Annotated in this window: 48 protein-coding genes and 1 pseudogene (2 of these 49 only partly in view); 28 read left to right on the forward strand and 21 right to left on the reverse strand. The window is 72.7% G+C overall.

Annotation, left to right across the window (positions count from 1 at the left end):
• The 6 genes from ABT369_RS17140 to ABT369_RS17165 all read right to left on the reverse strand — a co-directional run.
• Nucleotides 1-372, reverse strand: the start of a protein-coding gene (locus ABT369_RS17140) for an ABC transporter substrate-binding protein (protein ID WP_350612915.1). 1017 nt of this gene lie to the left of the window's left edge; only the first 372 of its 1389 coding nucleotides appear in the window; it begins with the start codon at nt 370-372; its stop codon lies beyond the left edge, outside the window.
• 37 nt (nt 373-409) lie between these two features.
• The gene (locus tag ABT369_RS17145; RefSeq protein WP_350612917.1) at nt 410-1675 is read right to left on the reverse strand and encodes an enolase C-terminal domain-like protein; all 1266 of its coding nucleotides are present in this window, start codon (nt 1673-1675) and stop codon (nt 410-412) included.
• 105 nt (nt 1676-1780) lie between these two features.
• On the reverse strand, nt 1781-4663 hold the full coding sequence (locus tag ABT369_RS17150; RefSeq protein WP_350612919.1) for a DOMON domain-containing protein: 2883 nt from the start codon (nt 4661-4663) through the stop codon (nt 1781-1783).
• 58 nt (nt 4664-4721) lie between these two features.
• Nucleotides 4722-6317 carry an alpha-galactosidase gene (locus ABT369_RS17155; protein WP_350612921.1) on the reverse strand — a complete coding sequence of 532 codons (1596 nt, stop codon included), beginning with the start codon at nt 6315-6317 and terminating at the stop codon, nt 4722-4724.
• Nucleotides 6318-6825: 508 nt separating this feature from the next.
• Complete coding sequence (locus ABT369_RS17160) at nt 6826-7848, reverse strand: LacI family DNA-binding transcriptional regulator (RefSeq protein ID WP_350612923.1); 1023 nt, start codon at nt 7846-7848, stop codon at nt 6826-6828.
• A 310-nt stretch (nt 7849-8158) separates the two neighbouring features.
• Complete coding sequence (locus tag ABT369_RS17165; protein WP_350612925.1) at nt 8159-11035, reverse strand: glycoside hydrolase family 2 TIM barrel-domain containing protein; 2877 nt, start codon at nt 11033-11035, stop codon at nt 8159-8161.
• Nucleotides 11036-11141: 106 nt separating this feature from the next.
• Between ABT369_RS17165 and ABT369_RS17170 the strand changes: the two genes are divergently transcribed.
• From ABT369_RS17170 to ABT369_RS17180, 3 genes are all read left to right on the forward strand, one after another.
• Nucleotides 11142-12293, forward strand: a complete 1152-nt coding sequence (locus ABT369_RS17170) for a Gfo/Idh/MocA family protein (protein ID WP_350613265.1) — start codon at nt 11142-11144, stop codon at nt 12291-12293.
• A gap of 140 nt (nt 12294-12433) precedes the next feature.
• Nucleotides 12434-13411: a LacI family DNA-binding transcriptional regulator gene (locus ABT369_RS17175; RefSeq protein ID WP_350612927.1), complete on the forward strand. Its 978-nt coding sequence runs from the start codon at nt 12434-12436 to the stop codon at nt 13409-13411.
• Between the two features lie 27 nt (nt 13412-13438).
• Nucleotides 13439-13603 carry a hypothetical protein gene (locus ABT369_RS17180; RefSeq protein ID WP_350612928.1) on the forward strand — a complete coding sequence of 55 codons (165 nt, stop codon included), beginning with the start codon at nt 13439-13441 and terminating at the stop codon, nt 13601-13603.
• Nucleotides 13604-13666: 63 nt separating this feature from the next.
• Here the strand turns inward: ABT369_RS17180 and ABT369_RS17185 are convergent.
• A pseudogene (locus ABT369_RS17185) lies at nt 13667-13945 on the reverse strand (response regulator transcription factor); the annotation flags it as partial.
• A 102-nt stretch (nt 13946-14047) separates the two neighbouring features.
• Here ABT369_RS17185 and ABT369_RS17190 point away from each other — a divergent pair.
• The 5 genes from ABT369_RS17190 to ABT369_RS17210 are packed head-to-tail and all read left to right on the forward strand — an operon-like array spanning nt 14048 to nt 16836.
• Nucleotides 14048-14509 (forward strand): PPOX class F420-dependent oxidoreductase, encoded by a 462-nt coding sequence (locus ABT369_RS17190; RefSeq protein WP_350612930.1) that lies wholly within the window; start codon nt 14048-14050, stop codon nt 14507-14509.
• A gap of 12 nt (nt 14510-14521) precedes the next feature.
• Nucleotides 14522-15169 (forward strand): PHP-associated domain-containing protein, encoded by a 648-nt coding sequence (locus ABT369_RS17195; RefSeq protein ID WP_350612932.1) that lies wholly within the window; start codon nt 14522-14524, stop codon nt 15167-15169.
• 44 nt (nt 15170-15213) lie between these two features.
• Nucleotides 15214-15717: a SigE family RNA polymerase sigma factor gene (locus tag ABT369_RS17200; RefSeq protein WP_350612933.1), complete on the forward strand. Its 504-nt coding sequence runs from the start codon at nt 15214-15216 to the stop codon at nt 15715-15717.
• 1 nt (nt 15718) lies between these two features.
• Entirely contained in the window at nt 15719-16513 is a 795-nt protein-coding gene (locus ABT369_RS17205; RefSeq protein ID WP_350612934.1) for a hypothetical protein, read from the forward strand.
• Nucleotides 16510-16836: a hypothetical protein gene (locus tag ABT369_RS17210; protein WP_350612936.1), complete on the forward strand. Its 327-nt coding sequence runs from the start codon at nt 16510-16512 to the stop codon at nt 16834-16836. The genes ABT369_RS17205 and ABT369_RS17210 overlap by 4 nt, the downstream gene beginning before the upstream one ends.
• An 87-nt stretch (nt 16837-16923) precedes the next feature.
• On the opposite strand, the gene ABT369_RS57985 is transcribed toward ABT369_RS17210, so the two are convergent.
• From ABT369_RS57985 to ABT369_RS17240, 4 genes are all read right to left on the reverse strand, one after another.
• A complete protein-coding gene (locus ABT369_RS57985; RefSeq protein WP_502891776.1) occupies nt 16924-17943 on the reverse strand; it encodes a medium chain dehydrogenase/reductase family protein in 1020 nt (339 codons plus the stop codon).
• 62 nt (nt 17944-18005) lie between these two features.
• Nucleotides 18006-18548: a TetR/AcrR family transcriptional regulator gene (locus ABT369_RS17230; protein WP_350612937.1), complete on the reverse strand. Its 543-nt coding sequence runs from the start codon at nt 18546-18548 to the stop codon at nt 18006-18008.
• 32 nt (nt 18549-18580) lie between these two features.
• Complete coding sequence (locus ABT369_RS17235) at nt 18581-19033, reverse strand: pyridoxamine 5'-phosphate oxidase family protein (RefSeq protein WP_350612938.1); 453 nt, start codon at nt 19031-19033, stop codon at nt 18581-18583.
• Nucleotides 19033-19467 carry a winged helix-turn-helix transcriptional regulator gene (locus tag ABT369_RS17240; protein WP_350612939.1) on the reverse strand — a complete coding sequence of 145 codons (435 nt, stop codon included), beginning with the start codon at nt 19465-19467 and terminating at the stop codon, nt 19033-19035. The genes ABT369_RS17235 and ABT369_RS17240 overlap by 1 nt, the downstream gene beginning before the upstream one ends.
• Nucleotides 19468-19529: 62 nt before the next feature.
• Here ABT369_RS17240 and ABT369_RS17245 point away from each other — a divergent pair, with 62 nt between their 5' ends.
• The 3 genes from ABT369_RS17245 (at nt 19530) to ABT369_RS17255 (ending at nt 23633) form a co-directional block, all read left to right on the forward strand.
• A complete protein-coding gene (locus ABT369_RS17245; protein ID WP_350612940.1) occupies nt 19530-20144 on the forward strand; it encodes an NAD(P)-dependent oxidoreductase in 615 nt (204 codons plus the stop codon).
• Between the two features lie 29 nt (nt 20145-20173).
• Entirely contained in the window at nt 20174-20692 is a 519-nt protein-coding gene (locus ABT369_RS17250; protein ID WP_350612942.1) for a MauE/DoxX family redox-associated membrane protein, read from the forward strand.
• Nucleotides 20693-20783: 91 nt separating this feature from the next.
• Entirely contained in the window at nt 20784-23633 is a 2850-nt protein-coding gene (locus tag ABT369_RS17255) for an AfsR/SARP family transcriptional regulator (RefSeq protein WP_350612944.1), read from the forward strand.
• A 22-nt stretch (nt 23634-23655) separates the two neighbouring features.
• Here the strand turns inward: ABT369_RS17255 and ABT369_RS17260 are convergent, their stop codons facing one another.
• Nucleotides 23656-25080 carry an alpha/beta fold hydrolase gene (locus ABT369_RS17260; protein ID WP_350612945.1) on the reverse strand — a complete coding sequence of 475 codons (1425 nt, stop codon included), beginning with the start codon at nt 25078-25080 and terminating at the stop codon, nt 23656-23658.
• A 201-nt stretch (nt 25081-25281) separates the two neighbouring features.
• Here ABT369_RS17260 and ABT369_RS17265 point away from each other — a divergent pair, with 201 nt between their 5' ends.
• Both ABT369_RS17265 and ABT369_RS17270 read left to right on the forward strand, forming a co-directional pair.
• On the forward strand, nt 25282-27651 hold the full coding sequence (locus ABT369_RS17265) for a phosphoketolase family protein (RefSeq protein ID WP_350612947.1): 2370 nt from the start codon (nt 25282-25284) through the stop codon (nt 27649-27651).
• A complete protein-coding gene (locus tag ABT369_RS17270) occupies nt 27648-28607 on the forward strand; it encodes an Acg family FMN-binding oxidoreductase (RefSeq protein ID WP_350612948.1) in 960 nt (319 codons plus the stop codon). Before ABT369_RS17265 ends, ABT369_RS17270 begins: the two co-directional genes overlap by 4 nt.
• Nucleotides 28608-28669: 62 nt before the next feature.
• Here the strand turns inward: ABT369_RS17270 and ABT369_RS17275 are convergent, their stop codons facing one another.
• Nucleotides 28670-29500 carry a universal stress protein gene (locus ABT369_RS17275; protein ID WP_350612950.1) on the reverse strand — a complete coding sequence of 277 codons (831 nt, stop codon included), beginning with the start codon at nt 29498-29500 and terminating at the stop codon, nt 28670-28672.
• 100 nt (nt 29501-29600) lie between these two features.
• On the opposite strand from ABT369_RS17275, the gene ABT369_RS17280 reads away from it, so the two are divergent.
• Entirely contained in the window at nt 29601-30689 is a 1089-nt protein-coding gene (locus tag ABT369_RS17280; protein WP_350612952.1) for a hypothetical protein, read from the forward strand.
• 22 nt (nt 30690-30711) lie between these two features.
• Nucleotides 30712-31446, forward strand: coding sequence for a dienelactone hydrolase family protein (locus ABT369_RS17285; RefSeq protein ID WP_350612953.1), 735 nt, complete (start codon nt 30712-30714; stop codon nt 31444-31446).
• Here the strand turns inward: ABT369_RS17285 and ABT369_RS17290 are convergent.
• Nucleotides 31383-33788, reverse strand: a complete 2406-nt coding sequence (locus ABT369_RS17290; protein WP_350612955.1) for a putative bifunctional diguanylate cyclase/phosphodiesterase — start codon at nt 33786-33788, stop codon at nt 31383-31385. The genes ABT369_RS17285 and ABT369_RS17290 overlap by 64 nt on opposite strands.
• Before the next feature lie 98 nt (nt 33789-33886).
• Between ABT369_RS17290 and ABT369_RS17295 the strand changes: the two genes are divergently transcribed.
• The gene (locus ABT369_RS17295; RefSeq protein WP_350612956.1) at nt 33887-34096 is read left to right on the forward strand and encodes a hypothetical protein; all 210 of its coding nucleotides are present in this window, start codon (nt 33887-33889) and stop codon (nt 34094-34096) included.
• Nucleotides 34097-34349: 253 nt separating this feature from the next.
• Complete coding sequence (locus ABT369_RS17300; RefSeq protein ID WP_350612958.1) at nt 34350-37982, forward strand: CARDB domain-containing protein; 3633 nt, start codon at nt 34350-34352, stop codon at nt 37980-37982.
• Nucleotides 37983-38124: 142 nt separating this feature from the next.
• On the opposite strand, the gene ABT369_RS17305 is transcribed toward ABT369_RS17300, so the two are convergent.
• The 3 genes from ABT369_RS17305 to ABT369_RS17315 form a co-directional block, all read right to left on the reverse strand.
• Entirely contained in the window at nt 38125-38850 is a 726-nt protein-coding gene (locus ABT369_RS17305; protein ID WP_350612959.1) for a GntR family transcriptional regulator, read from the reverse strand.
• 86 nt (nt 38851-38936) lie between these two features.
• Nucleotides 38937-39302: a hypothetical protein gene (locus tag ABT369_RS17310; protein WP_350612961.1), complete on the reverse strand. Its 366-nt coding sequence runs from the start codon at nt 39300-39302 to the stop codon at nt 38937-38939.
• A 242-nt stretch (nt 39303-39544) separates the two neighbouring features.
• The gene (locus tag ABT369_RS17315; RefSeq protein ID WP_350612963.1) at nt 39545-40147 is read right to left on the reverse strand and encodes an ArsR/SmtB family transcription factor; all 603 of its coding nucleotides are present in this window, start codon (nt 40145-40147) and stop codon (nt 39545-39547) included.
• Between the two features lie 63 nt (nt 40148-40210).
• Here ABT369_RS17315 and ABT369_RS17320 point away from each other — a divergent pair, with 63 nt between their 5' ends.
• The 5 genes from ABT369_RS17320 (at nt 40211) to ABT369_RS17340 (ending at nt 43843) form a co-directional block, all read left to right on the forward strand.
• Nucleotides 40211-40771 carry a dienelactone hydrolase family protein gene (locus ABT369_RS17320; RefSeq protein ID WP_350612964.1) on the forward strand — a complete coding sequence of 187 codons (561 nt, stop codon included), beginning with the start codon at nt 40211-40213 and terminating at the stop codon, nt 40769-40771.
• Nucleotides 40772-41182: 411 nt separating this feature from the next.
• Nucleotides 41183-41860: a hypothetical protein gene (locus ABT369_RS17325; RefSeq protein WP_350612966.1), complete on the forward strand. Its 678-nt coding sequence runs from the start codon at nt 41183-41185 to the stop codon at nt 41858-41860.
• Nucleotides 41847-42041 (forward strand): hypothetical protein, encoded by a 195-nt coding sequence (locus ABT369_RS17330; RefSeq protein ID WP_350612968.1) that lies wholly within the window; start codon nt 41847-41849, stop codon nt 42039-42041. The genes ABT369_RS17325 and ABT369_RS17330 overlap by 14 nt, the downstream gene beginning before the upstream one ends.
• A 2-nt stretch (nt 42042-42043) precedes the next feature.
• On the forward strand, nt 42044-42364 hold the full coding sequence (locus tag ABT369_RS17335; RefSeq protein ID WP_350612969.1) for a hypothetical protein: 321 nt from the start codon (nt 42044-42046) through the stop codon (nt 42362-42364).
• A gap of 258 nt (nt 42365-42622) precedes the next feature.
• Nucleotides 42623-43843 (forward strand): FAD-dependent oxidoreductase, encoded by a 1221-nt coding sequence (locus ABT369_RS17340; RefSeq protein ID WP_350612971.1) that lies wholly within the window; start codon nt 42623-42625, stop codon nt 43841-43843.
• Nucleotide 43844: 1 nt separating this feature from the next.
• Here the strand turns inward: ABT369_RS17340 and ABT369_RS17345 are convergent, their stop codons facing one another.
• On the reverse strand, nt 43845-46766 hold the full coding sequence (locus ABT369_RS17345) for an AfsR/SARP family transcriptional regulator (protein WP_502891777.1): 2922 nt from the start codon (nt 46764-46766) through the stop codon (nt 43845-43847).
• A 238-nt stretch (nt 46767-47004) separates the two neighbouring features.
• A complete protein-coding gene (locus ABT369_RS17350; protein ID WP_350612974.1) occupies nt 47005-48408 on the reverse strand; it encodes an aminotransferase class I/II-fold pyridoxal phosphate-dependent enzyme in 1404 nt (467 codons plus the stop codon).
• A 233-nt stretch (nt 48409-48641) separates the two neighbouring features.
• On the opposite strand from ABT369_RS17350, the gene ABT369_RS17355 reads away from it, so the two are divergent.
• The 6 genes from ABT369_RS17355 (at nt 48642) to ABT369_RS17380 (ending at nt 57014) form a co-directional block, all read left to right on the forward strand.
• Nucleotides 48642-50318: an ABC transporter family substrate-binding protein gene (locus tag ABT369_RS17355; RefSeq protein WP_350612976.1), complete on the forward strand. Its 1677-nt coding sequence runs from the start codon at nt 48642-48644 to the stop codon at nt 50316-50318.
• Between the two features lie 23 nt (nt 50319-50341).
• Nucleotides 50342-51826, forward strand: coding sequence for an ABC transporter substrate-binding protein (locus ABT369_RS17360; RefSeq protein WP_350612978.1), 1485 nt, complete (start codon nt 50342-50344; stop codon nt 51824-51826).
• Between the two features lie 51 nt (nt 51827-51877).
• The gene (locus ABT369_RS17365) at nt 51878-52864 is read left to right on the forward strand and encodes an ABC transporter permease (protein WP_350612980.1); all 987 of its coding nucleotides are present in this window, start codon (nt 51878-51880) and stop codon (nt 52862-52864) included.
• Complete coding sequence (locus ABT369_RS17370; RefSeq protein WP_350612981.1) at nt 52851-54593, forward strand: dipeptide/oligopeptide/nickel ABC transporter permease/ATP-binding protein; 1743 nt, start codon at nt 52851-52853, stop codon at nt 54591-54593. Before ABT369_RS17365 ends, ABT369_RS17370 begins: the two co-directional genes overlap by 14 nt.
• The gene (locus tag ABT369_RS17375; protein WP_350612983.1) at nt 54590-55468 is read left to right on the forward strand and encodes an ATP-binding cassette domain-containing protein; all 879 of its coding nucleotides are present in this window, start codon (nt 54590-54592) and stop codon (nt 55466-55468) included. Before ABT369_RS17370 ends, ABT369_RS17375 begins: the two co-directional genes overlap by 4 nt.
• A 64-nt stretch (nt 55469-55532) precedes the next feature.
• Nucleotides 55533-57014 carry an ABC transporter substrate-binding protein gene (locus tag ABT369_RS17380; RefSeq protein WP_350612985.1) on the forward strand — a complete coding sequence of 494 codons (1482 nt, stop codon included), beginning with the start codon at nt 55533-55535 and terminating at the stop codon, nt 57012-57014.
• Between the two features lie 160 nt (nt 57015-57174).
• Here ABT369_RS17380 and ABT369_RS17385 read toward each other — a convergent pair whose 3' ends face one another.
• Together ABT369_RS17385 and ABT369_RS17390 are read right to left on the reverse strand one after the other, a co-directional pair.
• A complete protein-coding gene (locus tag ABT369_RS17385; protein ID WP_350612987.1) occupies nt 57175-57582 on the reverse strand; it encodes a (R)-mandelonitrile lyase in 408 nt (135 codons plus the stop codon).
• Nucleotides 57583-57644: 62 nt separating this feature from the next.
• Nucleotides 57645-57671, reverse strand: the 3' end of a protein-coding gene (locus tag ABT369_RS17390) for an aldo/keto reductase (RefSeq protein WP_350612989.1). 990 nt of this gene lie beyond the right edge of the window; only the last 27 of its 1017 coding nucleotides appear in the window; its start codon lies beyond the right edge, outside the window; the stop codon is at nt 57645-57647.

The raw sequence follows: 57671 nt of genomic DNA on the forward strand, positions 1-57671 counted from the left end.
GTAGGACGGCGCGAAGCCCTGCTGGGTGGGCGCGAACTGGGCGAGCACGTCCACCGACTTGGACTGCAGCATGCTGCTGGTCAGCTGCTGCCACGCCCCGTTGGCCGTCGGCGCCTGCTGCAGCTTGACCGTCACTCCGGGGTGCGCCTTCTCAAATGCGGCGTTGAGCTGTTTGGTGAACTCGATCGCCCCCGGGTTGGTCCACTGGCCGATGGTCAGGGTGACCTTCTCGGCGGAGCCGGAGTCCGAGCCGCCGCCGCAGGCGGTCAGGCCGGTGACGAGGCAGGCGCCGGCCGCGACGGCGGCGACCAGCGGCACCGCTGGGGTGCGCCGGCGCGCCGCAGCGGGCCGCGGGCTGGTTGGGGTGTCCACGGTGTTGCTCCTTCTGGGATCGGGGTGTCGGTACGGGTTACGGGCGTTGCAGGGCACCGTCGGCCCGGCGGGGCGGCGCCCAGGCGTGGCCGAGGCGCTGAGGCGGGAATCGCATCGCCAGGTCCTCGTCGAAGTCGATGCCGAGGCCGGGCCGGTCGCTCGGCCACAGGTGGCCGTCGCGGATCTCGGGGCAGCCGGGGAACACCTCCCGCAGCTGCGGCGCGAACAGGTGCTGCTCCTGGATGCCGAAGTTGGGACTCGCGAGGTCCAGGGCGAGGTTCGCCGCGTGCCCGATGGGGGAGACGTCGCCCGGCCCGTGCCAGGCGGTGCGGATCCCGTACACCTCGCAGGCGTTGGCCAGCCGCCAGGCCGGCGTGATGCCGCCGATCGCCGAGACGTGCACGCGGATGAAGTCGCACAGCCCGTCGGCGAGCAGCGGGCGGTACTCGGCGGGGTTGGTGAACAGCTCGCCGATGGCGATCGGCGTGGTGCACTGGCCGCGCAGCCGGCGCAGCCAGTCGATGTCCTCCGGGGCCACCGGGTCCTCGAGGTAGAACAGGCGGAACGGTTCGAGGTCCTTGGCCAGCCCGACGGCGTCGGTCGGATGGACCCGCTCGTGCACGTCGTGGATGAGTTCGATCTCCTCGCCCAGCTCGGCGCGCAGATGCGCCAGGAGCGAGACGACGGTGCGCCGGTACGCCGGCGGATCCCAGGCGTTGGCGGTCAGCGGCGGGCGGCTGCCGGCCGGCGCCGCGGCACTGGGCGCCCCGTACGTGCCGGCTCCCGGCACGGCGACCTGGCACCGCACGTACCGGTAGCCCTCGGCCATCATCTGCCTGACCTCATCGGCGACCTCGTGCGCGTCCCGGCCGGAGGCGTGGCCGTACAGCGGCACGGCGGTGCGGCATCGCCCGCCGAGCAGCTGCCACACCGGCAGCCCGGCCTGCTTGCCCTTGATGTCCCACAGCGCCATGTCCACTCCGGACAGTGCGTTGTTGAGTACGGGGCCGGAGCGCCAGTAGCCGCTGACGTGCAGCGTGCCGGCGATGTCGGTGATGTCGGCCGGGTCCCGGCCGATCAGCTGAGGCGCCAGGTACTCGTTGACCGCGGTGGCCACCGCCGCCGCGCGCTGGGTGAACGTCGCGCAGCCCAGGCCGTACAGGCCCGGTTCGCTGGTGTCCACGCGGACCACCACGAGCGTGGTGCCGGCGGGGGCGGTCAGCACCGCCCTCACGCCGGTGATGCGGATGGCCGGCGAGTCCGCCCACGGGGGCGCGGAGGGGGTACCGTCGACGCTGGTCACGGCTGGGTTTCCTTCTCTGTTCGGGTTCTGGTCGGGCTAGGGCTGACGATGGGGGCCCGGCCGCGGGTCGCTCACCCCGCGGCCGGGCGGTTGTGCAGCGCCGGTTCAGCGGCCGAGGCCCCAGCGCGTGTCGACGCGGCCGCCGCTGAACTGCGCGCCGGTGCCCCAGAACGCCGCGAAGTTGTAGCCGGACGACTGGGGCGCCCCGAACTGCGCGGTGGAGTAGGTCATGCCGTGCCCGCCGGTTCCCGCGTCGGCGACGGCGAACGCGAACGCCATCGTGGCGTGGCCGCCCGCCGCGCCGGGCAGCGTCGCCTTGAGCTCGGGCAGTTGGTTCCAGGCGATGGCCACCTCGTAGACGGTCACCTTGGCGACGGCGTCGCGGGTGATGAGGATCCGGCCCTCGCGCCCGCCGGTGGCCGTGGCGTCCATGGGGCCCAGCGGGGTCGGCAGGGCGGCGTTGGTGGGGTAGTAGGTCTGGTAGTTGCTGCCGGGCGCGCACTGGCGGTGCAGCTGGGCGAAGGCGTTCTGGCTGGCGTGGTCGGGGGTGGCGCTGGCCAGCGTGGCCACGTAGAGGTGGGAGAGCGAGACCAGGCACTTCTCGTAGTGCCGGTCGCCGGCCAGCAGGTCGTCCGGCTTGTTGCCGGTGTCGAAGCCGAGCTGGATGCTGTCGGCCTGGAACGGGAAGAGGTACGGATTGGCCGCGAACGCCACGTTGAAGGACGCGATGACGTCCTGGATCTCGGCGCGGAAGTACAGGTAGTCGTCGTCCCAGGCGCCGCGCATCGCGTACTTCTTGGTGTCGCCGGTCGCGCTGACGCTGGTGAGCGTCACCGGGATGACGTCGCTCCACTGGTCCGCGCCGCCGCCCACGGTCATCGACCGGCAGGGCAGATAGGCGACCCGCACGGTCTGCGACCCGCTCGGCGTGACGTCGTTGCGCCCGGGCAGCTTGATCGTCCAGTCCACGCGGTACTCGTTGTCCGGGCTCACCTGGTAGCCGGTGATCGGCAGGCTGACCACGCGCTGCTCGCCGGGCGCCAGCTCGTGCAGCGCGACGTTGGTGCGCTCCAGCGTCCATCCCGGCGGCGCGGCGACCCGCAGGATCGCCTTGAGCGCACCGGGCGACACGTTCTCCACCCGCACCTGCAGCTCGCTGCCCGCGCTCAGCGGCTTGACCAGCGCCAGCGGGGTGACCAGCAGTGGCGTGTCGTACTCGAAGGAGGCCCTGCTGGTCAGCACCTCGCGCAGTTCCTCGGCGCTGCGGTCGGTGTCGAAGTAGAGCACCTCCCACGGGTTCAGCGGCAGCTTCACCAGGTTCGCCGACCCGTCGGCCAGCTGCCGGCCGAGGTAGTCGTAGACCCGCACGCCGTGGGCGTCGCGCAGTTTCAGGGTGCCGTGGTACCCGGCGGCGGACGACTCGTCGCTGCCCTTGTAGATCTGGTCGGCGTAGATCGCCGCCCGGCCCTTGCCGTCCTCGGTGCGGAACAGGAAGCCCCAGGTGGACTTGGCGTCGGGGTACAGCTCGGTCTGCAGGGTCGCGTCCTCCAGGATGCTGGTCATCGTGGTGTAGGCGACCACCGCCGGCAGCGGCGTCTTCGTGCTGCTGTCGTAGATGTTGAACTCCTGGCCCGAGTAGGGCTTGTCGTAGCACAGCGAGAACCAGAAGATCCGGATCGGCGAGTCCGCCTCGGCCCCGGCGAGCATGTGCAGCAGGTAGGTCGGGGCCAGGGTGCGGGCCACGCCGTAGATGGCCTGCTCGACGGGCAGGCTGGGGAATGAGTTGACCACCGATGTGCCGCACTCGGTCTGCCACTGCCCGCCCCGCCCGCCCGAACGCGACCAGCGCCTGTCCATCTCGACCTGCGTCTTGGCCATCGCGTACTGGGTGGCGTCGGGGTATCCGTAGGCGTGGTTCACCGAGCCGTCGATGTACCCGGTGTCGGTGGAGCCCTTGGCGTACACCGCGTCGCGGTTGTAGCTGACCGAGCCGCCGCCGACCAGGTTGACGTCGGGGAAGTCGGGCTTGACCCGGTCCCAGATCAGCTTGCTCATGTTGCGGTAGTCCTGCGAGTCGCCCGTGGACCAGTACCGGCCGTGCACCCACGGCTCGTTCCACAGCTCCCAGTTCTGCACCAGGTCCTGCAGCGGGGCGATGGCGTGGTACACCATGTCCGCGTGCGCCACCATGTCCTTGGGCCGGTTGCGGTACGTGGGCAGTGGCCGGCCGTTCGCGTCGGGCTGCACGTTCCAGGACATGTTGTAGTTGATGCCGCCCATCGGGGAGATGCCGTAGCTCAGCCACTCGGCCACCTCGGCCCGGGCCTTGTCGATGTCGGCCTGGCCCCAGAACGTGTTCGGTGCCGGGCTGACCGTGTCCGGCTGCACCGAGGCGAGGCCCCGGGTCCACTTGACGCCCATCAGCTGCGCGATCCGCTTGGTGACGGCCGGGTTGCCCTCCGAGCGGATGCCCAGGCCGAACGCCGAGCCTGGGCGCACCCCGGACACGGTCGGGCGCAGCACGCCCAGCCCCAGTGTCGTCGCCAGCAGCTGCGCACCTCCCGCGTCGGTGACGGTGACCGAGACCCGGTAGTAGTCGGGATCCAGTGCGCCGAGCGGGATGGTGATGGTCTGCGGCGTGCCCGCGCCTGCGGTGAAGCCAGCGGTTGCGGTGCGGACGGTCTGCGTGCTGCGGGCCTTGACCGCCCAGGCCACCGTGCCGCTCAGCGCGTCCTGGGCGGTGACCGTGACGAGCAGCTGGGGGGTGGCCCGGCCGGAGCCGTCGATGGGGAACAGCGCGGTCGGGTCGTCGAAGCGCAGGTCGATCGACGGCGCGGTGGCCGCCTGCGCCGCCGGGCCCGTGCTCATGACGCCGGCCAGCGCAGCGCCGGCCGTGCCGGCGGCACCGTAGGCCAGGGCCCGGCGCCGGGTGATGCCCCGGGCGTCGGTGCCCGGGCTTGTGGTGCTGGGGTCAGGGGTGTCGGACATGCACAAACCTCCGAGGGTGTGTCGCGAGGACCGTCGGTGCGCAGTTGCGATGCGGGGGTCAGGCGGGGGAGAGCCGGCACAGGCCGGCCGGCGGCACCGGCAGGCGGTGCAGACCGGGGCCGAGCTCCCGGATGTGGATGCCGGCCGGTCGGCCGCAGGCGTCGGTGACCGCCAGGCGGACCCGGGCGATGTCGGCGAGGTCGAGCACGAGGTGGTCGGCGGTGGTCGAGTTGATCAGAGCGACGTCGGTGAACCGTCCTGGTTCGAGCGGCACCACCCGGTGCTCGCCGAATACCGTGATGACGGCCCGGTCGCCGTTCCACGCGGTGACGGTGGCGTCGCGTTCGTCCGGCCGGCCGGCGCGGCGTTCGCCGTCGATCAGCACGTCGCGGTACCGCCGCCAGAGCCCCAGCCACCACGCCGTCATCGCGCGGTGCTCGGCGGACAGCTCCGCGAGCCGCACCGAGACCTGCGGGACCGCGTAGAGGGCGGAGTGCAGCTGCCGGGCGGCCGCCTCGACACCGGCGCGGGGGTCCCACATGAGCATGTCGCAGTGCACCGTCGCGCCTGGGGCGAGCCGGGCGATGTCCAGCGTGCGCACCCGGTTGGCGGTCGCGTCCGCCGGGCAGTCGCTGGCCCGCAGCAGGTTGCCGAAGCGGCGCATGCCCGGCCCGGCGTAGGGCTGGCGCAGCTCGATGAGCAGGTCCTCGCCGCGCAGCGCGCGCAGCCGGGTGTACAGCTCGTCGAGCAGGGTGCGCATCGCCTCGCTCACGTCGGCGGCACGGTCATCGTCGCCGGTGCCGGTGCCGTAGACCATGGCCGTCTCCAGGAAGTCGAGCTTCAGCCCGTCGAGCCCGTAGCGCTTCACGAGCTCGGCACAGCGCTCGACGACGAAGGCGCGCACCTTGTCCTGCCGGGGGTCCAGCACCTGGCACGCCAGGCGCGGCACCCGGTGCGGGGCGAGGCCTTCGAGCGCGCCGTAGGCGAGGCTGCGCTCGCCGAGCAGCAGCGGCGCGATCCAGGCGACGTAGGAAAGCCCCATCTGCCGTACCCGGCGTACGTGCGCTGCGAAGTCCGGGAACTTCGCCGGATCGGGCGTCCAGTCGCCGCAGCCGGAGTACTTGCGGCTGCCGGCGTGTGCCTGCCAGCCGTCGTCGAGCAGCAGCAGCCCGCATCCGAGTTCGGCCGCGATGGCGGCCTCCGCCTCCACGGCGGCGGCGCTGACGTCGCGGTGCATCGAGTACCAGGTCGAGTACGCCGGGGTGCGGCCGGCCTCGGGGGTGCGCAGGGCGTCGCCGGTGCCTGGCATCCACCGGGCCAGGGCGCGCAGGGCGTCGTCGGCGGAGCGCCCCGGCGCTTCGATGCGTAACCGGCACTCCTCGCCGGCCCGCATCGGCATGGCAAGCCATACGCCGAAGCGGGCCGTGTCCTCCGAGACGCCGAACCGGATCAGGGTCGTCGCGTCGCTTCGGTCGCCGGCGAAGGCGAGCAGCGACCGGCCGGCGCCGTCGTACAGGCAGCCCGCGACGGCCGAGTCCATGAGCCCGACCCGCCGCCAGTCGCCCTCCCAGTCCGCCGGCAGCGGGCGCTCCCAGCCGGCCGCGGGGTGCCAGTAGCCGACTCCGTCGCCGAGTGGGACGTCGAGTCGTACCAACGTTGTCCCAGCATTGGTGCTGAAGATCCGAACCACGGTGGCGTCGGCCTGTGGATCGGCCTGCAACCGCACGCCGTCCGTCAACGTGGTTACCGCAATGTTGCCCGCATAAAGGACATTTCCATCAGTCCAGAGGTGCGAGTTGTCCGTTACGTCCATCAAAGTTGCCCTTCCGGCCCTAGCGGGGGCTTGGCGCGGGGGAACCGTAACCCGCACGAGACAACGTTGTCCAGACATCGGCCCGGAGCAACTCCGAAACCAGGGCGACTTCGAGGTGGCCGGGCACGGCCCGGCGGACCGGCTCCCGCCGAGGGCGATGCTGCCGGGATGGGATGGTTTCCCTTGGTGGCGGTGCGTCTGCGGGCACTCGTCCGCCCCCCGGTCGGCACGGTGCAGTGGGGGAGATCGCGGACCGGTGCGACGGCCGGCCCCGCCGGAGCGGGGCGGCAGTGCGGTCGAACGTTGTCTCACACGGTTGCCAGGGCGGCGTGACCCGGCCGAGCGCCGGTCAGCCCTTGCTGCGCTCCACCAGCGTGGTCGGGATGACGATCGTCTGGGGCCGTGAGCGGTCCCCCGCGATTCGCTGGAACAGCAGCTCCGCGGCGACGCGGCCCATCTCGCGGGCGTCGGTGGAGACGACCGTCAGCGGGTGCGGCACCAGCTCGGCGGCCTCGAAGTCGTCGAAGCCCACGATCGCCACGTCGCTGCGCTGCCGGCCCAGCACGCTGAGCGCGGCGAGGGTGAGCCGGTTGGTGAGCGTGAACAGGGCGGTGGGCGGCTCCGGCGACTCCAGCATCCGCTCCACCGCCACCTGCGTGTCCGGGACCGAGTGCAGCCCGTCCCGGATCAGGTCTGGCCGGTACGGCAGCCCCGCACGCTCCATCGCGGCCTCGGCCGCCGTCAGCCGCTCGCGCATCGTGTAGATCGTCAGCCGGTCCGCGAGCACCCCGATGCGTTCGTGGCCCAGCGCCACCAGGTATTCGATGGCGCTGCGCGCGCCCTGTTCGTTGTCGATGAGCACGGTGTCGGCCCGCACGCTGGTGGGCGGGCGGTCGAGGAAGACCACGGGCGTGCCCACCGCCATCTCGGCGCGCAGGTGGTTCTGGTCGCCCCCGGCCGGCACCACGAGCAGCCCGGCGACCCGCCGCTCACACATCTCCAGCACCAGGCCGCGTTCGCGCTCGCTGTCCTCCGCCGAGCTGGCCGTGATGAGCATGGCGTCGTGATCGAGCGCGCCTTGCGCGGCCCCGGCGGCCAGGCTGGAGTAGAAGGGGTTGGCCAGGTCCTCGTCGATGACCAGCCCGATGGTGCCCGACGTGCTGCGCGAGCGGAGGCTGCGCGCCATGTCGTTGCGCCGGAACCCCAGCTCCGAGACCGCGGCCAGCACCCGCTCGGCCAGCGCAGGGTCGACCGTCGGCACCTGGTTGACCACCCGCGACACGGTCTTGAGACTGACCCCGGCCAGCCGGGCGACGTCGGCCATGGTTGGGCGGTAGGGGCCCGCCGTGCCGGTCATGGGCGGTGTGGTCATCGGACTCGTGGCTCCTGAGGCCTGCGCGGACGAGGATCTCACGGTACCGACGTTATCCCGCGCCACCAATCCGACCGGCTGGCGCGGACAAAAGTCCGTGGCGGCCGGTGGCATCGCGCTCGACGAAACTCAACGAGCTCCAACCAGAACCGACGGCGCCTCGCGTCCGGTGGATCAGGCCGAGATTCCCTGGCCAACGGCTTGGTGCCGGTCAAAGCTCGACAGCAAATCTACAAAGCCGGGGGCCACCTCCGCGTCTTGCGAACAAAACCGCACACCATGCTCCGACGAAATTCCACCAGAAGCAACGCTACTGTTCCAGCCGCAACGAGAAGGACAGCGCGAGTGGTCCGGCCTCCAGCACGTCGCCAGGTCCCGGGCCGGGGCCGCAGGCCGCGCTGCCCAGGCCCTGCTGGGCAACGTCCAGGTTGACGACGATCCGCTCGCCCGGCACCAGGTCAGTGGTGTGCCGGGCCCGGTCCAGCTGCTCGCTGCTCCACCGCCGCGCGCTGAACTCCACCGTCGGATGACCGATGATCCGCAGGCCGGAGCCGTCCGGCGCGCTCAGCCGGGCCCAGCGCACCGCGGTCCGGTTGCCGTTCTCCTGCGGGTACACGTAGGGCGTCTGCAGCTCGTCGACGGTCGCGGTGAACCGGTCGACGCGGACGGCGGCGCGGGAGTCGGCGTACGCCTCGCCGGGACCGCCGCCGAACCACTCGACCTCGCCCAGCCGGCCCGGCACCGCCAGGCGCATCCCGGCCCGCGGCAGCGGCACGCTCCACTCGCCCTGCGGGACGACCGAGGCGGTCAGTCCCACCGTGTCGGAGTCGGCGGACCAGCGGCAGGTGACCAGCAGGGCCACGTCGGAGCCGGCCGGCGCGACCCGGGTCACGGTGACCAGCTCGTCGCCGTCGATGGCCAGTTCCCGCAGCCGATGGGTCATCCGGTCCAGCCCGAGTGCCCGCCAGCGGCGCTCCAGCGGATCGGGACCGAGCCGGTCATTGTCGATCGGCGCCCGCCACACGTCCAGCCGTGGGCCGGCCACCTCCAGCTCGCCGATCCGGACCAGCCGGCCGTACCGCGGCTCGAACACCGCCGGACCCAGACGTAGCAGCCTGTCCGTTTCGCGGCGCACCCGCTCGCCGGCCGGCCGGGGCACCGGCGGCGCCGGCCGCAGCTGGGTCTGGGCCCGGCCCAGGACACTGCCGGCCGGCAGCCCCGGCCGGTCCGCCATCGTGGTCGCAGTGACGGTCAACCAGGTCTCCGCCGCCGGCACTTCGGACAGCGGCGGCAACGGCACGCTCGTCGCCGTCCCGGCCGCGAGCTCGGGCACCGCCAGGACGCCGTGCGCGACCGGCTCGCCCTCGGCCGCGCACTGCCAGGTGAAGCGCACCCCGGCCAGGTCGCGCAGCGCGTACCGGTTGCTCACGCGCAGCAGGCCGTCGCCGGTCAACTCCAGGCGCACCGGCGCGTAGACCGCGGCGAGCTCGTCCAGCGCCGGTGACGGCGTGCGGTCGGGGAAGACCAGCCCGTCGATGACGAAGTTGCCGTCGTGCAGCGGCTCGCCGAAGTCGCCGCCGTAGGCGAAGTACTCCCGGCCGTCGGCCGTGCGCCGCCGGATGCCGTGATCGATCCACTCCCAGACGAAGCCGCCCTGGCAGCGCGGGTACGTGTCGAACAGCCGCTCATACTCGGTCAGCCGTCCCGGCCCGTTGCCCATCGCGTGCGCGTACTCGCACAGGATGAACGGCAGCGCCCGCCGGGCCTGGTCGGGGTCCTCGCCGCGCCCGATCGCCTCGACCTCCTCCGGCGAGGCGTACATCCGGCTGTACACATCGACGTAGCGACAGTCGCCGTCGCCCTCGTAGTGGATCGGGCGGCCCGGGTCACGGGAGCGTGCCCAGTCGGCCATCGCGGCGAGGTTGACCCCGGTGCCGGCCTCGTTGCCCAGCGACCACAGGATGACGCACGGGTGGTTCTTGTCGCGCTCCACCATGCGCCGCATCCGGTCCAGGCAGGCGTCGTGCCAGCGCGGGTCGTCCGTCGGGTTGCCGCGCCAGCCGACCTCCGAGAAGCCGTGGGTCTCCAGGTCGCACTCGTCGATCAGCCAGAATCCCAGCTCGTCGGCGAGCTCGAGCACCAGTGGGTGCGGCGGGTAGTGGCTGGTGCGGATCGCGTTGACGTGGTGGCGTTTCATCAGCTCCAGTTCGGCGCGCACCACCTCGGCCGGCACGACCCGGCCCAGATCCGGGTGGAACTCGTGCCGGTTGACGCCGCGCAGCTGGATGCGCCGGCCGTTGACGGTGAGGATGCCGTCGACGATGGCCACGGTGCGGAAGCCGACCCGCAGCCGGGCGGTCTCCGTCGCCGTGCTGACCGCGAGCTCGTAGAGGGCGGGGCTCTCCGCGCTCCACGGTCGCACGCCCGGGATCGCGTGCGGGCGGTCCGCCGGCGCGTCGCGGAGGCCGAGCTCGGGCGCTGTGAGCCGGGCACCGGGCGGGGCCTGCACCCGCAGCGTCCCGGTGCCGGTTCGGTCGTCGAAGTCGGCGCGCACGAACACGTCGTCGATGCCGCCGGCCGGGCGCAGCCGGAGGGTCACCGGCCGGAAGATCCCCGGCAGCCACCACATGTCCTGGTCCTCCAGGTAGCTGCCGGCCGACCACTGGTGCACGCGCACCGCGAGCACGTTGCGTTCGCCCGGGCGCAGCGCCGTGGTCGCGTCGAACTCCACCGGCAGCCGGCTGCCCTGGGTGACGCCGAGCTCGACGCCGTTGAGCCAGACCCGGCCGCACGAGTCGACGCCGTCAAAGCGCAGCACCGCCCGCTGGCCTGCCCACTGCGCCGGCACCTGGAAGGCGACGCGGTGGTCCCCGATCGGGTTTTCCGCCGGCGGGTACGGCGGGTCGACGGGGAACGGGTAGCGAATGTTGGTGTAGGCGGGGGCGCCGTGGCCGTGCATCGGCCAGCTCGACGGCACCGGCAGCTGCGCCCAGTGCCCGTCGTCGAAGTCCGGCGCCCAGAAGCCGTCCGGTGCCCGGGTGGGGTCCGGGGAGAGCAGGAAGCGCCAGGCGCCGGTCAGGTCGAGGGTCGGCGCGTCGGTGCGGACCGCGGCGCGCGGGGGCAGGGCACCCACGCAACGGCCGAAGTCCGTGAGGTAGGCGGGGGTGCCGTCCATCGGAGTCGTCATGCTCGGAGGTCCTTGTCGACGGGGCGGGCGGGGCGTACTACGGTGATCACCGTAGCGGGAAAGCGCTTGCCTGAACGAATCGCGTGACTGGAGGATCGAGGACGTGATGGCTCGTCTGCCCGGATCGGGTCCGCCGCGGGTCGCGCTGGTGGGCACCGGCGGGTACGGGGCGGTGCACTTCGACAACATCGAGCGCCTCGCCGGCGCAGGGCGGCTGCGCTTCGCCGGCTGCACCGATCTGCGCCCGCCCGGGCCCGGCCTGCTCCGGCGGGTCGCCGGGTTGGGCGGCACCTTCTTTGCGGACTACGAGACCCTGCTCCGGGCGGTGCCCGACGTCGTCGTGGTTGCCACGCCGCCGCACCGGCATCGCGAGATGGTCTGCGCCGCGCTCGCCGCCGGCGCGCACGTGCTGGTTGAGAAGCCACCCGCGGTCGAGCTGGCCGATCTGGACGCCATGACCGCCGCCGCGACGGCCGCCGGCCGGCTCTGCCAGGTGGGCTTCCAGAGCCTCGGCTCGGCGGCGCCGGCCCGGCTGCGGGAGCTGATGGACGGCGGCGACCTCGGCGAGGTCACGGGCATCGGCGCGACCGGCTGCTGGACCCGCGCCGACGCGTACTACGCGCGGGCGCCCTGGGCCGGGCGCCGGCGGCTCGACGGCGCCGCGGTCAACGACGGCGCCCTGTCGAACCCGTTCGCCCACGCCGTGATGAACTGCGTGGCGCTGGCCGGCCTCGGCGCGGCCGATCGGCCGCGGGCGGAGGCCGAGCTGTACCGGACCCGGCCGATCGAGGTTGAGGACACCGGCTGCCTGCGCCTGGCCGCCCCGGGCCGCCCCCCGATCACGATCGCCGTCACCCTGTGCGCCGAGCGCCCGCGTCCGCCCTACGTGCTGGTGAACGGTGACCGGGGGAGCGCGCGGTGGTGGTACGAGACCGACGCGCTGGAGGTCGCGCCGGCCGACCGGCCCGCGATCACCGAGCGACACACCCGCGTCGACCTGCTCGAGGACCTGCTCCGGGAGGTACGCGACCCGGGCGCCGGACTGGCGTGCCCGATCGAGGACACCCGGCCGTTCGTCGGCGTCGTCGAGTGGCTGGCCGGCCAGCCCGTCCGGCTCGTACCGCCAGGGGCCCGCCGCCGCCACGACGACGAACTCGGGCCGAGGAACAGCATCGCCGGGGTCGAGGAGGACATTGAGCACGCCGTCGCCCAGTCGCGGCTGTTCTCCGAGCTACGTCCGCGGCCCGGCTGGCTGTAGCCCGAGACGTCCGTCGTCCGCTCGACGCTTCCGGTGGGCCGCGGCGCCGTATTGCGCACGGCGGTCCGATGGCGCAGTGTTAGCAACCGGACGGTACGGGAGGCCATGTGGAACCGGTGAGCCCCGCGACGTTGGCCGAGATGGCGAGGATGGCCGGCACGTCGGTCGCGACGACCTCGCGTGACTTCACCGGCGGCCCGGGACGCCCCGCACCGGAGCTGCTGCGAGGACTCTCCTACCTGCCCAACGCCGCGGCGCTGGCGGCCGGGCGTGGCCACACCAACGTCGTCGGCCTGATCGTCCACGACATCAACGACCCGTACTTCTCCTCGATCGCCGCCGGGGTCACGGGGGCGGCCGACGAGCAGGACATGATCGTCACCCTGGCCGACACCCGGCGCCGGCCGGAGCGGGAGTCGAAGTACCTGGCGTCGCTGCGGCAGCTGCGCTGCCGAGCGGTCATCCTCGCCGGCAGCCGCAGCGCCGACCAGGCGTCGGAGGCGCGGCTGCGGCGGGAGATCGACTCGTTCACCGGCGGCGGGGGCCGGGTGGCGATGATCAGCCAGCAGCTGCCCGGGGTGGACACGGTGCTGGTGGAGAACAGCGCGGGCGCCCGCGACCTCGCCCGCGACCTGTTCGATCTGGGGCATCGGTCGTTCGTGGTCCTCGCCGGCCCGGCGTCGCTGCGCACCTCCCGCGACCGGGTCTCCGGGTTTCGCCAGGGGCTGGCCGACCGGGGACTGCGGCTGGACCCCGGGCACGTGGTGCACGCCGACTTCACGCGCGAGGGCGGGTTCGCCGCCGCGATGCGCTGGCGCAACTCCGGCATCGAGGCGACGTGCCTGTTCGCGGCGAATGACGTGATGGCGGTGGGCGCCATGGCCGCGCTCCGGCAGCTCGGCCTGTCGGTGCCGGAGGACGTTTCGATCGCCGGGTTCGACGACATCCTCCCGCTCCGCGACATCTCGCCGGCGGTGACGACGGTCCACATCCCGCTGGAGACCCTGGGGAAAGAGGCGATGGGGCTGGTGCTCGCCCCGGACGGCGCCCTCGCGCCGCGGGTCAGGCGCATCCGGTGCACCGTCCGGCTGCGGGAGAGCACCCGCCACGTCCCGTGAGGTCCGGCCGCGACCGGCCTGTGGCTGGTGGGCGGTCAGACCCGCGTCCTGTTCGGGATCGGCGGCATGGTCGATCCGAAACACCTGCAGCGGCTCATCGGCAACGGACAACACCCCGTCACCGGCGAGCAGCTCGGTCGGCTCTGGCGGGTCTACCAGCCGATGACCGACGAATACCGGCAAGCCGCCTGATGCCGGAACGCAAGCGGTCGCCGGGTTCGACGTCACCGTATCGCCGCCGAAAGCGTGTCCCTGTCAGGTGGCCGGGCGCACCAGGCCGGACTCGTAGGCGAGGACCACGGCCTGGACGCGGTCGCGCAGGCCGAGCTTGGCCAGCAGGTTCGACACGTGCGTCTTGACCGTGTGCTCGGTGACGAACAGGGCCGCGGCGATCTCGGCGTTGGACTGGCCGCGGGCGACCTCGCGCAGGATGTCGAGCTCGCGCGGGGTCAGCGCGGCGAGGCGGCGATCGGGCTCGGCCGGGCCGCGCCGGCGCAGCACGTCGGCGATCAGGCGCCGGGTGACGGACGGGGAACGTCGTCGCGGCCGCCACCGCCACGGCGATGCCGTCATTGTGCCGTGGGGGTCCCTGGCGGAGCCTCCCTCTCAGGAGCCAGATCCGGGTACGGTCGGCTCATGGCACGCAAAATCGCGACGAACGACACCGTCGACCGGGCCGCGCTCGTCGAGTTCCTGAGCCCACGCCACCACGCGATCGTCATCACCACCCGCGCCGACGGCCGACCGCAGGCCTCGCCGGTGACGTGCGGGGTGGACACGGAGGGGCGCATCGTCGTCTCGACGTATCCGGAGCGGGCCAAGGCGACGAACCTGCGCCGCGACCCGCGGGTGTCGGTGCTGGTCCTGTCCGACGAGTGGAACGACGCCTGGGTCCAGGTCGACGGCACCGCCGAGGTCATCGACATGCCGGAGGCGCTGGAGCCGCTGGTCGACTACTTCCGCTGCATCTCCGGCGAGCACCCGGACTGGGACGAGTACCGCCAGGCCATGCGCGACCAGGGCAAGTCCCTCATCCGCATCACGGTCGACCGCTGGGGCCCGGTGGCCACCGGCGGGTTCCCCGCTCGCCTGGCCTGAGGTCGCGAGCCGGTGCCCTGGTACCGCGGCGACTGCCACGTCCACTCCGCGCGCAGCACCGGAGGCGAGCTGACGCCGGAGCAGGTGGTCGCCGAGGCCCGCGCCGCCGGGCTCGACTTCATCGCCGTCACCGAGCACAACACGAGCGACACGTACGAGCGGTTCCTGGCCGTCGCCGGGGACCTGCTCGTGCTGCGCGGCGTGGAGCACACCACCCCGGACGGGCACTGGCTGGAGATCGAGGGCAGGCTGCGCATCGCGGCGCACCCGTTCGCGCCGTACCCGACCGGCACCATGCGGCGGCCCTGGGAGGAGTTCGACTGCGTCGAGGTCTGGAACGGGCTGTGGGCCTCCGACCGGCCCTGGAACGCCGACAACGAGGCCGCCCTCGCCGAGTGGAAGCGGCGCCTCGACGCCGGGTGGCGCCAGCCCGCGATCGGCGGCAGCGACGCCCACCTCGCCGGGCAGCTCGGCAAGCCGCACACGGTCGTGCGGGCCGAGGCGCTGACCCCCGCGGCGATCGTCGCCGGCCTGCGCGCCGGGCACAGCTGGATCGCCGGCGAGCCGGGCCTGGAGCTGGACCCGGGCGGCTCGCCGCTCGAGGTGCGCCACCCCGACGGCTCCATGGCCGCGTTGCGCAATCCACTCAACCTTTCCTAGGTCCGGGCCCGTCGGTGGGGTGACGGCTACCGAGAGGACCATGGATGCGGGCGGACACCCAGGCCGCGTACGTCGACTACGTGTCGGCCCGGCTCCCGGCGCTGCACCGGGCCGCGTACCTGCTGTGCGGCGGCGACGCCCACCGCGCGGACGACATCGTGCAGACCACGATCACGCGGCTGTACCAGCACTGGAAGCGGGCCGCGCGCAGCGACAACATCGACGCGTACGTGCACCGCATGCTCGTGCACGCGTTCGTGGACGAGCGGCGGCTCACCTGGTCGCGGGTCCGGCTGACCGACTGGGTCGACGAGCGGCCCGGGGACACCGCCGCGCACGAGCAGGTCGACGACCGCAGCAGCCTCGTCGCCGCGCTGCGCCGCCTGCCGCCCCGGCAGCGGGCCGTGCTCGTGATGCGGTTCCTGCTGGACCGGCCCGTCGAGGAGGTCGCCGACGCCCTGCGCTGCTCGGTCGGCACGGTCGAGAGCCAGAGCTCGCGCGGGCTGGACGCGCTGCGGGGGATGCTTGCGAAGATTGAGGAGCACTGAGGTGTACGACAACGACACCCTCGGCACCGAGCTGCGCCACCGGATGCTCGCCGTCGACGTCCCGCCCGGCGGCGCCGACGTGCACCGCGCGATCGCCGACGGCCGCCACGCGAACCGGCGCCGCGCCGGGCTGCTCACCGCGGCCGCGGCCGGGGTCACGGTGCTCGCCATGGCCGGCGCGTTCGCCGTGCTGCGGCCCATGCCGGACCGCGTGCCGGCGATCCCGCCGCCGGCCTCGCCCGCGACCGGCTGCCGGCCGACCCCGCTGCCGACCCCGTCGCCGGCCCGGGACGGCCACCCCACCAGGCTGTCGGCCATGGACCCGGCCGGCCGGATCTTCGCCGGCAACACCGGCGATCAGCCGGTGCGGTGGACGGACGGCGAGCCCGAGACCCTGGCCGGCGTGCGGGGCGAGGCGGTCGACGTGGCCGCGGACGGGGCGGTGCTCGGCACCGACGGCGACGACCTCTGGGTGTGGCGCGACGGGCAGGTCACGCACCTGGAGCGCCTCGCCGGCCACCGCGACGCCGTCGGGCTGGCGATCAACGCCAAGGGCCAGGTGGCCGGGTACGCCGCCGGGGCGACGCTCAGCGACACGGTGCCGGTGATCTGGTCGGCCGACGGTGCCGTGCACCGGCTCACCATGCCGGCCGGGGCGGGCGCGGGCGGCGGCCGGCCCGCGATGGCGCGGGACATCGCCGACGACGGCACCGTGGTCGGGGACGTCTTCGGCGTGCCGATGCGCTGGTCGCCGGCCGGCGCGCCGGGCCCGCTGCGAGGACCGACCAGGACGTGATGGTGTGGGGGATCGCCGGGCAGTACGCCTACGGCGGCACGGCCGACGGGACGCCGCTGCGCTGGGACCTCGGCGCGGGGACCGTCACGAGCCTCGAGCGGATCGCCGACATCGGGGCGAAGACGGGCTCGGTCGACGGCGACGCCCTCGTGGTCGGCGACCCGGCGGGCGCGACGACGCGCCGGGTCGCCGTCGACGGCACGGTCGACGAGCTGCGCGGCCCGGGCGGCGAGCTCGCGGTGGCGTTCGCGATGAGCGCGGACGGCCGGACGATCGCGGGGGTGATCGCGCCCGCCGAGTTCCCGATGGTGTGGCGCTGCTGATCGGCGCCGGTGTCCCGGGCGCGACCGCACCGCGCCCGGGACCGCCTTGCCAGACTCAGGGGACTTGCCAGACTCAGGGGGCCGGACTCAGGGGATCAGGACGACCTTGCCGGCGACGGTGCCGGACTCGGCCAGGCGCATGGCCTCGGCGGCCTCGCGCAGGGGGACGCGGGCGGCGACCTGGGCGGTCAGCGACCCGGACGCGAGCAGGGCGAAGACGTTCGTGAGGTCCTCGCGCAGCCGCGCCTGGAACGCGGCCCGCCGGCGGCGGCCGGCCCACAGGTTGTAGAAGCCGGCCCGGCGCCCGTTCGGCGTGAGGTTCCACCACAGCAGCCGCCCGAACAGGGCCAGGATGGGCAGCCGCGGGTTGCCGGCGACGTCGCGGGTGGCGGCCGTGCCGTAGGACACCAGCGCCCCGCCCCGCCGCACGAGCCGCCAGGACTCGAAGATCCCCGGCGCGCCCACGTGGTCGAAGACGCCGTCGTAGCCGTCCGGGGCCAGGGCGCGGGCCTTCGCGTAGAGCTGCGGGTCCCGGTAGTCGATCGGCTCGGCCCCGAGCGCGCGCACGGCGGCGTGGTGGCGCGGTGACGCGGTGCCGATCACCCGGATCCCGGCCTGCCGGGCGAGCTGGACGAGGGTGGAGCCGACCCCGCCGCTGGCCCCGAGGACGAGGATCGTGCCGCCGCGGGGCACCCGGGCCATCCGGTGCAGCATCTGCCAGGCGGTGACCCCGTTGACCACGACCGTCTCGGCGTCGGCGGGGTCGACGCCGTCCGGCACCGGCACCAGGTCACCGGCGTCGACGAGCGCCGCGGTGGCCCAGCCGCCGGTCTTCGTGACGGCCGCGACCCGGGTGCCGACGAGCGCGCCGTCGACGCCGGGACCGACCCGCTCGACCCGGCCGACCAGGTCGTAGCCGGGCACGAAGGGGAACTTGGGCTGGTCGTAGTACTTGCCGCGGCGCATCTGCTGCTCGGCGAACGACACCCCGCTCGCCTCGACGCGGACGAGGGCCTGGCCGGCGCCCGGGGCGGGGAGCTGCCGGTCGCGGACCTGCAGGCCGGTGGGGTCGACGATGCCGGGCAGGACGATCTCGGTGGCGTGCATGGCGTTCCTCCCGAAGTAAGTATGTGTGCACTGACTGACAAAAATGGGCAGCAAAAAGCGCACTACGGCACGTGCCGCATGCCGAACGTGAGCGCGTGCGCCCAGGACTCGTCCACGTTGTCGAGCCCGGTGGTGACGATGAGGTGGCACAGCTGGCCGTAGGCGACGAACTGCTGGATCTGCTGGTCGTCCGCGCCCTGGACGCGCAGGAAGTCGACCAGGCGCCGGTAGCCGGACCGGACCGCGACCCCGACCTCCGGCACGTCGCTGACGCTCTGCGCGTGGACCTGCAGCATGAGCAGGTCCTTGTCGGCGATGAGCTCGGCGTAGGTGTCGCCGAGATATTCGAGCACCAGTGCGGGACTCTTGCCGGCCATCTCCTCGGCCGCCGTCTCCAGGGTGGCGAGGATGCGCTCGTAGCACGCCTCGACGGCGGCCACGAACAGCCCGAGCTTGCCGGAGAAGAGCCGCAGCGCGTAGGCCTCCGAGATCCCCGCCGCCGCCGCGACGGCCGTGACCGGCGTGGCGTGGTAGCCGTTGCGTGCGAAGACGGCGACGGCGCGGTCGAGGAGGACGGCCCGGCGGGCCTCGGCGGTGCTGCGCATGTAAGTCAGTACACACGAACAAACTTCATGTGTCAAGGCCGGACGGAGGTGCGGCCGTCACGGGGCAGCGTGGGGTCCAGCACCCAGTGCTCGTCGACGACCGCCCGGTACAACCGGAACGGCCCGCCCTCGGCGATCTTGTCGGACGTGAAGGCCTGCGCCCCCTTGGCCAGGCAGCCGCGGTTGTAGGCCTCCAGCCCGTCGGTCACGATCCCCGCCGTGCCGCTCATGTAGACCGCCTTCGCCCCGCCGATCGGCACCGTGGAGTCGTACACGACCAGGCTCAGCCGCGGGCGCACCAGCAGGTTCCGCGAGTGCCTGGTCCGCGGGTCGGAGAGCCAATAGACGGTGTCGTACCCGTCCAGGGCGTAGAACACCGGCGACACCCACGGCTCGCCGTGCTCGTCCGCGGTGCCCAGCACCAGGTAGCGGTTCTCGTCGAGCATCTCCCGGGCGTAGGCCTCGAGATTGGCCTCGAGATCCATCACGGCTCCTCCGTGGCGGCGGCCCGGGCCGCGAGCAGCTCGGGCAGGTGGGCGTCGCTCCACGCGCGGAACGCCGCGATGACGGGCAGCAGGCTGGCGCCGAGCGGGGTCAGGGCGTACTCCACCCGCGGCGGGTTCTCCTCGTGCGCGGTCCGCGTGACGAGCCCGTCGCGGCCCATCGCGCGCAGCGTGGCCGCGAGGACCTTCGGCGTCACGGCCCGTAGCGGCGCCCGCAGCTCGGTGAACCGGCGCGGCCCGCCGGTCAGGCACAACAGGACCATCCCGGTCCACTTGTCCCCGATCTGGAACGGCAGCGCGCCGGACGGGCACATCGGGTCGAACAGGTCCGGGTCCAGCGGCTCCCGGATCCGCGACGGCGGCGCGCCGGAGGGGTGCATCGGGTCGAACGGGTCCGGCTCCCGCGGCTCGGCCATCGCCCGAGCGTAGCGCCCGTATCGTTGCGGAAACCGGCCGCCCCGGTCCTAGGTTCGCGGCCATGAGAATCGTTGTGTTCGGAGGAAACGGGCGCGTCGGGCGGGCCGTCGTCGCGGAGGCGGTGCGCCGCGGGCATGCGGCCGTCGCGCTCGGGCGGCGCGCCGAGGTCACCGACGCGGAGCAGGTGCGCGGGGCCGTGGCCGGCTGCGACGCGGTCGTCAGCACGGTCACACCCGCGTCCGGGCCGCAGGAGCTGGCGCGGCTCGGCGACGCCTTCGACGGGCGGTTCTTCGCCCGCGCCGCCGACGCCCTGCTCGCCGCCCGCCCGCCCCGGCTCGTGGTCGTCGGGCTGTTCGCGACGCTGCGCACCGCGGCCGGCGGCCTGGTGCTCGACGACCCCGCGGCCTTCCCGGCCGCCCTGCGCCCGTTCGCGCTCGCCCACCTCGCGGGCCTCGACCGGCTGCGCGCGGACACCACCGGGGTCGACTGGGCCGTGCTCACCCCGACCGCCGGGCTCACCGCGGAGGGGCCGCGCACCGGGCGGTACACCATCGGCGGCGAGACCGTCCCCGACCCGGACCCGCCGCTGTCCCACGCCGACCTGGCGGTCGCGGTGCTCGACGAGATCGAAGATCCGGGTGTTCGCAGGGGCCGCGTCAGCGTCCACGGGAGATAGGCTGGTCTCGATCACGGGGAGGAATGCGCATGGGATACGTGGAAGTCGCGGCCAGGCTCCTGGTCGCGACCGTGTTCGTGGTGGCGCTCGCCGGGAAGGTCGGCTCCCGCAGGGCCTACACCGCGTTCGCGGACTCGCTGCGGCAGATGCGCGTCGTGCCCGCGGGGCTCGTCGCGCCGGCCGCCGCCGGGTCGGTCGCGGCCGAGGTCGCCGTCGTCGCGCTGCTGCTCGTGCCGGCTAGCTGGGCCGCCGTCGCCGGGTTCGTGATCGCCGCCGGGCTGCTTGCCGTGTTCGCCGGCGCCATCGCGCTCAGCCTCCGCACCGGCAACCGGGCGCCCTGCCGGTGCTTCGGCGCCTCGAGCACCCCGCTGGGCCGGGGGCACATCGTGCGCAACGCCGTGCTCATCGCGATCGCCCTCACCGGCCTCGCCGCCGCGGCCGGGGGCAGCGCCATCGCCGTGCCGGGCGCGATTGTCGCCGGCGGCGCCGGGCTGGTCGTCGGGATCGTGGTCACCGCCTACGACGACATCGCCGCCCTGTTCCGCTAGCCGCCCCGCACCGCAAACCGAAGCCGCCCGGCCGACGCGCCATGGCATCGACGGATATCGTACGGCTACGAAGCGCACACGGGGAGGTAGCGTGCGGTACCGGATGCTCGGCCCGCTGGAGATCGGCGAGGGCGACACGGTCTGGCGGCCGCGGGGCCGGCGCGAGCGGGCCATGCTCAGCGTCCTGCTCCTGCGCCCGGCCCGGCCCGTCGGGCTGGCCGAGCTCATCGACGCGACCTGGGACACCGCCCCGGCGACCGCCCGCCAGCAGGTGCACAGCACCGTCCACCGGCTGCGGGCCATCCTCGGCGACGAGGCCGTGCGGACCGTCTCGTCCGGCTACCTCCTCGCCGCCGACCCCACCGAGATCGACCTCGGCGTGTTCACCGGCCTCGCCGCCGACGCCCGCCGGGCCGCCGCCGACGGGCGCGTCGAGGACGCCGTCGCGCTGTACCGCCGCGCCGCCGGCCTGTGGCGCGGCCCGGCCCTCGCCGACCTCGACACCCCGCCGCTGGCCGTCGAGGGGGCGCGCCTGGCCGAGCTGCGCCTGGCCGTGCTCGCCGAGCGCTTCGACGCCGAGCTCGCCGTCGGCGGGGACCCGCTGCCCGAGCTGGCCGCCCTGGTCGCCGAGCACCCCTACGCCGAGCGCCTCCGCGCCCAGCTCATGACCGCCCTGCACCGTACCGGCCGGCGGGCCGAGGCGCTCGCCGTCTACCGCGACGGCCACCGCCGCCTCGTCGAGGACCTCGGCATCGAGCCCGGCCCGCAGCTGCGCGAGCTGCAGCAGAGCATCCTGCTCGACGCCGAGGCCGACACCGGCATCGGGCCCGAGCCGCCGCCGGAGCGGGACGCGCCCTGCCTGCTGCCGCCGCCCCCGCGCCTGCTCGTCGGCCGCGAGGACGCCGTCGACTGGCTGCTGCGCCGGCTCGACGGCGACGGCGAGGAGACCCGCATCCTGGCCGTGTGCGGCGCGGCCGGGATCGGCAAGAGCGCGCTCGTGGTCGCGGTCGCGCACCGCGTCCGGTCACGCTTCCCCGGCGGCCAGCTGCACGTGCGCCTCGGCGTGCCCGGGGGCGCGTGGGAGGCGCTCGCCTCGGTCCTCATCGCGCTCGGCGTCCCGCCCGCGGCCATCCCGGCCGGCGCGGGGGAGCGCGAGGCCCTCTACCGCGCGCGCCTCGCCGGCCGTCGCGTGCTGCTGGTGCTGGACGACGCGCCGGACGCGGCGACAGTACGCGCCCTGAGCCCCGGCACCGGCGGCGTCGTGCTCGTGACGAGCCGCCCGCGCCTGCTCGGGCTCACCGAGGCCGAGCACCTGGAGCTGGGGCTGCTCGGGCCGGGGCCGAGCCGGGCCCTGCTCGACCAGATCGTGGGCGCGGGCCGCACCGGGGCGGAGCCGGCCGCGACCGGGGACGTCATCCGGTACTGCGGCGGCCTGCCCCTGGCCCTGTGCGTCGCCGGCGCCCGCCTCGCCGGCCGGGCCGAGCTGCCCGTGGCCGCCTACTCGCAGCGCCTCGCCGACGAGCGCCGCCGCCTCGCCGCGCTGTCCACGCCGGACGGAGGGGTCGGGGCGAGCCTGCTGGTGTCGTACGTCGGCCTCGGCGCCCCGGCCCGCACCGCCCTGCGCCGCCTGGGCGCCCTGGCCACCCGCCCCTTCCCGGCGTGGACGGTCGCCGCCGCGGTCGGCGACGAGCAGGGGCCCGTCGACGCGGACGAGGTCGTCGACGAGCTCGCCGACGCGCAGCTGGTGCAGAGCGTCGGCACCTCCCGCTACCACCTGCACGACCTGGTGCGCATCTTCGCCGCGCAGCGCTGCGCGGAGGAGGACGACCCGGCCGCGGTGCGCGCCGCGGCCACGCGCATCTTCACCGGCTGGCTGTCCGCGGCCCTGGCCGCGGTCGAGCGCTTCAGCGGCGACCGCCCGGCCCGGGCCTGGGGCGTGGCCGAGCTCGCCGACGTCACCGACTGGTCCGTGCTCACCGACCCCCTCGCCTGGCTGGACGCCGAGGTCGCCTCGGTCGCGGCGGCCGTGCACCAGGCCCACGCCCACGGCCTCGACCAGCTGTGCTGGCGCCTGGCCTGGGTGCTGCGCACCTACCTGGAGACCCGCGGCCACTGGCAGCTGTGGGAGCAGACCACGCGGGCCGGGCTGCACGCGGCCCGCCGCACCGGCGACCGCGTCGGCGAGGCCTGCATGCTCGTCTCCCTCGCCCAGCGGGTGGCGTCGGAGGGCGGCAGCGTCGACGACGGGGACGCCGTGACCGCCTACGAGATCTTCGACGCGGCCGGGCACGCCGTCGGCCGTTCGGTGGCGCTGTTCGCGATGGCCGAGATCGCCGAGTGGCGCCACGACGGCGACGACGTGCGCCGCCACTTCCGGCGCGCGATCGCCGCGGCGCGGGAGGGCGGGGACGAGTACATGGCCGTCAACGCCGAGGCCAAGCTCGTGCGCTGGGAGCACGAGGACGATCCCGACGCCCCCGCGGTCGCCGACGCCTACCGCGACTGCCGCGACCGGCTGCGCGGCATCGGCGCCGTCCGGCAGGCGGCGATGATGGAGCGGCGGCTCGGCATGTGGTACGAGGCCCACGCCCGCCACCCCGAGGCCCTCGCATGCTTCCGGCGCAGCCTGCGCGACGCCCAGCAACTGCGGGACGAGACCGGGGTGGCGTACCTGAGCCTCGACCTCGGCCGCCTCGACGCCGCCGACGGCCGCGGGCCGGCCGCCGCCGAGCGCTTCACCCAGGCGCTGACCATGTTCGCCCGCCACGGCGACGAGACCGGCGCGGCCCGGGCCCGCCTCGAGCTCGGCCGGCTGCGGGTCGCCGAGGGCCGCGTCGAGGAGGCCCGCACCCTGCTGCGCACCGCCCACGACCGCTTCGCCGAGCTCGGCCACGCCCACTGGTGCGAGCACGCCGCCCTCGCCCTGTCCACCCTCGGCTAGGCCCCGTCCAGGCCGTGTCCTCCTAGCCGAGGACCGGCAGCACGACCGCGACCGGCCACGCGACGGTCAGGGCGCCGGCCAGGACCGTCCGCCACCACGGCCGGCCGGCCCCCGCGCACACCGCGACGTGCAGCCCGATCAGCACCATGACCAGCGGCGAGATGAGGGCCAGGAACCCCGGCGCGACGCCGGCCAGCGACGCCACCGGCATCGGCAGGCACAGGGCGATGACCGCGGCGTAGCTCCACGGCGTCCCGAGCAGCGCGTGCGCCCCGGCGAGCAGGGCCGCCACGGCCAGGGCGAGCAGCGCGACGACCCACCAGTCCGGCCCGTGCGGCGCGACGTCGGTCAGGCCGAGGTGCACCGGCAGGACGACCGCGGCGGCCGCGGCGGCCGCGAGCAGACCGGCCCGGGCGAGCGCCGCGGCGGACGGCCGCGCGGGCCAGGCAAGCCGGGCAGCCGGGCGGCGCAGGAGCAGCGCGGCGGCGACGAGCGCGGCCCCGCACCCCGCGAAGTAGCCGGTGAGGTACCCGGTCACGGTGTTGGGCAGCGCGTGGGCCAGCGCCACCCCGGCCAGCTCGCCCGGGATCGGCGCCACCAGCACCGCCCCGATGCGCAGGCCGAGGCGCTCGCGGTCCGGCGGCGTCGCCGCGGCACCGGTCCGCCGCGACAGCAGCGCGCCGAGCAGGATCAGCCCGCCGGCCAGGCTCAGGCCGCCCGGGACCAGCCGGCCCTTGGCCGCGATGACGGGCCGGTCCGGCTGGTGGCCCAGCGCCCGGTCGAGCCACCGGGCCGTCTCGTGGTGGGTGCGGTCGGCGAACAGGACGCCGATGTGCTCGACCAGCGGCACCCGCACCACCCGCTCGGCGCCGGTGGCCTCGGTGGTCGAGCCGATCCCGGACGGCTCGAACGCGCCGTACATCGCCAGCAGGTGCCGCGGCCCCGGCCGGATCGCCGCCGCCGCGTCGTCGCCGATCGAGATGGCCACGGTGGCCGCGATCGACCGGTCGGCGGCGCCGGCCCGCACCACGGCGGCCGCGCCCATCGAGTGCCCGACCAGCGCGACCCGGGCCGGGTCGGCGTCGGGCAGCCCGCGCACGTAGCGCACCACCGCGGCCAGGTCCCGGTCGAGCGCGGCCTCGGTGAGCCGCTCCGGGTTGGCGCCGTGGCCGGCCAGGTCGGGCAGGGCCACGACGTAGCCCCGCCGGGCGAGGGTGTCGGCGAACGGGCGCATGAGGCGGCCGGATCCGGCGTATCCGTGCACGACCACCACGACCGGCCGCGCCGCCCCGGCCGCCGCGGCACCGTCGGACCGGACCAGCTCCACCGGTATTGCGCCGACGTGGACGGAGGTCGTGCGCAGCCCGCGGTCCGCGGTCGCGAACCCGGCGATGCCGGCCGTGAGGAGCACCAATCCGAGCACCAGCGTCAGGCGCGCCCTAAGCATGCGCCCGTTGTATCAGCTCATCGACGAACCCCGCGGGGTGACGGGGGTCACCCCCGGCCCTTGGCCGTGCCGGTCACCTCCCCGAACCCGGTCCCCGCCGGGCGCCGCGGGTCCCGGGAATTCCGGGACCTCCGGCCCTGACGGGCGAGCTTCGTTACGGTCACCCTAGAAGTGGAGGCCGCGAGGGAAACGGGAGAGGTCATGACACAGCGCCTGCGTGCTGAGCTCGACGAGACCGAGATCGCACAGCTGGATGCGTGGTGGAGGGCGAACAACTACCTGACGATCGGGCAGATCTACCTGCAAGCGAATCCGCTGCTGCGACGGCCGCTGGAGGCCGCGGACATCAAACCGCGGCTGCTCGGGCACTGGGGCACCAGCCCCGGGCTGTCGTTCATCTACGCGCACCTGTCCCGGCTCATCAAGCAGACCGGGCAGCACGCCATCTACCTCGCCGGTCCCGGGCACGGCGGGCCGGCGCTCGTCGCCGCCGGCTACCTCGAGGGCACCTACACCGAGGTGTACCCGGCCGTGACCCAGGACGAGCCCGGGATGCTCCAGCTGTTCCGGCAGTTCTCGGCGCCGGGCGGCATCCCCAGCCACGTGTCGGTCACGACCCCCGGCTCCATCCACGAGGGCGGCGAGCTCGGCTACGTGCTCGTGCACGCCTTCGGTGCCGTCATGGACAACCCCGGGCTGCTCGCCGTCGCCGTCGTCGGCGACGGGGAGGCCGAGACCGGGCCGCTGGAGGGCTCCTGGAAGGGCGTCTCCTTCATCAACCCGGCCCGCGACGGGGCCGTGCTGCCGATCCTGCACCTCAACGGGGCCAAGATCGCCGGCCCGACGGTGCTCGGGCGCAAGGACCCCGCGGAGGTACGGTCGCTGCTCGAGGGCCACGGCTACGACGTCCTCGAGGTCGAGGGCGCCGACCTGCCCGGCATGCACCACCGCTTCGCCGCCGTGCTCGCCGATGCCTACGAGCGCATCACGGCCATCCAGGACGCCGCCCGAGACGGGAGCTGGGACGGCACCCGGCCGCGCTGGCCGCTCATCGTGCTCCGCTCGCCCAAGGGCTGGACCGGGCCCGAGGAGGTCGACGGCGTCCAGGTCACCGGGACCTGGCGCTCGCACCAGGTGCCGCTGTCCGGCGTCAAGGAGAACCCCGAGCACCTGCGGCTGCTCGAGGAGTGGCTGAAGTCCTACCGGCCGGAGGAGCTGTTCGAGGCCGACGGCTCGCCCGTCGCCGCCGTGCGGGCCCTCGCGCCCGACGGTGCCCTGCGGATGAGCGCCAGCCCGCACGCGAACGGCGGCGTGCTCACCGAGGACCTGGACCTGCCCGACTTCCGCAAGTACGCGATCGACGTCGACCGGCCCGGCACCGGCCACGCCGAGTCCACCCGGCGCCTCGGCGAGCTGCTGCGCGACGTGTACCGCGACAACCCCGACCGCTTCCGCCTCTTCTGCCCCGACGAGACCAACAGCAACCGGCTCGGCGCCGTGTTCGACGTGTCCGACCGGGCGTTCATGGAGCACGTCACCGACGCGGACGTGGCCATCGGCCGCGACGGGCGGGTCATGGAGGTGCTCTCGGAGCACAACTGTCACGGCTGGCTCGAGGGCTACAACCTCACCGGGCGCCACGGCATGTTCGCCACCTACGAGGCGTTCGCGATGGTGTCGGCGTCGCAGACGGTACAGCACGGAAAATGGCTCCAGGAGGCCAAACGGCTGCCGTGGCGGGCGAAGGTGCCCAGCCTCAACGTGCTGCTCACCTCGACCGCCTGGCGCAACGACCACAACGGCTTCAGCCACCAGGGCCCCGGGCTCATCCAGGTCGTGCTGACCCAGCGCGGCGACGTGGCCCGCGTCTACCTGCCGCCGGACGCCAACTGCCTGCTCTCCGTGGCCGACCACTGCCTGCGGTCCCGCTCCTACATCAACCTCATCGTCATCGACAAGCAGCCGCAGCTGCAGTGGCTGACGATGGAGGCTGCGGCCGAGCACTGCGCCCGCGGCGCCGGGATCTGGGACTGGGCCGGCACCGACGACGCCACCATGGACCCCGACATCGTGCTCGCCTGCGCCGGCGACGTGGTCACCATGGAGACCGTCGCGGCCGCGCAGATCCTGCGCGAGAAGCTGCCGAAGTTCCGCGTCCGGGTCGTCAACGTCGTGGACCTCATGACCCTGCCGCGGCCCAAGGACCACCCGCACGGGATGAGCCAGACCCAGTTCACGGAGCTGTTCACCGACACCGTCGACGTGATCTTCGCCTTCCACGGCTACCCGGGCGCCATCCACCAGCTGGTGCACGGCCGCCCCGACGCCGACCGGTTCCGGGTCCGCGGCTTCGTGGAGGAGGGCACCACCACGACCCCGTTCGACATGACGGTGCGCAACCGCGTGTCGCGGTACCACCTCGTCATGGACGCCATCAACAACGCCAAGCGGCTCCCGCCCGGCGCCACCGAGCTCAAGGCGTGGTGCCAGCGGAAGCTGTCCGAGCACGGGACGTACGTCGTCGAGCATCTCGAGGACATGCCCGACGTGCGGGACTGGAGCCTGTCATGACCACCGCATCCGACGCGCTGGCCGCGGCGGCGGACGCCGCCCGGCTCGCGCCCTCCGTGCACAACACCCAGCCGTGGCGCTGGGTGGTGCGCGGCGACACACTGGAGCTTTCCGCCGTGCCCGAGCGGCAGCTGCGAGAGCAGGACGCCGACGGCCGGCTCATGGTGCTCAGCTGCGGCGCGGCGCTGCACCACGCGCTCGTGGCGCTGGCGGCCGAGGGCTGGCGTTGCGAGGTCGAACGCCCGGCCGGCGAGCCGCTCGCCGTCGTGCGGGCCGTCGAGCACACGCCCGCCGACCCGCACGACATGCATCGGCTGCAGCTGCTGCGGGTGCGGCGCACCGACCGGCGCGCGGTCACCGAGGAGCCGGTGACGCCCGAGGTCCTGGAGGCCCTCGCGGCCGGCGCCCGCCGCGGCGGGGCCCGCCTGCACGTGCTCGACCGCGACCAGGTGCTCCAGCTCGCGGTGATGATCGAGCACTCCGGCGAGGCCCAGCGCCGCGACGAGCGGATGCGGGCCGAGACCGCGGGCTGGGTCGGCGGGGAGCGCCCCGGTGGCACCGGCGTCCCGGCCAGCGCCCTGCCGGTGGAGAACCCGCGCACCACGGTCGCCGAGCGCGACTTCGGCGTGCCGGGCACCCTCGCCGCCGGTGAGGGGCACGACAACGCGGCGAACTACGCGATCCTGTACGGCGACGGTGACGAGCGCCCCGACTGGCTGGCCGCCGGCGAGGCCCTCGGCGAGCTGTGGCTGACCGCGACCGGGCGCGGCGCCGCCGTCCTGCCGCTGAGCAGCCCGGTCGAGCTCGAGTTCACGCGTGCGGCGCTGCGGCGGATGCTCGGCGACGTCGGCTGGCCCTACCTCGTGCTGCGCCTCGGGGTCGCCGACCCGGAGCACGCGGGCCCGCCGCACACCCCGCGGCTCACCTCCGAGGAAGTGATCACCGTCGAGGAGTAGCAGGCGCGTCGAGTAGCAGGCGCTCCGTGGGGCCCGGATTCGTCCGGGCCCCACCGGCGTCCTCAGTGGACGATCAGCACCGGGCAGTCGGCGTGGTGCATGAGCTGCTGGCCGACCGAGCCGAGCAGCAGGCCCGAGAAGCCGCCGTGGCCGCGGCTGCCGACCACCACCAGGGTCGCGGTGCGCGAGGCGTCCACCAGGACCTCGGCGGGGCGGCCGGCGGCGACCAGCTTGGCCACTGGCACGTCCGGGAACTTGGCGGACCAGGTGGCCAGCGACTCCTCCAGCCCGGCCCGCTCGTGGGAGTCGTCGCCGATGCCGGGGGCGTAGGCGCGCACCGCGACGAGGGCCCGGCCGCGAGCCTGGGCCGCCTCGAAGGCGAAGCCGAGGGCGTGGTCGCCGGACACGGAGCCGTCCACGCCGACGACCACCGGGCCGAAGGACGGGTCCGACCGGCCGCGCACCACGGCCACGGGCACCTTCGCGTGGGTCGCCACCTGCTGGCTCACCGAGCCGAGCAGGAGGTTGGCCAGCCCGCCGGCGCCGCGGTTGCCCACGACGAGCATGCGGGCGCCGGCGTCGCCCAGGCCGAGCAGCGCCGCCGCGGCCGAGGACGGCGCGCACACGCCGAACACGTCGACCGTGGTCGAGCGCTCGCGCATCTCGGCGGTGATGTCGGCGAGGATCGACTCGGCCGCCTGGCGGGCCGCGTCGACCTGCTCGGCGATGGCGGCGTAGTAGGCGCCGGGCCAGGCGATCTCGTACGTGGTGACGATCTGCAGGCGGCTGCCGGTCCGCCCGGCCTCGGCCGCGGCCCACTCGACGGCGCGCCGCGCCTCGGGCGAGCCGTCGTAGCCGACCACGATCCCCTGCGGGTCCGCGTGTGTGCTCATCGGTTCCTCCTCACGCTGGTTTCCCGCCTTCCAGCGTGCGCCCGCGGCGGCGCCGTGCGCAGGGCCGGAGGGCCCGTTCGGCGCGGGTATTGTCGCGGGCGTGGCCCGCGCCCGGCTCATCCGCCCGATCGCCCTCGGCATCGCGCTGCTGGTCGGCGGATCGCTCGTGGTCGCCGGCCCGCCCGGCCCGTCCGTGCCGGCCGTCTCCGCCCCGCCGCAGCGCACCCTGCGCCAGGCCTGGCCCGCGGCCGTCGTCGCCGAGGCGGACGGCACGCTGGCCGACGGCACGCGCTACGCGCCGGGGATCTACCTCGACGCGACCACGTCGGTCGGCGTCGCCCCGACCCCCGACGGCACGGCCCAGCGCGTCCTGCTGCGCACCGGGGCCGGGGTCCGCGAGCTGGCCCGCGTCGCGCGGGACCGATACCCGCGGTTCACGAGCTTCACCGCCGACGCCGGCGCCGTCTACTGGGTCGAGTCAACGGCCACCACCACCCAGCCGCTGCAGCACCGCATCTGGCGCGCCCCGGTGGACGGCGGCGCGGAAGGTGTACCGCTGACCGCCGACACCGGCGACGGCGAGTTCCCCGGCGGCGAGCACGACCTCGTGGTCCGCGGCGGCCGGGTGTCCTGGGCCGCGGCGCAGGGCCCGGACACCGCGATCCGCTCGGTCCCGGTCACCGGCGGCGCGGTGAGCGTGACGACGGTCGACGGCGCGTACGAACTGTCGGCCTGGCCGTGGCTGCAGACCGCGACGGCCGCGCGGCAGAGCGGCCGGCAGGAGCTGCGCAACCTGGAGACCGGCGCGCGCGTCACGATCGTGCGGTCCGCGGCGGAGACGGTGGACTGCGGGCCGGTCTGGTGCCGCTCGATCGTGTCCGCGGGCTCCGGCGGGGACACGAGCTACGCCGTGCTGCACCCCGACGGCACCGGCCGCCGTCGCGTCGGCGGCGTCGACACGTTCCCGGCCACCGGCGCGGTCGCCCTGCTCGACCGCTTCGAGCCGGTGCTGCAGACCGGCACGCGCAGCGCGTACGACTCCTCGCACCGGCTCTCGCTGTACGACCTGCGCCACGATCGGCTGGTGACCCTCGCGGACGACACCGACGAGGTGCTCGCCCGCGGCCACGTCGTCTGGTGGCGGCAGGGCACCACGTGGCGCGCCCTCGACCTCGGCCGGTTGCCGTAGGCGGGCCGGTAAGGTCGGCGGCATGAGGCTGCGCGAGGACGAGGTCATGGTGCCGGGGCCGGGCGGTGCGATCCGCACCCGGATCGTGGCGCCGGTGGGGGACGGGCCCCGGTGGCCGGGTCTGCTGCTGTACACCGACATCTTCCAGCTCACCGAGTCGACCCTGCGCACCGCCCGGCGCCTCGCGGCCGAGGGGTTCCTCGTGGCGGTGCCCGAGATCTACCCGCACGGCGACCTGGCCGGGGTGGCGCTGGAGTTCGACGACGCCGGCAAGGCCCGCGGGCTGGCCGGGGCCTCGGCGACCACGACCGCCGGGTTCGACGCCGACCGGGCCGCGGTCCTGGACCACCTGGCGGCCCGGCCCGACGTGGGGACTCTGTTCGCCGCCGGCTTCTGCATCGGCGGCCACCTCGCCTTCCGGGCCGCGCTGGACCCGCGGGTGGCCGCGACCGTCTGCTTCTACCCGACCGGCCTGCACGACGGGAAGCTCGGCGCGGACGAGGCCGACTCGCTCGCGCGGGCCGCGGAGATCCGGGGCCGGCTGATGGTCGTCTTCGGCGCGCGGGACCCGCACGTCCCGGCCGACGCGCGGGTGCGGATCCTGGCCGAGCTCTACGCCGCCGGCCACGACGATCTCGAGCTGCACGTGTACGCGGGCGGCGAGCACGCGTTCATGCGTGACGTGGGCGCGCGCTACGACCCCAGGCTCACGGACCTGGGGCTGGCCGAGGCCGTCTCCTTCCTGCGCGGCCGCTGACCGTCGAGGCCGAGCACGCTCACGAGGTCGTCCGCGGGCATGGGGCGGTGGAAGTGGTACCCCTGCGCGTAGCGGTAGCCCAGGGAGTACAGCTGCCGCGCCTGTTCCGGGGTCTCGACCCCCTCGGCGACCGCCCGCAGGCGCAGCCCGTCCGCGATCTGCAGCAGCGCCGTGGCGATGACGGCCGGTGAGCCGCCCGCGCCGATCTCGTCGACGAAGCTCTTGTCGACCTTGAGGACGTCGACCGGGCAGATCTGCAGCAGCCCCAGCGACGAGTGCCCGGTGCCGAAGTCGTCCAGGGCGATGCGCAGCCCCATCTCGCGCAGGGTGCGCACGGAGGCGAGGGCCAGCTCGTCGTCGAACACGGCGGTCTCGGTGACCTCGACGGTGAGGCGGTCCGGGTCGGCGCCGGTCTCGCCCATGATGCGCCGGACGGTGGCCGGGAAGTCGGGGTCGCGCAGCTGCCGGGCGGAGACGTTCACCGTGATGCGCATCGGTCCCTCGGGCCGGTCGTCCGCCCCGAGGTCGCGCAGGCGCACGGCCTGCGCGCACGCCTCGGCGAGGATCCACTCGCCGAGCGGCGCGATGAGGCCGGTGCGCTCCGCGACCGGGATGAACACCGACGGCGGCACGAACCCCCGCTCCGGGTGCGTCCAGCGGATGAGCGACTCGGCCGCCTCGATGGCGCCGTCCGGGAGCCGCACGATGGGTTGGTACACCATGTGCAGTTCCCCGGCGTCGATGGCCCGGCGCAGTTCGGCGGCGATCCGCGCGTCCTCGGTCGCCACGGCGTCCAGGTCGCGGGTGTAGCGGGCGATGCGGTGCTTGCCGCGGTCCTTGGCGGCGTACATGGCGACGTCCGCGCGGCGCAGCAGCTCGCGCGAGTCGGCCGAGGCCTCGGAGCCATCGGAGCCCTCAGAGCCCTCGGCGTCGGTCAGGCCGATGCTCGCGCGCACCATGAGCTCGACGGTCCCGGCCGTGAGCGGCTGCTGCAGCGCGCCGGCGAGCCGGGCCGCGAGGGCGTCGGCCGCGAGCGGCTCCGCGTCGGCGAGGATCGCGAACTCGTCGCCGCCGAGGCGGACCACGGTTCCCGCGGCCCCGACGACGCCGGTGAGCCGGACCGCCACCGCCCGCAGCAGCTCGTCCCCGATGTTGTGCCCGAGCCGGTCGTTGACCTGCTTGAAGTCGTCGAGGTCGATGATCGCCAGGTGCAGGCGGTGCGGGGGTGTGCCGCTCATCTCCTCCATCCGCCGGGCCAGCAGGCGGCGGTTGCCAAGGCCGGTGAGCGCGTCCTGCGCGGCCTGGCTGGCGAGCTGGTCGCGGGCCTCGCGCAGCTGGGCGACGGTGCGGTCGACGGTCGCGAGCAGCCGCGCGTTGTCCCGGAACGCGTGGATCTGGCGGGCCACGACGACGAGCGTGAGCAGCACGGCGCCGGCGGTGAGCACCCGGCCGTCGGGGCCCTGGCCGGCGACGAGCAGCAGCCCGTTGGCCGCGGCCACGGCGAGGTAGGGCAGGACGCTCCAGCGCCGGGCGGGCAGCGGCGGGGGCGGCGGCAGGTCGGCGGCGCGGCGCTGGCGGTCGGCCGCGAAGGCGATGAAGACGGACGCGAGCGCGCTGGTGACGTGCCCGTCGCTGATCGCGGGGAACGCGGCGTAGGCGGGCGCCATGGCCCCGGCGGCGGCCGCGACCCCGGTGGCGACGGCGAGGATGCGCAGCGCGCCGCGCTCGATCGCGCCGATGCCGGTCGAGGCCAGCTTCACGAAGACGGCGATCGAGGCGCAGCCGGCCACGACGGCGACGACGGCCGGCCACACCGACCCGGACACCTTGGCCCACGCCTCGCCGTGGCGGAACGAGAAGTGCCAGGCCACCAGCGCGACCGTGATCATCACGGTGCCGCTGTCGAGCAGGAGCTGCAGGGAGCCGCCGCGCTGGGCCCGCGCGCCGGGCAGCCGCAGCAGGCCGAACTGGGTGATCACGGAGGCGCCGATGAACAGGCCCAGCGTCAGGGGGCTCAGCTTCTGCGAGGGCGCGCCGGGGCCGTGCAGGGCGTCGTAGGCGTTGCTGATCGCGCCGAGGCCGAGCATCGCCGAGGAGATGGCGACGTACCGCCAGAAGTTCCGCGCCGGGATCGTCAGCCCGCGCGCGCCGGAGGCCCGCCACGACTCGGCGGCCGCGACCGCCGCGAGCACCGGCAGCATCGCCCAGCCGGCCAGCGGCGCCTCCCAGGCCCGCGCGAAGACGCCCGCCAGCCACGCCGCCAGCACGACCGTGGCGACCGCCAGGACCAGCAGCCCCGTGGTGAGCCGGAACGGCCGGACCACGCGGTCGTCACCACCCACCGGACCCATCCTCCCGTCGACCGTGCGCCCTGGTCATCGGCGACCGGCCCGGCAAGCTGAGCGGTTAGCGGATCCCGCCGGACGGGTAATCATCGGACATGGCACTCAGCGATGACGACATCACCACCACCAGCTCCCACACCTCGCACTCGGAGCACCACTCCCACTCGGAGCACACGTCGGTGGTCAACGGCGTGGCCTCGCACGAGGAGCACGACGAGCACCACGTGTCCGGCGAAGGGCCGAACGACGGCGGCGCCGACCCGCACGGCACGGACGGCGGCGCGGATGGTGGCGCACAGCTCTGACCTTGGCGAACGTGAGGCCGGCCCCGGAACGGGGTCGGCCTTTTTGCGGTTAGACGTTGACGAATGGATGGTTGTCTGCAACCTTTAAGGCCCCGTCCGCAAGAAGTTGGCAACGATCTGCAACTTCACGGCAATTCCCACACCCCAACACCGGCCCGGACCTGGGCGGGCATCCGCCGATGTGCTCGTTCCGTGAGTACGGCTCGCCAGGTCCCCGGGCCGCGCTGTCGTCTGAACGGAGCAGAGGACAACCATGCCCAGAAGAAGACTCACCGCCGGTGCCCTGACGGTCCTGCTGGCCGTCGCCGGCGCCGTCGGGCTCACCGCGGCCCAGCCCGCCGTCGCCGCCGGCGGGCCGAACCTCGCCCAGGGCAAGACCGCCACCGCCAGCAGCTTCACCGACGTCTACGGGGCCGGCAACGTCACCGACGGCAACCAGGGCAGCTACTGGGAGAGCGCCAACAACGCGTTCCCGCAGTGGATCCAGGTCGACCTCGGCTCCGCGGTCAGCATCGACCAGGTCAAGCTCAAGCTGCCCACCGGCAGCTGGGGCGCCCGCACCGAGACGATCGCGCTGGCCGGCAGCACCGACGGCACCAACTTCGGCACCACCCTGTCCGCGTCGGCCGGCCGCGTGTTCGACCCGGCGAGCGCGAACACGGTGACCATCGGGTTCACCGCGGCCACGGTCCGCTACGTGCGCGCCACCATCACCGCGAACACCGGCTGGCCGGCCGGGCAGCTGTCCGAGTTCGAGGTGTACGGCTCGGCCGTGCAGCCGCCGAACCCGCCGACCGCGCCCGGGAACCTCGCGTTCACCGAGCCCGGCTCCGGGCAGATCAAGCTGACCTGGACCGCGTCAACGTCGTCGCTGGGCATCGGCGGGTACACCGTCTACGCCAACGGCACCGCGCGCGCCACAGTCGGCTCGGGCGTGCTCACGTACACCGACACCCAGCCCGCCGGCACGACGGTGACGTACTGGGTCCGCGCCCGCGACACCGCCGGCACCGAGAGCGCCGACAGCAACCACGTCACCCGCAACGGCAGCACCCCGCCGCCGGGCGGCACCAACCTCTCGCAGGGCAAGCCGGTCGACGCGAACTCGTCGGTCTTCTCGTTCGTCGCGGCCAACGCGGTCGACGGCAACGTGGGCACCTACTGGGAGTCCAGCGGCTACCCGGGCACGCTCACCGTGCACCTGGGCGCCAACGCCGACGTCACCTCGCTCGTCGTCAAGCTCAACCCCGACACGGCGTGGGGCCCGCGCACCCAGAGCCTGGCCGTGCTCGGCCGCGAGCAGTCCGCGACCGGCTTCACCACGCTCGTCCCGCGCGCCGACTACCCGTTCGCGCCGGGCGGCACCCAGAACAGCATCACCATCCCGGTCACGGCCCGGGTCGCGGACGTGCAGCTGCAGTTCTTCGCCAACACCGGCGCGCCCGGCGGCCAGGTCGCCGAGTTCCAGGTGTTCGGCACGATGGCGCCCAACCCGGACCTCGTGGTCACCACCGCGTCCTGGTCGCCGTCGGCGGTGAACGAGACGACCGCGATCACCCTGTCGGCCACGGTGCGCAACAGCGGTACCGCCGCCGCCCCCGCCACCACGGTCAACTTCTCGCTCGGCGGGTCGGTCGCGGGCTCCGCGAACGTCGCCGCGCTGGCCGCCGGCGCGTCGGCCACCGTCACCTTCAACGCCGGCACCCGCCCGATCGGCAGCTACCCGCTGACCGCGACGGTCGACCCGGCCAACACGGTCGTCGAGCAGAACGACGCCAACAACAGCTTCACCACCGCGAGCCCGCTCGTGGTGACCCAGGCGCCCGGCCCGGACCTGCAGGTGACCGCCGTCGCCTCGAACCCGGCCAGCCCGGCGGCCGGCGCGGCCGTCTCCTTCACGGTGTCGGTCGCCAACACCGGTACCACCGCCGTCACCGCGACGACGGTGACCCGGGTGGTCGTGGGCACCACGACGCTCAACGCGAACACCGGCACCATCAACGCCGGCCAGACGGTCACCGTGGCCGTCCCCGGCACCTGGACCGCGGTCACGGGCGGGGCGACGATCACCGCCACGGCCGACGCGACGAACGTGGTCGCGGAGACCCGCGAGGACAACAACTCGCTGTCGCGCTCCATCGTGGTCGGGCGCGGCGCCGCGGTGCCGTACACCGAGTACGAGGCCGAGGCCGCGAACTACACCGGCACCCTGGTGACCGCCGACTCGCTGCGCACGTTCGGGCACACGAACTTCGGCACCGAGAGCTCGGGCCGGGCGTCGGTGAAGCTGTCCAGCCAGGGGCAGTACGTCGAGTTCACCTCCACCAACCAGGCGAACTCGATCGTGGTGCGCAACTCGGTGCCGGACTCGCCCTCCGGCGGCGGCGCGGACTACACGCTCAGCCTCTACGCGAACAACGTCTTCGTGCAGAAGCTGACCCTCTCGTCGCACTTCAGCTGGCTGTACGGCACCAGTGACGACACCGAGTCGCTGTCCAACAGCCCCGGGGCCGACGCGCGCCGGCTCTTCGACGAGTCCCACGCGCTGCTGTCCTCGAGCTACCCCGCGGGCACCAAGTTCAAGCTCCAGCGCGACAGCGGCGACAACGCGTCGTTCTACTACATCGACCTCGTCGACCTCGAGCAGGTCGCCCCGGCGCTGTCGCAGCCGGCGGGGTGCACCTCGATCACGCAGTACGGCGCCGTGCCCAACGACGGCATCGACGACACGGCCGCCATCCAGCGCGCGGTGATGGACGACCAGAACGGCGTCATCAGCTGCGTGTGGATTCCCGCCGGGCAGTGGCGGCAGGAGCAGAAGATCCTGACCCCGGACCCGACGCGGGGCCAGTGGAACCAGAAGGGCATCCGCAACGTCGTCATCAAGGGCGCCGGGATGTGGTACTCCCAGCTCTACACCACCACCGAGCCGCAGAACGTGACCGGCAACATCAACCACCCGCACGAGGGCAACGTCGGCTTCGACATCGACGACAACGTCCAGCTCTCCGACATCGCCATCTTCGGCGGCACGACCAACCGCAAGGATCGCGGCCACGGGCTCAACGGCCGCTTCGGCAAGAACACGAAGATCGCCAACGTGTGGATCGAGCACACCAACGTCGGCGCCTGGGTCGGCCGCGACTACAGCGACACCCCGGCGTACTGGAACCCGGGCGACGGCCTCGAGTTCTCCGGCATGCGCATCCGCGACACCTACGCCGACGGCATCAACTTCTCCAACGGCACGCGCAACTCCAAGGTGTTCAACTCCTCGTTCCGCACCACCGGCGACGACTCGCTCGCGGTCTGGTCCAGCACCTACGTCAAGGACCAGTCGGTCGACGTCGGCCACGACAACCACTTCACGAACAACACCATCCAGCTGCCGTGGCGGGCCAACGGCATCGCGATCTACGGCGGCTACGGCAACGCGATCGAGAACAACCTCATCTCCGACACGATGAACTACCCGGGCATCATGCTGGCGACGGACCACTCGCCGATCGCGTTCTCGGGCACGACGACGATCGCCAACAACGGGCTCTACCGCTGTGGCGGCGTGTTCTGGGGTGAGCAGCAGAAGTTCGGCGCCATCACCCTGTTCGCCCCGTCGAGCGACATCCCCGGCGTCACCATCCGCGACACCGACGTCATCGACTCCACCTACGACGGCATCCAGTTCAAGGCGGGCAGCGGCCAGTACCCGAACGTGGCCATCACCAACGTCCGCATCGACAAGTCCAACAACGGGGCGGGCATCCTGGCCATGGGCAGCGCCCGTGGCAGCGCGACGCTGACCAACGTGACCATCACCAACTCGGCCACGGGCAGCGTCGTGAAGGAGCCGGGCTCGCAGTTCGTCTTCAACGGCACGCCCAACTAGTTCGTTGAGGGGCAGGCCTCCGACGGCTCCGCTTCGGCGAGTCTTCGGGGGTCTGCCTGAACGCCTCGCTGCACTAGTTCTCGGGCGGGGAGGCTTTCGGCGGCACGCCTTCGACGGGTCGTTGGAGGCCCGCCTCGCTGCACTAGTTCTCGAGGGGCAGGCTTTCGACGAGTCGTCGGAGGCCTGCCTCGAACGCCTCGCCGTCGCGGCCCAGTGCGCACCCGCGCACGAAGGCCGCGGCGGTGAGGGCGACCTGCGGCGCCGCGACCGCCGTGTGCGCGGCCACGTGCGGGCTGATCTGGGGCTGCTTGAAGGAGACGGTCACCGCGAGCCAGGGATGGCGCCGGTACATCTCCCACTGCAGCCGGCACAACGCCTCCAGCCGCTCCCGGTCGCTGCCGCGAGACTCCGGCGGCGGATACTCGGCGAAGATCGCGTCGGACATGAGCACCTGCAGCTGCGCCTTGTCCCGCAGATACGTCAGCAGCCACACGTTGGCCTGATCGAACCGCTGCGCGAGCCGGCGCATGGACAGCGCGCCCAGCCCCTCGGCATCGGCGATCTCGATCGCGGCCCGCACGAGCTCGGCCCGCGTCTCGGCCCCCTCGGCCGGCAGCCGCGGCAGCTGCGGCGCCTCGGCGACGGCGTCGGCGGCCCGCGCGGCGACGACGGCCCCCCGCCCGCTGGGCGCCGCCTCGGCGAGCCCGTCCTGGCGCAGGATGGTGAGCGCCCGGTACGCCGGACCCATCGAGACGCCCCACTCCGCCATGATCGCTTTCGCGGCCGGCAGCGGCGCGCCCGGAGCGAGCTCACCCGCGACGATCCGCCGACGCAGCTCCGCGACGATCGCTTCCGCCTTGCGCGCCACGCGGCCTCCCTGGCAGTTCCGGACAGCCGGAATTCTAGTGCCCGCCGCCCCGGCACCTGCCGGTCGCCCGGGCGAGGCCGCCCCGGCTACTGACGCCGCAGCGCGTCCCCCGGGGGCGCGGACAGCGTGAAGACGGTGCCGATGTCGCCCTCGTAGCCGAAGTCGACGCTGCGCAGGCGCACCCGCTGCGGGCTCGCCTCGACGATCTCCACCGCGACCGGCTCGGCGCGGCCGGGGATGGTGAGCAGCCAGCGGTCGGCGAGGTAGCTGAGCCCGATCGCGTCGAGCACGCGTTCGGCGTCGAACTCGTCGCCGGCCTCCCCGAGCGGGTGCCCGAACACGGTCACCGGCACGAACCGGTCCGGCTCGCCAGGCACGGGCCGCAGGTAGCCGAGCAGCTCGTCGTCCTCGTCACGGCGGTACTCCCGCCAGTCCCCGTCGATCACGATCATCGACCCTATGCGATCGCGTCACCCGCGTCGCACCGATATCGCGTCGCCCCGCGCGGCCCTGGTGTCGCCATGCGTCACACCGGTGTGTCGCTTTGTGTCGCATGGTGTCGGACCGTCTCGTCGCGTCGCACCGGTGTCGTTTCGTGTCGCCTCGCGTTCTCTTGTGTCGCGCCGCGCCGGCACCGTGCGGTCGCGCCGGCGTCGTGTGGTCGCGCCGGCATCGTGCGGTCGCGGCGGTTGCGTCACGCGGGTTCGGTGCTCGCGTCGGCCGACTCCGGGCCCGGCTCGGGCAGCGCCGGAGCGTCGGTGGGGTAGAGGCCGGCGGCGAACCCGTAGACCTGGTCGCCGGCCCGCGGAATCTGCGCGAACCGCCGCGCGAGTGCCTGCACCTCGGCCCAGAAGTTGCGCACTTCGTCACGCGGAATGCGCGCATGCACAAGCGTGCAGCGCAGGTCGTCGGCGGCGTGCGCGGCGGCGGACTCGGCGGCCGCGGTCGCCAGGCCGTTGATGCCCGCCGCGATGCGCTGCTCCTCCGGGCTCGAGAGCACGCCGACGTACAGCGTGCGCGCGACCCGCCCGTAGTAGCGCTCCTCGATCGCCCGGACCCGGCGGGTGCGCACGACCTTGAACAGCCCGATGGTGAGGAGGTGGCTCACGTGGTACGCCACCGTGCCCTTCGGCCGCCCGACCGCCTCGGCCAGCTCGGACACGGTCGCGGCACGCTCCAGCACCAGCTCCAGCAGCGTCGATCGCAGCGGGTCGGCGAGCGCGCGCAGCTGCTCGGGGGCGGTCACCACGAGCATGTCGCCGAGCTCGTAGTCGGGGATGGACTGATTGACCGGCATAGTCCGAACATTCTAGGGTGTTCAAACGTCCGAGATTTTTCGACCAATGATGGGGGCCCGGCGATGGCCGAGGTTGTGCTCTTCCACCACCTGCTTGGGCTGACCGACGGAGTGCGCGCGTTCGCTGACGTTTTGCGCGCGAACGGGCACACGGTGCACACACCGGACCTGTTCGGCGGCGTGCGACCGGCCACGCTGGAGGAGGGCGCGGCCCTGGCCGAGACTCTGGAGGAGCTGACCTGGGAGGAGTACGACGGCGTGGTGTTCGCCGGCATCTCCTGGGGCGTGATGACCGCTCAGCGACTGGCCCAGACGCGGCCGGGTGCGAGAGGCGCCCTGCTGTTCGAGGCCTGTCTGCCCGTGACCGGCGACTGGGCGATCGGCCCCTGGCCGGACGGCGTCCCGGTGCAGATCCACGGCATGAACGCCGACCCCTTCTTCGCCGGCGAGGGCGACATCGACGCCGCCCGCGAGCTGGTCGAACACGCCGGCGACAAACTCGCGCACCTCTACCTGTACGAAGGCGGCGGCCACCTCTTCACGGACTCCTCCCTCCCGTCGCACGACGCCGCAGCGACCGCCCTGGTGCTCGAACGCGCATTGACCTTCCTGGCCGACCTCTGACCCCGGGCCCCACGCTCTCGCATCGACGACATCATCAAGCAGGAAGACCCGCAGGGCATCGACCCCAGCGACGTCGCCCAGCGGATCGACGAACACAGGAGCCACGCCGAGCACTACATCGCCTTCGCCGAACGCGCGGGTGAGCGGCTGCGCAGCGCGGACCAGCGGCCCGGAGGCCTCCGGCAGCGTCCGCGCGCTCGGCGCGGGCCTGTCGCCGACCGAGGCGCTGCGAACGCGCCTCCTGCCCGAGCCGGACGATGCCGACCGGACACCCCGATGACGAGCAGGCGTCAGCGGCGGGGCGTCAGCACGAACCGGTCACGCTGGCCAGGGCCACCCCGCTGGGCTGGTGCCGGAACCGCGCGACACACTCGGCCGTATGGTTGGCCAGGCGGCGGGCCACCACGGGTCGTGGCGATCTGGTCGATCTACGCCGGCGCGGTCGAACGCCTCGACAGCGACATCGCCGGCGTCGACCGGATGCTCATGGCGATCGAGCACCCGCCGGTCCCGCTCGCCCCGGACGTGCCGCCGGTGCCGTGGCACGTCGCCGTCCAGGCGCACCAACAGCTCGCTCTGGCCGCCAATGGGACGGTCGGCGTGCCTGAGGTTCACCGGCAGGCTCTGGCACTGGCCGAGTGGGGGATCCCGGCCGCGAGGGTGCTGGTCGACCCGAACGGTACCGCTCGGACCGTGCCACCTGTGCTCGCGTTGCAGCTCGCCCACGGGCTGCCCGTCGCCGGGCTGACCGCGATCCCGGGCGCCGTGCACGAGGCCGCGGCGGTGGAGGGCATCTCCGGGTGGGCCAAGCTGCGGCGGATCACCCTGCCGATGATCCGCCCGACGGTGGTGTTCGCCACCGTGCTGGTGGTGCTCACGTCGGTGCAGGTGTTTCGACCAGATCAGCGTGATGACCCAGGGCGGGCCGCAGGGGTCGTCCGAGACCGCGCTGACGATGACCTGGAAACTCGGCTTCAGCTACTTCCAGCTCGGCCGGGCCTCGGCGCTGTCGTTCGTGCTGATCGCCGTGTTGATCGCCCTGTTCGTCCATCTGGACACCATGGACACGCCCGACGTGTTCCCGCCTGAGATGCTCGCCAACGTCGAGGCGCACCACAAGCTCCTCCGCGAGAACCCGCGCCAGGCCCGCATCGTTCCGTCGCACAGCCTCGACTGGGAAGGCACCCAACCGGCCAAGCTGAGCGAGGAACAGCTCGCCTACGTCGAACACGCGCTGCGCGACAACGCCGACGCCCGGTGGACCTTCTGAACATGCACATGCCGCTGTGGCAGGGCAACCACCCAGCCTGGGCCCGCATCCGCGCCGCCCTCGGCGACCGCCCGTACCACGCCTTCGCCGGTCACGTGCACAACTACAAGCACCAGCACATCGACGGCAACTCCCACGTCCGGCTCGGCCCGACCGGCGGCCTGTGGGTGCTCGGCGGCCCCGACGGCAACTTCGACCACGTCACCCAGGTCACCGTCACCGACAACGGCCCGATAGTGGCGAACATCCTGCTCGATGGCGTCCGCGACATCGACGGCGAGCCCATCCTGCCGGTGGCCACCCGCTCGATTCCCATCTGCTGAGCGGACCGGAGGGGACGCCCGCGAAGCCGGGCGCCCCCTCGCCGGGCATGCGGACCGGTGACGCCGGTGTGAGCAGCGGATTCAAGCTTCCTACAAGATTCGCGCAGGGCCCGAGGGACACCCTTGGCCGGCATCGGCGCTCATCCGGCCACCGCGGACAGGGCTGGACAGGCGACCGGTGTCATGGTCCGGCCAACGTCTGGAGGCGCCTGTGTCGGTCGATGCGAGCGCGGCCGGGCAGCGTCTTGCCGGTGCGCCGTGACGGGGGAACGGTACGACGTCGTGGTCGTCGGGGCTCGCTGCGCCGGGGCTTCGACCGCCCTGCTGCTGGCCCGTCGCGGCTATCGTGTGCTGCTGCTGGACCGGGCGAGCCTGCCGAGCGACACGTTGTCGACGCACTACATCCACCCGGGCGGGCTGGCGCTGCTGGCCCGGTGGGGGCTCCTGGACGCCTTGACGGCCACCGGCTGTCCCCCGATCCAGCGGATCTCGCACCAGGTCGGCGACGTGCGGCTCGAGGCGATGGCGCCGGCGGTGGACGGGGTCGGCTTCAGCTGCGCGCCGCGCCGCCAGGTGCTCGACGCGGTACTGGCGGATGCCGCGGTGGCCGCGGGCGCCCAACTGCGCGACGGGTGCGAGGTGCTCGACGTGACCTTCGACCGAGGACGGGCGACCGGCGTCACCTACCGCACTCGCGCCGGCGCCCGGGACACGGTCGCCGCCGGGCTCGTCGTCGGCGCGGACGGCATGCGCTCGGCCGTGGCGGACCTGGTCGGCGCACCCGCCGAATCCGAAGATGCGCGGCTGACCTGCGTCTACTACACGTACTGGACGGGTATCAAAGCGGACTTCGAGCTCTACGAGCAGCCGCGCCGGCTCGTCGGCGCGATGCCCACGCACGGCGACCAGACACTGGTCTGCACCTACTTCCCCAGCGCCGAGTTCGCACACGTCCGCGGGCGCGCCTGGGATTCCTACCTGGACAACATCCGCGCCACCGCGCCCGGCCTGTTCGAACGGGTTGCCGCCGGTACCCGTACCGAACGGTTGCGCGGGACCAACGACCAGCGGAACTTCTTTCGTCAGGCCTGTGGACCGGGCTGGGTTCTCGTCGGCGACGCCGGCCACCACCAGGACTCCATCACCGCACGCGGTATCACCGACGCGTTCGAACAGGCCGCGATGCTCGCCGACTGCGTGGCTGACGGTCTGCACGACGAGGTGCGGTTGCGTGACGGGCTGCACCGATTCGCCGAGCAACGCAGGGCCCGCTTCACCCCGCTGTACAAGATGGCGCTGCTCGCCGGATCGCTGGACGTGTCGCCGTACCGGCTGGAGGTGCTGCGGTTCCTGAGCACCCGGCCGGAACTCGTCGAACGCTATTTCGCGGTGAGCGCCGGCATCATCGAGTCCGAGCAACTGTTCAACCGGCAGCTGTTCGCGCAGATGTCGGCCTTCCGGGCGGGTGCACCGGGGTGAGTCAGGCCGTCCCCCCGTGCGCCCGGCCGGCCTGCACGCCGAGGAGCCTGTCCGCCACGTTCGCGGCCTGGCGGGCGAGGTGCTGCAGGTCGTAGAGAGCCAGCGCCTCCTGCCAGGCGCTCACGGCGTCGGCGGTGCGGCCGACGGCACGGTACACGTCGCCGAGGTGGACCAGGGTGTCCGCCTCCTCGTAGGTGTCGCCCAGTTCGCGGCGCAGCGTCAGGGCGTGCAGATAGTGCCGCAGTGCGGGCGCGTGCCGCCCGCTGTGGTGGGCGATGTAGCCGAGGCTGTCGGAGGTGTACGCCTCGCCCTCGCGGAACCCCTGCGCGCGGCAGAGGGCGAGAGCCCGGTCGCAGTAGCGGGCGGCCTCTTCGTAGTCCTGGACGCGGGCGTGGTACCAGCCGAGCGCGTTGAGTGCCTCGGCCTCGCGGGCGGGGTTGCCGAGGGTGGACCGGATGCGCAGGTTCGCGGCCGCATGCGCGAGGGCCTGCCGGTAGTCGCCGACGTGTTCGCATGCGAGCGCGAGGTTCAGCTGGGTCTGTGCCTGGCCGTCGGCATCGCCGGCCTCCTCGTATCCGGCCGCCGCCTGCCGGAGATGGTGCAGCGCGCGTGCGTGCCGGCCGAGTGGGACGTAGGCGCGACCCAGCAGCCGGTGGTTGAGGGCGAGGTCCGTCGGGTTTGCGAGCGTCTGGGTGGTGGCGATCGTGGCCTGGAGCATGGCGACGCGGACGTGGAGGTACCCGCGCCGCCACTGGAAGGTGTCGAGTGCCCAGGCCAGCTGCCACGCCTCGGCGTGCCAGCCGTGCTCCACGGCGTCCTGGTGCACGGCCAGCAGGCACTCGTGTTCCGCCTCGAACCAGGCCATCGCCGTGGCGGCGTCGGTGAGCGGGCCGGACGGCGGTGCCGGCGCGGGGCCCGGCGTGATCGGGGTCCGCCGCGGCGACAGCAGCCGGTCGGCGGCGAGGGCGGTGCCGGTGTAGAACGACGTCAGCCGCTGTCGCGCGGCTTCCGCGGCGGCGGCCTGATCGGATGCGCAACGCTCGGCGGCGTACAGATGCACGAGGTCGTGCATCCGGTAGCGGCCCGCGGTGTGCTCCTGCAGCAGATACGCGGCCGCCAGCCTGCGCAGCGCAACCCGCGTCCGGGCGGCGGACCGGCCGGTCAGCGCCGCGGCGGCGCAGAGGCTGATGTCCGGTCCCGGCGCGGCGCCGAGCAGCCCGAACGTTCGCGCCAGGTCGGGATCGAGAGCCTGGTACGAGGCGGAGAACACCGCCCGCAGGTCTGCGTTGAGGTCGTCGGCGTCCAGGGCGTCGAGCCGCGCCGAGCGGTCGGCGAGCTCCTCGGCCAGCGCGGCCAGCGGGAGGCCGGACTGGATGCGCGCCCGGGCCGCCACGATGCTCGTGGCCAGCGGCAGCCCCGCGCAGTGCGCCACGAGCGCAGCGACGGCCTGGGGCTCGCGCGTCGCCCGATGCCGGCCGAGGTGGTGCACGAGCAGTTGCTGCCCCTCGTGCCTGGGCAGCGTGTCCAGGGCCAGCGGCCGGGCGCCGTACGCGGTGACCAGCCCGGCGAAGTGCCGGCGCCCGGTGACCAGGACCATGCAGGCCGGGCTGCCGGGCAGCAGCGGCTCGACCTGCGCCGTGCTGTGGGCGTTGTCGAGCAGGATCAGCATCCGCTGGCCCACGACGAGGCTGCGGTACAGCGCTGTCCGGCTCGGCAGGTCCGCCGGGATCTCGGCCGGCGCGATCCCCAGCGCCTCGAGGAAGCCGTGGAGGGCGACCGGCGCGGGCACCGGGTTCCCGGCCGGATCGAAGCCGCGGAGGTCGACGTACAGCTGCCCGGCAGGGAAGCGGTCGATGTTGCGGTGCGCCCAGTGCAGCGCGAGCGACGTCTTGCCGATCCCGCCGGTGCCGCCGACGACCGCGATTCCCATGACGTCACCGGTGCCGGCGACCCGGTCCAGCTCGGCGATCTCCCCGGCCCGGCCGACGAAGACGGCGGGTGGCGCCGGCAGCTGACGCGGGGTCTGCACCTGGCGCCGGGCCTGCGCCGCCGGCGCGTTCGCCGCATCGAGCGCCGGGTCAGCGGCGATGATCCGCTCGTGCAGCTGCTGCAGTGCCGCGCCCGGGTCGCTGCCCAGCTCCTCCTTCAGCCGCTGCCGAGTCAGCCGGTAGTGGGCCAGCGCGTCGGCGACGCGGCCGCTGCGGAACAACGCGAGCATGAACTGGCCGGCCGCTCGCTCGTCCAACGGGTACGCCTCGGTCTTGGTGAGCAGCTCGGCCAGCAGCTCACCGTGGTGCCCCAGCCGCAGCCGGATGTCGCAACGGTCCAGTCCGGCGGCGAGCCGCTCCTGGTCGGTGGCGTCGCGCTGCAGGTTGAAGTACGGGGTGTCGAGGCCGGCGAAGGCGTCGCCGCGCCAGAGGCCGAGCGCCTCGCCGAGCAGGGCCGAGGCCGTATCGTCGTCGGGCGCGGAGCGGGCCTGCGTGCACAGGTGCCGGAACAGATGCAGGTCAACGGTCAGCCGGTCGATCTCGAGCAGGTAACCGCCGGAGCGGCGGTGCAGCAACGGCCGGCCGGACGCTGCGGTCAGGGTACGGCGCAGACGCGACAGGTAGCTGTACAACGTGGGCTGCGCCCGCTGCGGCGGCCGGGCCCCCCACACCCGCTCGACGAGCTGGTCGGCCCGCACGATCTCGCCGGCGTCGACCAGCAGCGCCGCCAGCACCCCGCGCTGCCGGGCATGTCCAACCTCGATCGGCGTTCCGCCCCTGTGTGCCTCGATACTGCCGAGCAACCGGAACTCCAACGTCTCGTCGATCCTCCTTCGTCCGTTGCTGCCGGTGCGGGCGCCGCACCGGCTGCATCCGTGGTGCCGCACAGCTCGAACCGGGGTTGACTCCCAAGAGGGTAGGCCCGAACCCGTCATGGCCGCCGCCCCTTGCCTCCCCACCTTCGGCAACGGGCCGCGGCGATCAACGCGAGGGCTTCGTCGGATACCCGCAGTCCGCACCGCATCAGGATCATCGTGATCAGCCGTCCGGCCACGCGGGATCCGCCTCGGGCGCTGGAGCTTGTCATGGCTTTTCTGGAGATCACCCTGATCGTCGGTCCGGCGAACCGTCCGGATCTACGAGACCGCCTGACTGGCCACGACGGAGGACGAATCAGCGGCGACGGTCGCCGTCACCGGGAGCCGCAGCTTCCTCAATGGGTTTCAACGGCAGGTGGCAGGCCCGGGCGATCATCCGGGCCATCGCCTGCATGCCATTGGGTAACGCCGTGCCGTTGATGTGTACGTGGTGCTGCCGCCCCGACCTGGCCTCGAAGAAGCTGCCGGGATGCACCACCACGCCGTAGCGGCTGAGCCGGGTGCAGACCGAGTGCTCATCTGGTACCGGTAGCCAGATGTGTGGTCCGTCGGTGGGGGTGAGCACGAATCCGATGTCCGTCAGGGCCGCGCTGAATTCCGCGTGCCGGCGCCGGCATTCCGCGATGAACTGGTCCGTGTGCCGGACGGCGTCTGCGTCGGTCAGCTGGTACGCGAGCGCGAGCTGGAGGATGCGGCTGACCCAGCGGGACGAGTACGTCAGCCGCATCCACATCAGGTCGATGTACTCGGCGGCGCCGCCGGTCACCGCGACGCGCAGGTCGGCGCCGAAGAAGAAGTTGTAGCCCTGCATGTGGACCACCCGGTCGGGCAGGTGGGCGGTGAGGGACCGCTGCGGCGAGCGCATCAGCGGGGTCTGCGACACCTCGATGATGGGGAATGCCTCGTCGCCCAGGAGCGTGGCGGCGGCCTCGATCCAGGCATCGTTGACCGAGCGGCCGGACGGCACGTTGCCGTTCGGCTGGTAGATCATGGCGCTCGGCTTGCTGATCAGCGCGAGTCGCAGCTGCTCCAGGTCCGGGCCGTCGTGACCGTAGTCGACGGGAATGGCGGACGCGCCGATCGACTCCAGGATGTCCAGCACGCGCGCCTGGCTGGGCGACTCGATGATGACCCGGTCGCCGGGGCGGGCGATCGATGTCAGCGCCAGTTCGAGGGCGTCGATGATGCCGTGGGTGGCGAGGAACCGGTCGACCGGGAAGGGCCAATGCGGCTGGACGGCGGCGATGAGCTCCGGGGTGGCCGGCTCGGCGAACGCGTTGTGCAGCGCGCTGTTGCTGATCGCGTAGGCGAGCGCGGGCGCCAGGTCCGGCGGTGGCAGCTGCCCGGCCAGGAGGTTTCCCAGATCGATGGGCATCGTCGACGAGGTGCGGACCATGCTGTCGAAGCGGCGGGCTCGGGGCGGCTGCGGCGGCCCGAGCACCACGGTGCCGCCGCGGCGGCGGGTCTCGATGACGGACCGGGCGGACAGTGAGCTCCACGCCTGTGCGATGGCGGACTTGCTCATGCCGAGCTCCACCGCGAGGTCCCGGACTGTCGGCAACTGGGACTGAGTCGGCAATTCCCCCGAACCGACCAGATCGAGGATCGCGCGGGACAGCGCATTGCTGGTCCGCAGCGTCAGGCGCGACTGGATGAGCCGCATGCACTGCTGGCTGTCCAGCGGCTCGGTCGCAGTCACGTTCTTCGTCCTCCGGCTTTGCGGCACCTGGCCGACGGTGCATGACTGTAGTGCCTGGGCCGGTCAACCATGGTCACAATTATGTCCATGGACATAAAAATATTGACCTGGACATAACCCGAGCTTAATTTCCTAGTCGTTGGCCTCGGCCTTTACGGCCGGCCGCGACGACCAGCCACCCTGGCGCTCCAGCCGAGCCACATCTCTCCCCTGAATCAGAGGACGTGCCTGACGTGAAATCCACTCGCCACTTCGTGGCCGTGGCCGTGGCCACGCTCGCCGCTGTGGTCGTCTCCGGCTGCTCGAAGATCAGCAACGATGTGAAGACCGATGCCTCGTCGGTCGCGGTGGCCGACGGCGGGAAGCTGACCCTCGCGGCCAGCAGCCCGATGGTGGACTGGAACCCGCTGTCCGCCGCCGGAGACACGACCGGCCAGCGCCAGCAGCAGTGGCCCTTCTATCCGCACCCGTTCCTGACCAACCCGGACACCACCGTGGTGCTGAACAAGGCGCTGTTGGAGTCCGCCGAGGTGGTCAGCACCAGCCCGATGAAGGTCGAGTACAAGATCCAGCAGAACGCCGTCTGGTCGGACGGCACCCCGATCACCGGCAAGGACTTCGAGTACACCCAGGCGGTCCAGGATCCGAAGAAGTGCGCAGCCTGCAAGGCTGCGTTCACCGAGGGCTACTCGAAGATCACGAAGCTCGAGACGAGCGGCGACGGCAAGACGGTCACGATGACCTACGCCGAGCCGTTCTCCGCCTGGCAGACGCTGTTCAACTACATCCTGCCGGCGCACGTCGCCGAGTCGTACGGCGACCTGGCGACCTCCTTCAACACCGGCTTCAGCAAGAACCCTCCGAAGGTGTCCGGTGGCCCGTACGTCCTGAAGGACTACCAGGACGGCGTCTCCATGACGATGGTCAAGAACCCGAAGTGGTACGGCGAGCCCGCGCACCTGGACACCATTACCACCCGGTACATCTCCAGCCAGGGCGCGCAGATCACCGCTTTGCAGAACGGGGAGGTCGACCTCGTCTACCAGAACCCGACGCTGGACACGGTCAACCAGGTCAAGGCCATGAACGGCATGAAGGTGCTGCTCGGCTCCACCCTGACCTATTACCACCTGGGCATGAAGACGACCGGCGACGTGATGGCCGACCCGGCGCTGCGCCGGGCCATCGCCACCGCGGTCAACCTGGACGACATGCGCAAGCGCACCGTCGGACAGTACGCGCCGGACCTGGTCACGATGAAGAGCAGCGCGTACGTGCCGGGGCAGAAGGTCGGCGACGTCCCCGCGTACCACGACAACACCGACGAGCTCAACATCGGCAAGGGCGACACCAAGGGCGCCCTGGAGATGCTGCAGAACGCCGGCTACAAGGTCACCGACGGCAAGCTCATCATGCCGGACGGCAAGCCGCTGCGGGACCTGAAGCTGCTCACCCTGTCCACCGACGTACTGCGGATGGAACTGGCGCAGATCGCCCAGTCGCAACTCAAGCAGCTGGGCATCACCATCGTCATCGACCCGGCCGACAGCGCCCGGTACTCACCGGCCCTGCGCCAGGGCAGCTTCGACCTGATGGCCACCGGCACCGCCCTGGACCTGGGTTCGCTGTCGCTGCAGCAGTGGTACGGCACCGGCGCGGCCCGCTCCTTCGGGTACTCGTCGCCGGAGGCGGACAAGCTGTTCGCCGAGGCGGCCGGCGAGCTGGACCCGGCCAAGCAGGTCGAGCTGATGAACAAGCTCGACAAGGTGCTGCTGTCCGACGGCGTGGTGCTGCCCCTGTTCGCGAGCCCGCAGATGGCCGTCTACCGGGACAAGTACACCAACATCTTCATCAACCCCAGCAAGTACGGCACCACGATGAACGTCGAGCAGTGGGGCCTGCGCAAGTGACGAATTCCTCGGGGAGGGAACGCATGAGCATCGACTTCGTGGTGGCCACGCCACACGACGCGGTCGAGTTCAACGACGTGTACCGCAACACCACGGCCAGCGCCGGGTACATCGCCTGCAACAACATCTACAACCGGGTCGTGTTGAACGAGTGGTACGACATCAATCCGTTCCCGGACCTGGCCACCCACTGGGAGCAACTGGACGGGTCGCGGCGGTGGCGGTTCCACCTCAATCAGGCGGCCCGCTGGCAGGACGGCGTCCCGCTGACCGCGCACGACGTGGTGTACACGCACCTGCACGCGATGGAGATGGGCTACACCGGCGGGCGGTTCCTCAAGGACGTCGAGACGATCGTCGCGGTCAACGACCACACGGTCGACTACATCCTGCACACGCCGAACGCCGGGTTCCTGGTCCTGCTGGGCAACTTCATCTTCACCCACATCCTGCCCAGGCACCTGTTCGAGGGCACCGACTGGGCGACGAACCCGCACACGCTCAAGCCGGTCGGCTCCGGCCCGTTCCGGCTGGCGGAGTGGATTCCGGGTGAGCGCATCGTCATGGAGGCCGTCAGGAATCACTGGGGCGCCCAGCCGGAGATTGACCGGCTGATCCTGAAGATCGTCCCGGACCGCGACGAGTGCGTCCGGATGGTGGCCCGGGGTGAGGCACACTTCTTCCCGCAGGACACCCTCACCAAGGACCGGCTGCACCTGCTCGACGGCGCGGCGGCCGACATCGAGCTGATGAAGGACGAGGGCCCCGGCATGGCCCTGCTGGACTTCAACCACCGCCGGGAGCTGTTCGCCGACAAGCGGGTGCGCGTCGCGGTCGCGCACGCCGTCAACCGTGACGAGATCGCGCAACTGGGCGACCCGGGCGTCTCCCAGGCGTGGGATCACTATCTGCTGGGCTCGGTGGGCTGGGCGTTCAATCCGGACGCGAAGGCGCCCGGCCACGACGCCGATCGGGCGCGGGCACTGCTCGACGAGGCCGGCGTCGCCGCCGGTCCCGACGGGGTACGGGCCAGGCTGTCGCTGTACTACATGGACAGCTTCTACGGCCACAAGCCGCTGGCCGCCATGATCGCGCGTCAGCTCGGCGAGATCGGCTTCGAGGTCAGCGTCGAGGGATTGTCCTCTGTGGACTGGGCGGCCCGGATCGGCGGGGAGCACGACTTCGACCTGGTGATCGTGGGCGGCTCGATGGCGCCGGACCCGGAGATCACCGCGCCGAAGTACTCCACAGGCGGGCAGGGCAACCTGGCCGGGCACCACAACCCGGACGTGGACGCGGCCTACCTCGCCGCCCGTACCGCCGGCACGCTCACCGAGCGGGGTGCGCACTACAAGCGGCTGCAGGAGATCTGGGCCCGGGACACCGAATGGGTGCCGCTGTTCTGGTACGGCACCTACTTCGCCCGCAGCAAGGACTTCTTCGGCTGGGCCGACCAGCTCGGTTACTCGGTGCCGTGGTGGCACTGGGGCCGGATCCGTCCAGTGTAGGGAGAGGGTCATCCCAATACAGATCTTCGCGAGGGAGGCAGGAGCGGTGTCATGCTCCGGCTGATCCTGCGGCGGCTGGCCAGCGCCGCCCTGGTGCTGCTCCTCGCCTCAGTCGTGATCTTTACGGTGATCTCGGTGTCGGGAGATCCGTTGGGTGAACTGCGGGACCGGCAGCCGCCGGTCCCGCGCTCGGTCATCGCCGCCGAGGAGGCCCGGCTGGGCCTGAACGCGTCCCTGCCGATGCGGTACCTGACCTGGCTGGGTGGCGTGCTGCACGGCGACTTCGGCCCGTCCACCAACGCCAACCGCGACATCGGCGCGGAACTGGCCGGCCGGGTCGGAGTCACCCTGCGCCTGGTGGTCCTGGCCATCGTCATCTCGCTCATCCTGTCCCTGGTCGCCGGTACCGTGGCCGCCTTGTACCAGCGGCGCTGGCCGGACCTGATCCTGACCCCGACCGCGTTCGTCCTGCTGGCCCTGCCGTCCTTCTGGCTGGCGGTGCTGCTCAAGCAGTGGGGCATATGGTTCAACAACTCGACCGGGTACCAGGTCTTCTACACCGTCGGCGAGGCGTCGGTACCCAGACCGCAGGGGTTCGGGCCGATGCTCGCTGACATCTCCGGGCACCTGGTGCTACCCACCATCGTGCTGGCCCTGGTGCATTTCGCGACGTGGAGCCGCTACCAGCGGGCCGCGATCGCCGAGGGGCTGGCCGGTGACCACGTCCGGTTCGCGGTGCTCAAGGGCCTGTCCAAGCGTCGCATCGTGACCTCCTACGTGGTGCGTCCCGCGCTGATCCCGATCGTCACCATCGTGGCGCTCGACCTGCCGGTGGTGTTCTCCGGGGCGGTCATCACCGAGACGGTCTTCCAGTGGCGCGGGATGGGAGGGTTCCTGCTGGAATCCATCGCCAACCGCGATACCAACGCCGTGCTGGCCTGGCTGCTCGTAGCCGCGACCGCGGTGGTCGTCTTCAACCTGCTCGCCGACATCCTGTACGGCCTGGTGGATCCGAGGGTGCGCTATGCCCGATCGTGAACTGGCCGCCGGCACGGGTTCGTCGAAGCTGGCGGTCACCTTCGGCCGGTTCGTTCGGCACAAGGTGGGCATGACCGCCCTCGTGGTGCTGGTCCTGGTCATCCTGGCCGCGATCATCGTTCCTCTCCTGTGGAAGTACGACTACTCCGACATCACGCCGGACCTGTCGCAGCCGCCGTCCGCGAGGCACCCGATGGGTACCGACACCCTGGGCCGGGACCTGCTGGCGCTGGCGCTGCGGGGCATGCAGCAGTCCCTGCTGATCGCCTTCTCGGTCACCATCATCGCGTGCGTCATCGGCGTCGTGCTGGGTGTCGTGTCCGGCTATTTCGGCCGGTACGTGGACGCCGCCGTGATGCGTCTCGTCGACCTGGTGCTGACCCTGCCCACCCTCGCGCTGGCCGCGTTCCTGGGCTCGGTCGTCGCCGGTCGGGGAGTGTCCTGGCTGGGCCTGGCCCTGGTACTGGGCTCGCTGATGTGGACCTCGGTGGCCCGGTTGGTCCGCGGGGTGGTGCTCAGCCTGCGCGAACTGGCCTTCGTCGACGCGGCCCGGGTGATGGGGGCCGGCCCGGCGCGCATCATGTTCCGCCACCTGGTACCCAGCGTGTCCGACCACATCGTGGTGGCCGGAACCCTGATGTTCGGGGTGGCCATCCTCGCCGAGAGCAGCCTGTCGTTCCTGGGCTTCGGGGTGCAGCCACCGGACACCTCGCTGGGCCTGCTGGTGGCCAACGCGCAGTCCGCCGTGCTGACCCGCCCGTGGCTGTTCTACTTCCCCGGCCTGCTGATCATGACGATCGTGCTGTCGGTGAACTACGTCGGAGAAGGGCTGCGGGACGCCTTCAACCCGAAATCGTCACCCACCAACCCGCTGGCCACACCGCGCCGGCCCCGCCGCCGGACGGCGCAGGGCCAGCGTCGCGACGCCGATTCGTCGGACGCGCTGCTGACCCTTACCGATCTGTCGGTCCGCTTCGGCGAGCACCGGGCGGTGGACTCGGTCACCCTGCGGGTCCGGCCGGGCGAGGTGCTCGCCCTCGTCGGCGAGTCCGGCTCGGGCAAATCGCTCACCGGGCTCGCCGTGCTGGGACTACTGCCCAACAACGCGATCGGCGAAGGCTCGGTCCGTTTCGCCGGCGACGAACTGTCCGGCCTCACCTTCAACCAGTGGCGGGCGTACCGGGGCCGGCGGATCGCGATGATCCTGCAGGATCCGTCCACCACGCTCAACCCGGTGCTCACCATCGGCGCCCAGTTCCTGGACTCGATGCGGCTGTCGGGCAACGTCACCCGGCCGGCCGCGCGCCGGCGCGCGATCGAACTGATGGAGAGCGTCGCCATCAAGGACGCGTCCGCGCGCCTCGACCAGTATCCGCACCAGCTCTCCGGCGGGATGCGCCAGCGCATCGCGATCGCCCTGGCGATGGTGCACGACCCCGACCTCATCATCGCGGACGAGCCCACCACCGCCCTGGACGTCACCGTGCAGTCCCAGGTGATGGCGACCCTGGCCCTGGCAAGGGAACGCACCGGCGCCGCCATGCTGTTCATCACCCACGACCTGGCCCTGGTGGCCGGGATCGCGGACCGGGTGGCCGTCATGTACGAGGGCCGCATCGTCGAGGAGCAGGACGTGTTCGCCATCTTCGACGCGCCGCGGTCGGACTACACGCGCAACCTGCTGTCGCTGGCGCCACGCATCGGGGGAGGGGCGGTGGAACCGCGATGACCGAACCGATCGAACTGCTGCAAGTCACCGGACTGGTGAAGCACTTCCGGGCACCCCGCTCGGCCCGCCGGCACGGCCGGGCCATCGTGCACGCGCTGTGCTCGGTGTCGTTGTCCGTCGGTACCGGCGAGACACTGGGCATCGTCGGCGAGTCCGGCTCCGGCAAGACCACCCTGCTGCGCACCACGCTCGGGCTGCAGAAGCCCAGCGCCGGCCGGGTCGACTTCCTGGGCAGGGACGTCTTCGCGCAGAAGGGCCGGGCGGCCCGCGCGCTGCGCCGCGACATCTCGGTCGTGTTCCAGGACCCGTACACCTCGCTGGATCCGCGGATGACGGTGGCGGACATCCTCGAGGAGCCGGCCCGGATCCACGGACTTCCTACCGGTACCAGGGCGCTGACGCTGCTGGACCAGGTCCGGCTGCCGGCGAACAGCCTGCGCCGGTTCCCGCACGAGTTCTCCGGCGGCCAGCGGCAACGTATCGCCATCGCCCGGGCCCTCGCGCTGGACCCGAAGCTGATCGTCCTCGACGAGCCGGTGTCCGCGCTGGACGTCTCGGTACAGGCGGAAATCCTCGGCCTGCTCAAGGAACTGCAGCGCGACCGCGGCGTCTCGTACCTCTTCGTGGCGCACGACCTGGCCGTCGTCGCGGACCTGTCGCACCGGGTCGGCGTCATGTACGGCGGCCAGCTTGTCGAGGTGGGCCCGACACGTCAGGTCATCAGCGAGGCCCGCCACCCGTACACCCGGGAACTGCTGGCCGCCGTGCCGGTGCCCGACCCACGCATCGAACGGGCCAAGCCACGGCAGCCCCAGCGTCAATGGCCGAACGACACCGAGGGCCTGCCGCCCTGCCCGCACGGCGACGCCCTGTAAGCCGACTCGCTTCAGCAAGGCCCGCCTGTACGAGGCGGGCGATGTACCCGACAGAAAGGCGTTCATGTCCATCGACTTTGTGGTTGCCACGCCGCACGACGCGATCGAGTTCAACGACGTCTATCGCAACGTGACCGGTAGTGCTGGCTATCTCGCCTGCAACAACATCTACAACCGCGTGGTCCTAAACGAGTGGTACGACATCAATGCGTTCCCCGACCTGGCCACCCACTGGGAACAGCTGGACGGGTCGCGGCGCTGGCGGTTCCACCTCAACCAGGCGGCGCGCTGGCAGGACGGTACCCCGCTGACCGCGCACGACGTCGCCTACACCCATCTGCACGCCAAGGAGATGGGCTACCAGGGCGCGATGTTCCTCAAGGACGTCGAGACGATCGTCGCGGTCAACGACCACACCGTCGACTACATCCTGCACACCCCGAACGCCGGGTTCCTGGTCCTGCTGGGCAACTTCATCTTCGCCCACATCCTGCCCCGGCACCTGTACGAGGGCACCGACTGGGCCACTAACCCGCACAACCTGAACCCGGTCGGTTCCGGGCCGTTCCGGCTGGCCGAGTGGATTCCCGGCGAACACATCATCATGGAGGCCGTCAAGAACCACTGGGGTCCGCAGCCTGAGATCGACCGGCTGATCCTGAAGATCGTCCCGGACCGCGACGAGTGCGTCCGGATGGTCGCCCGGGGTGAAGCGCACATCGTTCCGCAGGACACGCTCACGAAGGATCGCCTGCACCTGGTCCAGGGCGCGCCCGGTGTGGAGATCATGACCCGGGAAGGCCCCGGCATGGCGCTGCTGGACTTCAACCACGGCCGGAAACTGTGGCAGGACAAGCGGGTCCGCGACGCGGTCGCGCACGCCGTCAACCGTGACGAGATCGCCCAGCTCGGCGACCCCGGTGTCTCCCAGGCCTGGGACCACTACCTGCTCGGCAACTCCTGGGCGTTCAACCCGGATGCGAAGGCGCCCGGCCACGACATCGGGCGGGCGCGGGCCCTGCTCGACGAGGCCGGCGTCACCGCCGACGCGAATGGGGTACGGGGCCGGCTGACCGTCTACTACATGGACATGTTCCACGGGCACCAGCCGCTGGCCGAGATCGTCGCCCGGCAGTTGGGCGAGGTCGGATTCCAGGTCACCTTCGCCGGTCTGCCCTCCGTGGACTGGGCCCGTGAGGTACGCACGCGGCACGACTTCGACCTGATCATCGTGGGTGGCTCGATGGCGCCGGACCCGGAGATCACCGCGACCAAGTACTCGACCGGCGGGCAGAACAACATGGGCCTGCACCGCAACCGCGACGTGGACGCCGCCTACCTGGCCGCCCGTCAGGCCGGTTCCCAGGCTGAGCGCCGCGAGCACTACCAGCGGTTGCAGGCTGTCTGGGCGCACGACACCGAATGGGTACCGCTCTTCTGGTACGGCATGTACTACCCGCGGAGCGAGAAGTTCTTCGGCTGGGCCGACCAGCTGGGCTACTCCGTACCGTGGTGGCACTGGGGCCGGATGCGCCCGGTCGCCTGACCGGTCACGCGCGCCCCACATCGCCTGCGGCCGCCGGGACAGCCCACCACGTAGAACTGCTGGTGTTCGGACACAGATGCGGGCGATGACAGGTTCCAGACCGTAGCCAGCGGCGCCGCCAGGCGTAGTACGTCGAGGCCGGAATCCGCACGGTCCGCGGTCAATGCCGGTCCTCTCCCGAGTCGTACTGCGCATCGGTGACCTGCTCCAGCCACTCGACGGCCCGCCCGTCGCGAACGCCGGTGAGGGCGAGGTGCGTCATGGGCGAGGCCGGGGAGGCGCCGTGCCAGTGCCTGACCCCGGGCGGGCACCAGACCACGTCCCCGGCGCGGATCTCCTCGACCGGGCCGCCCTCCTGCTGGGTGCGGCCGACGCCGTCGGTGACGACGAGCCGCTGCCCGGCCGGATGGGTGTGCCAGGCCGAACGTGCCCCGGGCTGGAAGGTGACGTAGGCGCCGGTGTACGGCGCGGTGTCCTGCGCGGCGAAGAGCGGCTGGACCCGGACGTCGCCGGTGAAGTTCTCCGCCGGGCCGGGTGTGGACGGCTGCGAGCCGCCGCGGGTGATCACCGGCGCCCCGCGTTCGGCAGGAGGGACGGGCGGTCGGTCTGCAGGCTCATCGGTTCTCCCTTTTATGCGGTGGGCAGCGGCGCGTCGCG

Source organism: Dactylosporangium sp. NPDC000244, from assembly GCF_040300725.1.
Classification (GTDB): domain Bacteria; phylum Actinomycetota; class Actinomycetes; order Mycobacteriales; family Micromonosporaceae; genus Dactylosporangium.

Bases quoted from the DNA above. Each gene is read 5' to 3' on its own strand.
- ABT369_RS17270 (WP_350612948.1), top strand. From the start codon at position 27,648: ATGACCACCGCATCCGACGCGCTGGCCGCGGCGGCGGACGCCGCCCGG.
- ABT369_RS17310 (WP_350612961.1), bottom strand. From the start codon at position 39,302: ATGATCGTGATCGACGGGGACTGGCGGGAGTACCGCCGTGACGAGGAC.
- ABT369_RS17235 (WP_350612938.1), bottom strand. From the start codon at position 19,033: ATGGATCTCGAGGCCAATCTCGAGGCCTACGCCCGGGAGATGCTCGAC.
- ABT369_RS17175 (WP_350612927.1), top strand. From the start codon at position 12,434: ATGGCGAGGATGGCCGGCACGTCGGTCGCGACGACCTCGCGTGACTTC.
- ABT369_RS17315 (WP_350612963.1), bottom strand. From the start codon at position 40,147: ATGCCGGTCAATCAGTCCATCCCCGACTACGAGCTCGGCGACATGCTC.
- ABT369_RS17200 (WP_350612933.1), top strand. From the start codon at position 15,214: ATGCGGGCGGACACCCAGGCCGCGTACGTCGACTACGTGTCGGCCCGG.
- ABT369_RS17150 (WP_350612919.1), bottom strand. From the start codon at position 4,663: ATGTCCGACACCCCTGACCCCAGCACCACAAGCCCGGGCACCGACGCC.
- ABT369_RS17365 (WP_350612980.1), top strand. From the start codon at position 51,878: ATGCTCCGGCTGATCCTGCGGCGGCTGGCCAGCGCCGCCCTGGTGCTG.
- ABT369_RS17360 (WP_350612978.1), top strand. From the start codon at position 50,342: ATGAGCATCGACTTCGTGGTGGCCACGCCACACGACGCGGTCGAGTTC.
- ABT369_RS17165 (WP_350612925.1), bottom strand. From the start codon at position 11,035: ATGACGACTCCGATGGACGGCACCCCCGCCTACCTCACGGACTTCGGC.
- ABT369_RS17250 (WP_350612942.1), top strand. From the start codon at position 20,174: ATGGGATACGTGGAAGTCGCGGCCAGGCTCCTGGTCGCGACCGTGTTC.
- ABT369_RS17295 (WP_350612956.1), top strand. From the start codon at position 33,887: ATGGCACTCAGCGATGACGACATCACCACCACCAGCTCCCACACCTCG.
- ABT369_RS17375 (WP_350612983.1), top strand. From the start codon at position 54,590: ATGACCGAACCGATCGAACTGCTGCAAGTCACCGGACTGGTGAAGCAC.
- ABT369_RS17300 (WP_350612958.1), top strand. From the start codon at position 34,350: ATGCCCAGAAGAAGACTCACCGCCGGTGCCCTGACGGTCCTGCTGGCC.
- ABT369_RS17170 (WP_350613265.1), top strand. From the start codon at position 11,142: ATGGCTCGTCTGCCCGGATCGGGTCCGCCGCGGGTCGCGCTGGTGGGC.
- ABT369_RS57985 (WP_502891776.1), bottom strand. From the start codon at position 17,943: ATGCACGCCACCGAGATCGTCCTGCCCGGCATCGTCGACCCCACCGGC.
- ABT369_RS17245 (WP_350612940.1), top strand. From the start codon at position 19,530: ATGAGAATCGTTGTGTTCGGAGGAAACGGGCGCGTCGGGCGGGCCGTC.
- ABT369_RS17260 (WP_350612945.1), bottom strand. From the start codon at position 25,080: ATGCTTAGGGCGCGCCTGACGCTGGTGCTCGGATTGGTGCTCCTCACG.
- ABT369_RS17370 (WP_350612981.1), top strand. From the start codon at position 52,851: ATGCCCGATCGTGAACTGGCCGCCGGCACGGGTTCGTCGAAGCTGGCG.
- ABT369_RS17285 (WP_350612953.1), top strand. From the start codon at position 30,712: ATGAGGCTGCGCGAGGACGAGGTCATGGTGCCGGGGCCGGGCGGTGCG.
- ABT369_RS17335 (WP_350612969.1), top strand. From the start codon at position 42,044: ATGCACATGCCGCTGTGGCAGGGCAACCACCCAGCCTGGGCCCGCATC.
- ABT369_RS17160 (WP_350612923.1), bottom strand. From the start codon at position 7,848: ATGACCACACCGCCCATGACCGGCACGGCGGGCCCCTACCGCCCAACC.
- ABT369_RS17345 (WP_502891777.1), bottom strand. From the start codon at position 46,766: ATGACGGGTTCGGGCCTACCCTCTTGGGAGTCAACCCCGGTTCGAGCT.
- ABT369_RS17240 (WP_350612939.1), bottom strand. From the start codon at position 19,467: ATGGCCGAGCCGCGGGAGCCGGACCCGTTCGACCCGATGCACCCCTCC.
- ABT369_RS17380 (WP_350612985.1), top strand. From the start codon at position 55,533: ATGTCCATCGACTTTGTGGTTGCCACGCCGCACGACGCGATCGAGTTC.
- ABT369_RS17230 (WP_350612937.1), bottom strand. From the start codon at position 18,548: ATGCGCAGCACCGCCGAGGCCCGCCGGGCCGTCCTCCTCGACCGCGCC.
- ABT369_RS17265 (WP_350612947.1), top strand. From the start codon at position 25,282: ATGACACAGCGCCTGCGTGCTGAGCTCGACGAGACCGAGATCGCACAG.
- ABT369_RS17190 (WP_350612930.1), top strand. From the start codon at position 14,048: ATGGCACGCAAAATCGCGACGAACGACACCGTCGACCGGGCCGCGCTC.
- ABT369_RS17275 (WP_350612950.1), bottom strand. From the start codon at position 29,500: ATGAGCACACACGCGGACCCGCAGGGGATCGTGGTCGGCTACGACGGC.
- ABT369_RS17320 (WP_350612964.1), top strand. From the start codon at position 40,211: ATGGCCGAGGTTGTGCTCTTCCACCACCTGCTTGGGCTGACCGACGGA.